Below are 57,671 nucleotides of genomic sequence, written 5' to 3'. Positions count from 1 at the left end.
TGGAATTCCGGAGTTCGGAACGGATTTCGTAATCCAGATGGTAGTAGATACAAAACCACAGACACTTTCAGATCTGATCCGTATTTCCGGATTGTCCCATGGAACGGACGTATGGCTGAACAATGCGCAGGATCTGATTAAGAGCGGTAAGGCAACCATTTCTACAGCAATCTGTACCCGAGATGATATTATGACATATCTGATTAACAAAGGACTGGATAGTGAGGAATCCTTCACGATCATGGAGCGAGTGCGTAAAGGTACCGTTGCAAAAGGAAAATGTAAAGATTGGCCGGAGTATAAAAAAGATATGTTGGAACATGATGTGCCAGAGTGGTACATTGGCTCCTGTGAGAAAATTAAATATATGTTTCCGAAAGCCCATGCGGCAGCCTATGTCATGATGGCATATCGTATCGCCTATTGTAAGGTAAATTATCCGTTGGCATACTATGGAGCATATTTTGGAATCCGTGCAGATGCATTTTCTTATGAAATTATGTGTCAGGGCAAGGAAAAACTGCAATACTATATTGATGATTATACAAGACGGTCTGATTCTCTCAGCAAAAAAGAACAGGATACAATGAAGGACATGCATATTGTTCAGGAAATGTATGCGAGGGGATATGAATTTCTGCCAATTGACATTTATCGCGCAAAAGCAGCAAAATTCAGCATCATAGACGGAAAGCTGATGCCACCGTTTTCCAGCATTGACGGAATGGGAGAGAAGGCTGCAGAAGCGGTGGAGGAAGCGGCAAAAGATGGTCCATATCTGTCCAAAGATGATTTTAGAAACCGTACGAAAGCAAGTAAGGCGGTTGTAGATTACATGGCAGATTTAGGACTTTTAGGAGACCTTCCGGAGTCCAATCAGTTGTCATTATTTGATCTTTAACAGACAAAATGGGAAAAAATGGACAGAAAAAAGGTATACTTATAAAAATATGTTAAAATTAAAATAATGCTTTTCAAATGCCATATTTTGTAGTAATATAATGGAGCGGAACACAATATCTTGTGATTTTGAAGAAACTAAATAGTTTCTTACCGGAGTGAGTGTGAATTGTGGAACACAAGATGTTGTGGTGGATCCGAAAAGCAGAAGAACAAAGATATATAAGAAAGGCGTGAGACATGAAGATGTTAGTGAAGACGAAAGTAATCAAAAGAAATGGAGAGGAAGTCGGCTTTGATCTGGGAAAGATCGAGAATGCAATCCGCGCAGCTAATGAAGAAGTTGATAATATTTACAAACTGAATGAATTTCAGGTCCGGGCAATTGCAGATGATATTGCAGGACAGGTAAAAAAATCAACTCACGCTATACATGTAGAAGACATTCAAGATATGGTAGAGACTGGAATTATGGGAATGCGTGGCTATGAAGTGGCACAGAAGTATGTGCGCTACCGTTATAAACGTGAATTGGCAAGAAAGTCCAATACAACAGATAACGGGATCCTTGCACTGATTGATAACATTAATGAAGAAGTCAATCAGGAAAATTCCAATAAGAACCCAGTGATCAACTCCACGCAGAGAGATTATATGGCAGGAGAAGTAAGTAAAGACCTTTCCAAGCGTGTACTTCTTCCGGAAGAGGTTGTAGAAGCACATGAACAGGGAATCATTCATTTCCATGATTCAGATTATTTTGCACAGAAAGAGCACAACTGTGATCTGATCAATCTGGAAGATATGCTTCAGAATGGAACCGTCATCAGTGAGACAATGATCGAAAAACCACACAGCTTCTTTACAGCGTGTAATGTGACGACTCAGATTGTAGCACAGGTCGCAAGTAATCAATATGGAGGACAGTCTTTTACACTGGCACATCTTGCACCATTTGTGGATATCAGCCGTAAGAAAATCCGTAATATTGTTATCTCTGAACGTAAAGCATGTGGGGAGAGTCTGGATGAGGCAATCATTGACAAACTGACAGACTGCCGTCTGAGAGAAGAGGTAAAAAGCGGAATTCAGACAATCCAGTACCAGCTTATCACACTCATGACATGTAACGGACAGGCACCGTTTGTTACCGTATTCATGTATCTGGATGAGGTGGAAGACGGTCAGACAAGACAGGATCTTGCACTCATCATTGAAGAAGTATTAAAACAGAGAATGCAAGGCGTTAAGAATGAGAAGGGTGTTTGGATCACACCGGCATTCCCGAAACTGATCTATGTCCTGGATGAAGATAATATTACAGAAGATTCTAAGTACTGGTATCTGACAGAGCTTGCAGCAAAATGTACTGCAAAGCGTATGGTTCCGGATTACATTTCTGCAAAGATCATGAAGGAACTGAAAAAAGGTGAAGTTTATCCATGTATGGGATGCAGATCTTTCCTGACAGTAGAGGATTCTCAGATGCTTCCAAACGGAAAGCATAAATTCTACGGGCGTTTCAATCAGGGTGTTGTTACAATTAACCTGGTAGATGTAGCATGTTCCGCAGAAGGAGACATGGACAGATTCTGGCAGATTCTTGATGAGAGACTGGAGTTATGCCACAGAGCACTCCGTTGCCGTCATGAGAGACTTCTTGGAACTATTTCAGATGTGGCACCGATTCTCTGGCAGTACGGCGCACTGGCAAGACTGAAAAAAGGTGAGACTATTGATAAGCTTCTATATAACGGATATTCCACCATTTCTCTTGGATATGCAGGTCTTTACGAGATGTGCATGCGTATGCTTGGAAAGACGCATACAGATCCGGAGGCCAGACCATTTGCAATGGCAGTTATGCAGAGGTTGAATGACAAATGTGCCCAGTGGAAAGCTGCTGAGAATATCAGCTATTCTGTATATGGTACACCGATGGAGTCTACCACATACAAGTTTGCAAAATGTCTTCAGAAGAGATTCGGAATCATCAAAGGAGTTACAGATAAGAATTATATTACGAACAGTTATCATGTACATGTATCTGAGCCGATCAATGCATTTGACAAGCTGGAGTTCGAGGCAGAGTTCCAGAAACTGTCACCAGGAGGAGCAATCAGCTATATTGAAGTCCCGGATATGCAGCAGAACATTCCGGCAGTCCTTTCTGTGATGCAGTTCATCTACGAGCATATTATGTATGCAGAATTAAATACAAAGAGTGACTACTGTGAAATCTGTGGTTATGATGGAGAGATTCAGATTAAAGAAGACGAAAGTGGAAAGCTTATCTGGGAGTGCCCGAACTGTGGGAACCATGATCAGGATAAGATGTCAGTAGCCAGAAGAACATGTGGATATATCGGAACACAGTTCTGGAATCAGGGAAGAACACAGGAGATTAAGGATAGAGTCTTACATCTGTAAAAGCAAATTGTGGAGTTAAAGTATGAAATTTTACGGTTCCCGGATTTTGCATTAAAATTTGAAGATTGGTTTTGAAAAAATAAAGGCTGGGAATTTTATATGAATTATGGAGAAATAAAAAAATATGATATAGCAGATGGTCCGGGAGTTCGAGTGACATTGTTTGTCTCGGGATGTCGTCATCACTGTAAAGGTTGTTTTAATGCAGAAACATGGGATTTTCATTATGGGAATCTGTATACTGAGAAGACTGAAAAAGAAATTTTGGATGCATTGAACCATCCTTACATTGCAGGACTTACACTTCTTGGCGGAGAACCATTTGAACCGGAGAATCAAAGAGAACTTGTAAAGCTCTTAAAAAAAGTCCGGGAAATGTATCCAAAGAAGAATATCTGGAGTTATTCCGGGTATGTATATGATAAAGATCTGATACCAGGTGGAAGAGCCTATACAGAAGTCACGGATGAGATGTTGTCTTATATAGATGTACTGGTAGATGGTCCGTTTGTAGAAGATTTGAAAGATATTACATTACAGTTTCGGGGAAGCAGTAATCAGAGAATTTTAAATCTTCGTGAAATGAAATTATAATACAAGAGCAGATGCGAATTATAGAATATATAGTTTGTGTCTGTTCTTTTTTTGAGAGAAGCTATGATATCAGATGAAAGATAAGAGGAGGAAATGTATATGTTAAAGAAAAAATTTGACTGGAAGGAATTAGGGATTGATCTTCTGGTGGATCTGGCAGCAGGAATGCTTGGTGCGGTTGGAATTTATAATTTTGCGTTGAATGCGAATTTTCCGGTAGCAGGATTTTCCGGAATTGCAATTATACTGTATCATCTGTTTAAGATTCCAGTTGGTGCAGGAATGATACTTCTGAATATCCCGGTCACCATTTTCTGTTACAAATATCTTGGAAAAACATTTTTCCTAAAGTCAGTAAAGACAACTCTGATTTGGTCTGTACTGACAGACTATGTGGCACCGATGCTTCCAGTGTATAATGGAAACAGACTTCTTGCTGCACTTTGCATGGGTGTATTATGCGGAATCGGATTTGCACTGATTTTTATGCGAGGTTCCTCTACCGGAGGACAGGATTTTATCAGTATGTCCATCAAGAAAGCAAAACCACATATGACACTCGGTATGATCACATTCGGTTTGGATATCTGTACGATTATCCTTGGAAGTGCACTGGTATTCAAAGAAGTTGACGGACTGATTTATGGGATCCTTGTGACATATCTTATGGCGACGGTTATGGATCGTATTATGTATGGAATTGATGAAGGTAAGATGACATTGATTGTAACAAAGCAAGGAAAAGAGGTGGCAGAACAGATTGATGAATATGCAGGCCGTGGTTCAACGATTCTGGAAGGTGTGGGAAGCTATAGTGGTGAAAAAAAAGACGTGGTCATGTGTGCATGCAATAACAAGCAGATGTATACGATAAAAAGAATGGTAAAAGAGATAGATCCGAAAGCATTTACGATTATTATGGAATCCAATGAAGTTGTCGGAGAAGGATTTAAGCAGGAATAGAGATATCTAAAAGGACAACATTTATAAAAATAAGATTCCTTTTTTGATAGTTATTGAAAAAAGGAATCTTATTTTTGCGATACAAGTTATGAATTCAATTGCTCAAGAATTTTTTCGGCGTTGTAATCAGGAAGCTGTTGTAATGCAATATCATAAATAGGTTGGATAATATCTAGTGGCTCTAGGAGTGATTCTGCAATTTGATTGACAGAATACTGTAATTCAATTCGTTTAATAACTTGCTTGATTAAATGGAGTCGTTCGCCTTCAATTCGCCCGGCACGTTCACCTTCAATTCGCCCGGCACGTTCACCTTCGATTCGCCCGGCACGTTCGCCTTCGATTCGTCCCTCAAGCCGTCCTTCCTCGCGGCTGACCCGTCTGGTCTCCTGTACATCATAAGCCTGAAAATTGTCAAACATCATACTGAATTTCCTCCTTGTGATCTGGTCTGTAACCTCATAAACTTCTTCATCAGGTACATTTAATTTATGAAGAAGAACGGCGATTACTTTACCAATAATTTTTAACAGATAATCTGGGGTGTTTTCTGTAAGATGTTCCGTGTATTTTTTAGGGATATCTTTTAAGGCATGAAATTCTGAGGAACTCTGAAGCTGATTAATCAGAAAGATTAAAGAGAGTTCGTCGTTCTTTTCAATCAAATCCTGTTTGGAATATTTGTTTAACGGAACGACCAGGTAATTGAAACTTGGTATGTAATCTCCGAAGACATCACTCAAAAAGACGCGATTCTTAAAGTTCAACGGTGCAGACCATGTGCTGCTCCCCTCGTAATATACGATAGGCAGGATTGGTGGATAAAGAAAAGCTTTGGATTTTGTGATGCCTTTATGTAGCTTTTCCTGTTGCGCAGCATAATCTGTCCAGATAAATACAATGTAGCGGAGTATCCGGAAGGACATGTCAAAATCATTTTCCGATTGATGCTCGATGAGTGCAATCAGATAGATTTCGGAATCACCTATGCGAATTTTATTTACAGTATCTGAGTCTCTGGATTCCTGAAATAAAGGCAAAAAATGTGAAGAAACATTTTCAATATCTTCGGGCTTTATCTCTTTAAAAAGAGGAATATCCGTGTAACCTTTTAGAAATTGAGCGCAGAGTACCGGGTCTCCGAATACAATTTTAGCAGAGTTGTCTTTTGTGTGAGTATTGTGTACCCCATTTGAAGTTGTCGTATTGTTTGTTTCCATAAATCTCCTCTCTGGGCAAATGTGATATGGAAACTATCTGAATATATTTTAACATTTTGAGTATAAAAAGACAATGCAAAAAGAGCATATGATGAGAAAATGTAATTACATTCAGAAGTACCGTATCATTTGCCCGGTGAAACGGTAGCTATACCAGTGCCGGGGATCACTGAAAGCTGCGGTGAATGGGTAACTTCATCAAAAATCTGAGTGAATTCTTTGCTGAAAAAGCAAATGAAATTCAGAAATGAAATCTTGGCTAGAGATTTCTATGGGCGTTGAAACATAATGAAAATATCATGCCCGAAATTTGATGTAGATGTAGTGTAACATAGGGAGAATAATAAAGCAAGAAAAGACTGAAAGAATTGTGAGACTAAGAGAACCATAGGAAAAGTCGAATTATTTTCCCTATGGTTCATTTTAATATTATTTGCATTGTGTGCTATATATTTTCACCAGTTCTGTAATCATTTCAACAGCCTTATCCATACCTTCTACTGTAATATGTTCATATGGTCCATGATATGCATGTCCACCAGTTCCAAGATTCGGGCAAGGAAGCCCGCGGAAACTAAGCTGGCATCCATCTGTACCGCCACGTATTGGCAGACACTGCGGAGTAAGTCCGACTGTTTCACATGCTTTCTTCGCATTGTCAATCAGATGCATATGCTGTGCAATTACCTCAAGCATATTGCGATACTGATCTTTTAATGTGAGAACTACCGTTCCTTTACCCCATTTTTTATTCAGATCATCTGTAATCTGCTTCATTATTTCTTTGCGTTGATTGAACTTTTCTGCATCATGATCACGAATAATGTAATGAAGCTTTGCAAGTGCACATTCTCCTTCCATATTGAGTAAATGATAAAAACCTTCATACCCTTCCGTATCACGAGGGGTCTCACCCTTGGGAAGCATAGAATCAAATTCCATGGCAACAAGGCTGGCATTGACCATCGTATCTTTGGAAGATCCCGGGTGTACACTGACTCCGTGGAATTCAACCAAAGCACCGCATGCATTAAAATTCTCGTATTGAATTTCATTTTCTGTATTTCCGTCCAGTGTGTATGCAAAATCAGCACCGAACTTATCAACATCAAAATGCGCTGCACCAGTTCCAGTTTCTTCATCTGGGGTAAATGCGATGCAAAGCGGGCCATGAGATATATTCTCTTTGTTCATCCGCTCAACCATAGTCAGAATTTCTGCAATACCAGCTTTGTCATCAGCGCCGAGAATGGTTGTTCCATCACTTGTAATCAATGTGCGTCCTTTTAGTGTCTTCAGATGCGGAAACATTTCCGGACTTAAGACAAGTTCACTTTGGCCAAGTGCAAGAGCTTCTCCATCATAATTCTCTGTAATCGTCGGTTTTATATCATGGTCACAATAATCTGAAACCGTATCCATATGTGCAATAAAACCAATTGCAGGTGCATTTTCATATCCTGGAGTTGCCGGAATCTTTCCATACAGAAAGCATGTATCTGTCAATGTTACATCACAGATGCCTAATTCCTCCATTTCCTTTTTTAAAACATTTGCCAGGTCAAACTGGCACTGGGAAGAAGGTGTTGTCTCACTTTCCTCATTGCTCGGTGTGCGAATTACCACATATTTCAGTAATCGTTCATATGCGTTCATAAAATATAACTCCTTTAAATTAATAGAATATTAAAGATTTTTCACTGTGATACTCACAAAATGTTCTGTGCATCACAATCGTATATCCTGACATTATTCTTTGCAGACATCGACCCATTTTTTTTGCTTTTGCTAATGACATAATAAAAGCCTCTTTCCAAAACTGATATCATAGATATCAGAAAAATGATATTTTGTAAAACTCTCTGACCTTAATATTTCTATTGTATCATAAAAATGGTTAGAGAAAAGCAGGAAAAATTTAATTTTTTGTTCGAGATGTATTTACGAATTCGTTGCTTTTCGTCTAAGGGGTGGTATATAATAAAATGAAAGTGTTCCATGGTACCTTGTATTATTTCAATAGGTATTTAAGGAAATATTCTTGAAAATATGATCAGGAGGCATAGAGAATGAAATTAACAAAGTTATTGGAGCGTCTGGATTACAAGGTGGTCGCAGGCAGTGATAATATAGAGATTACAGAACTTGTCAATGATTCCAGAAAGGTCGTACCGGGCAGTGTGTTTGTGTGTATCAGTGGTGCTGTCTCGGATGGTCATCAGTATGTAAAAGATGTAGCAGAAAGAGGTGCTGCAGCGGTTATTGTGGAAAAAGATGTGGAAGTGCCAGAGGGATTGACCGTTATCAAAGTAGAAAATACAAGATACGCACTGGCACTTATGTCAGCAGCCTACTTCGGATATCCGGCTGAAAAGCTTAAGACCATTGGAATTACCGGTACCAAGGGTAAGACAACAACAACTTATATGGTAAAAGCTATTCTGGAGGAAGTAGGACACAAAGTCGGATTGATTGGTACGATTGAGGCAATTATCGGGGATAAGACCATTCCATCTAATAATACAACACCGGAGTCTTACACGATTCAGAAGTATTTTGCACAGATGGTGGAAGCAGGATGTGACTGTGTGGTTATGGAGGTTTCTTCACAGGGACTGATGCTTCACAGAACCGCAGGGATTATGTTTGATATCGGAATCTTCACAAATCTTGGAGAAGACCATATTGGACCGAATGAGCATAAAGATTTTGAGGACTATAAGCGCTGTAAAGGACTTCTGTTCAAACAGTGCAAAGTTGGAATTGGAAATGTAGATGACAAGTGGTTCGAAGATGTATTTAAAGGTGCAACCTGCGAAATTGAGACATTTGGATTTGGGGAGAAGGCAGATCTTCGTGCAATCGATGTGAAGCACATCTCAAGACCGGGATATCTTGGAGTTTGGTACCATGTGACAGGACTGATGGACTTTGATGTGGAAATCGACATTCCTGGAGAATTCAGTGTGTACAATTCACTGACAGCTATTGCAGTATGCAGACATTTTAATGTACCGATTGAGAAAATCAAAGATGCACTGAAAGTCGCAAAGGTCAAAGGCCGTATTGAGATGGTCAAGGTATCCGATGATTTTACACTTATGATTGACTATGCGCATAATGCTATGGCACTGGAAAGCTTGTTACACACACTTCGTGATTACAATCCGGGACGTATTGTGACGGTATTTGGCTGTGGCGGAAACCGCTCTAAAACAAGACGTTATGAGATGGGAGAGGTATCCGGAAAACTGTCTGATTTTACAATCATTACTTCAGATAACCCGAGATTCGAAGAGCCACAGGCAATTATTGATGATATCATCGTGGGTATGAAAAAGACAGATGGAAAATATATCGACATCTGTGACCGTAAAGAGGCAATCCGTTATGCCATCGAGCATGGACGTCCGGGTGATGTCATTGTGCTGGCTGGAAAGGGACATGAGACATATCAGGAAATCAAAGGCGTGAAATATGACATGGATGAGAGAGTCCTGATTAAAGAAGTATTGGAAGAACTTAAAGGAGAGTAATGTTCGCTGATATTATTATTGATATTACGCATGAAAAATTAGATAAAGTGTTTCAGTATCGCATCCCCCCAGAACTTGAGGGGGTGCTTCAAGTTGGAATGGAAGTTATAGTTCCATTTGGCAAAGGGAATAAAGAAACTCATGGATATGTGATAGGATTTTCTGAAAAAGCAGATTACGACCTCGCAAAAATTAAAGAAGTTCTTTGTATTGAAGAAAACCATCAGGAAATCGAGTCAAAACTTATTGCTCTAGCTGCATGGATCCGAGAATACTATGGTGGAACTATGATCCAGGCATTGAAGACGGTACTTCCTATTAAGAAAAAAGAGCGGATCCAGCACAAACGCAAGGTGAAGCTTCTTTTAAATGAAGAGAAAGGAAAGAAGCAGTTAGATATTTATCTGCATAAGAACCAAAAGGCAAGAGCAAGGCTTTTGGCAGGGCTGTTAGATCAGCCGCAGCAGGACTATGAGCTCATTACAAAGAAGTTAAATGTCACACTTTCGGTCATTCGTTCTCTGGAAGAGCAGGGAGTATTGGAGATTCAGGAAGAAGAGAATTTCCGTAATCCGATACACTACCAGAAAAAAGATTTCGGTCCACTTACACATACACCAGAACAACAGCAGGCAATCGACACATTCTGGAAAGATTACAGTCAGAGACATTACGGAACATATCTGCTTTATGGCGTAACCGGAAGTGGGAAGACAGAAGTTTATATTGAGATGATCAGTCGGGTGGTCAGTCAGGGAAAACAGGTAATTATGCTGATTCCGGAGATTGCGCTGACTTATCAGACGGTGATGCGCTTCTATGCCAGATTTGGGAACCGGGTGTCGATTTTGAATTCCAGACTTTCCCAGGGAGAGCGTTCTGATCAGATGGAGCGTGTCAGACGTGGAGAAGTGGATGTGATGATTGGACCTAGATCTGCGCTTTTTACACCATTTTCCAATCTGGGACTGATTGTGATTGATGAAGAGCATGAACCTACTTATAAAAGTGAGCAGGTGCCAAGATATCATGCAAGGGAGACTGCAATACACCGTGCACAGATGGAACAGGCAAGTGTCGTACTTGGTTCAGCAACACCTTCTGTGGAAGCATTTTCCTGGTGCCAGGGGGGGAGCTGCACGATGCTGGAATTAAAGAACCGTGCTACCAGGCAAGTGATGCCAAAGGTATACACGGTCGATATGCGGGAAGAATTAAAGAATGGAAACCGCAGTATTTTAAGTGACAGACTGACAGAACTTATGGAAAAGTGTTTAAGTGAGCACCACCAGATGATGCTTTTCCTCAATCGGCGTGGATATGCGGGGTTCGTCTCTTGCAGGTCCTGTGGATATGTAGTAAAATGTCCTCATTGTGATGTTTCGCTCTCAGAGCACAGAGGAGGCAGGCTCATCTGTCATTACTGTGGGCATGAGGAGAGGATGATCAAAACTTGTCCGTCCTGTGGTTCACCTTATATTGGTGGATTCCGCATGGGAACGCAGCAGGTAGAGGATCTGGTAAAGAAGCGCTTTCCACAGGCAAGAGTCCTGCGTATGGATCTGGATACGACAAAGAATAAAGACGGGCATGAGAAGATTCTGTCAGCGTTTGCAAACGAAGAAGCAGATATTCTGATTGGAACGCAGATGATCGTGAAAGGTCATGATTTTCCTGGGGTAACACTGGTTGGAATTCTGGCGGCAGATATGTCACTGTATGGGGACGATTACCGTTCCGGAGAACGTACATTTCAACTTCTTGTGCAGGCTGCAGGCCGTGCCGGGAGAGGGAATCTTCCGGGAGAGGTTGTGATTCAGACATACAGTCCAGAGCATTATAGTATTGTAAATGCCGCAAAGCAGGATTATGAAAGTTTTTATGAAGAAGAAATCAGTTACCGGAGACTTATGGGATATCCGCCGGCTGCCGGGCTGATGGCAATTTATGCCTCAGGGGCAGACGAGGCACTTCTTACGAAAGCTTCAGGATATCTGAAAGATTTTGCAGTGCGGGCAGCTGGAGAAGCACCGATGGCAGTCATTGGACCAGCAAGTCCAGGCATAGGGAAAATCAATGATATTTACCGTAAGGTCATCTATTTGAAAAGTGAAGATGAAAGAATCCTGATGGCGGTGAAGGATCGGATGGAAAAATACATTGAGATCAATCGGGGCTTTCAGTCATTGAAGATACAGTTTGATATGAATCCGTAATAATAAGATTATCAGAGTGAAGACATGATGCCGATGCAAAGCAGGCTGCAATCCACAGGCGTCATAAGATAGAATGTAGCAGGTAAAGGAGAAAAAAGATTATGGCAATTAGAGAAATCAGAGTGCTTGGGGACGATGTTTTGACCAAACACTGTAAAGAAATAACAAAGATGAGTATCCGTACAAAGATTTTGATCGAGGATATGTTAGATACCATGTATGAGGCTATGGGAGTCGGACTTGCAGCTCCACAGGTCGGAGTGTTAAAAAGAATTGTAGTGATTGATGTAGGGGAAGGTCCGATCATACTGATCAATCCGGAGATTTTGGAAACTTCCGGAGAGCAGACAGGAGAAGAAGGATGCTTAAGTGTACCTGGAAAATGTGGACAGGTGACAAGACCGAACTATGTAAAAGTCAGAGCTTTGGATGAAGATATGAATGAGTTTGAGATGGAAGGCGAAGGACTTCTGGCGAGGGCGTTCTGCCATGAGATCGATCATCTGGATGGAAAAATGTATGTAGATCTTGTTGAAGGCGGTATTCACAATGTAGAAGAGGGAGAGGAATAGGAATAGATGAAAGTCATATTTATGGGGACACCGGATTTCTCTGTTGGCACATTAGAGGCGCTTGCAGAAGCCGGGCATGAGGTTGTTCTTGCAGTGACACAGCCGGATAAACCGAAGGGGCGTGGCGGCAAGATGCAGTATACGCCGGTCAAGGAAGCAGCTCTTGCCCGGGACATTCCGGTTTATCAGCCAAAAAAGATCCGGGAGCCGGGATGTATTGAAGAATTGAAAAAATATAACGCAGATATTATGGTTGTTATTGCATTTGGGCAGATTCTTCCAAAGGAAATTCTACAGATGACACCTTATGGCTGCATTAATGTCCATGCATCTTTACTTCCAAAGTATCGAGGAGCTGCACCGATTCAGTGGGCAGTCATTGATGGTGAGAAGGTTTCTGGTGTGACAACGATGCAGATGAACGAAGGCCTGGATACAGGAGATATGATCTTAAAGACAGAAATCCCGCTAGATCAAAAGGAGACTGGTGGAAGCCTGCACGATAAACTGGCAGAGGCAGGAGCAAAGCTTTGTGTAGAGACTTTGAAATGTCTGGAAGATAAGACAGCTACATGGGAGCCGCAGGGAGAGAGCACGACTGCATATGCAAAGATGCTGGATAAGAATCTTGGTAATATTAACTGGAATGATCCGGCTGTTCAGATTGAGCGCCTGATCCGAGGTTTAAACCCATGGCCAAGTGCTTACACACACTGGAATGATAAAGTGATCAAGCTGTGGCAGGCAGATGTCGTGGAAGACAATACAGACCAGGAAGCCGGAACGATTGTAAAAGTGGAAAAAGACAGTTTTTATGTCCAGACTGGTGAAGGACTTCTGAAGATTGAGGAACTTCAGCTTCAAGGCAAAAAACGTATGGATGCAGGCGCATTTCTTAGAGGAAATCACCTGGAATATGGAGAAATTCTAAAAAAATGTTAAGAAAGTATGAAAAGACGTGTTTTTGCGTCTTTTTCATATATAATACCCCTAAAGGATAAAGGAGGTAGAAAGTTATGTATTATCCAATGTATTTTGATCCGACCTATGTACTTGTTTTGATCGGTGTAGTCATCTGCATGATTGCATCTGCGAAGATGAATTCAACATTTAATAAATATTCCAGAGTGAGAAGTCATTCTGGTATGACAGGAAGAGAGGCTGCGGAGACAATCCTGAGGAGGGCTGGTATCTATGATGTCCGGGTTGAGAGGATATCCGGTAATCTGACAGACCATTATGACCCGAGAGGAAAAGTACTCCGGCTTTCTGATGCGACTTATGGACAGACATCGGTGGCAGCTGTCGGAGTAGCAGCACATGAGTGCGGACACGCAATCCAGCATCAGGTGGGATATGCACCGCTACAGATTCGTGGTGCACTTGTTCCAGTTGCCAATTTTGGAAGTACCATTGCGTGGCCGCTGATTCTTCTGGGATTGTTCTTTAATTCCCAGATGTCCCAAGCGTTACTGAATCTTGGTATTCTGGCATTCTCACTGGCAGTGTTATTTCAGATCGTAACACTTCCGGTAGAATTCAATGCTTCCAGAAGAGCGATAAAGATTCTGGGTGAGAGCAATCTATTATATCCGGATGAACTTTCCGGAACCAAAAAGGTACTGACGGCAGCAGCACTTACTTATGTTGCAGGTGCAGCTTCTGCAATCCTTCAGCTTTTGCGAATCCTGATTCTGACAGGTGGCAGAAGAGACGACTAGACATTGAAGAGATTAGTTAAAATGAAGAAGAGTAGTCGTGAAGATGGTGTGATTGAGTGAAGATATAGTTTGATAAAAAGGAAATGAGGATAGACACATGGCAACTCAGGTAAATGTAAGGGAAATCATACTGGAGACGCTGCTCTTAATTACAAGAGACGGGGAGTACAGTCATATAGCCCTGAAAAATGTTCTTGATAAATATCAGTATTTGGAAAAACGAGAACGTGCATTCATCACGAGAGTGGTGGAGGGCACGCTTGAGCGTCAGATAGAGATTGATTATATCATCAATCAATTTTCAAAAGTAAAAGTGAACAAACAGAAACCAGTGATCCGCACGATTTTAAGAAGTTCGGTCTACCAGTTAAAATATATGGATCACGTACCGGACAGTGCGGTGTGTAATGAAGCGGTAAAACTTGCAGGGAAAAAAGGATTTGTGAATCTAAAAGGGTTTGTAAATGGAGTCCTTCGTAATATCAGCAGAAATCTGGACATGGTTTCATATCCGGATCCTTCCAATGAGATTGCCTGTCTTTCCGTGAGATATTCTCTGCCAATGTGGATGGTAGAAAAGTGGATCTCGGTATATGGAAAAGAGACAGTAGAGAAGATGGGAAAAGCATTTCTTGAAGAGCGCCCAGTGACAGTCAGACGTAACACAGCTGTTGTTTCAAAGGAAGAATTTGAAAAAGAACTGGAAAAAGATGGTGTGGTCTATCGCAGACACCCGGTACTTCCTTATGCATATGAACTGACCAATTATGATTATCTGGCAGGACTTCTGTCATTTCAGAAAGGATATTTCTATATCCAGGATATCAGTTCCATGCAGGTGGCCGAATGGGCAGAACCGAAAGAAGGAGATTATGTGATCGATGTCTGTGCAGCACCGGGAGGAAAAGCAATTCACCTTGCGGAAAAGTTGTCTGGAACCGGGTATGTGGAAGCAAGAGATCTGACAGAATACAAGGTTGCGTTGATTGAAGAGAATATTGAAAGAAGCGGACTTGATAACATAGAGGCTGTATGCCAGGATGCGACGATCAATGATGAGGCGTCTTATGAAAAAGCAGATATTCTAATTGCAGATCTTCCGTGTTCAGGACTTGGAATTCTTGGTAAAAAACCAGACTTGAAGAGTAAGATGACAGTAGAGATGGCGAAAGGACTTGCAGACTTACAGAGACAGATTTTGACAGTTGTCCATAATTATGTAAAACCAGGAGGAAAACTTCTGTACAGCACTTGTACAATTAATCGGGAAGAAAATGAGGATAACGCGGCATGGTTTGTGGAAAACTTTCCGGAATTTGAAAAAATCCGGGAAAAACAGATGCTGCCGGGAAGCGATATGAGGGATGGATTCTATATTGCCGAATTTAGAAAACAATAGATTGGAGCAAGGTCATGGAGAAAAAAGATATCGTATCTTATAACTATGATGAATTACAAGATGAGATAAAGAGCATCGGAGAAAAACCGTTCCGTGCAAAACAAATTTATGCATGGCTTCATGAAAAACTGGCAGAAGAATTCGATGAGATGACAAACTTGTCGAAAGCACTTCGGGAAAAACTTGATCAGGCGTATGAAATCTGTAAAGTGAAAGTGGTCGCCCATCAGATCTCCAAGGTGGATCCGACAGAAAAATTTTTGTTTGAGCTGGAGGACGGGAACCGTATCGAAAGCGTTCTTATGAAATACAACTATGGCAATTCGGTATGCATTTCCTCACAGGTCGGATGCAGGATGGGGTGCAGATTCTGCGCGTCTACACTGGATGGGCTTGAGAGAAATCTGACAACTTCTGAGATGTTAAGACAGATTTATCAGATCCAGAAGATGACAGGCGAAAGAGTATCCAATGTTGTTGTTATGGGAACAGGAGAGCCTTTGGATAATTACGATAACTTTGTAAAATTTATACATATGCTTAGTGATGAACATGGGCTGAATATCAGCCAGAGAAGTATTACAGCCTCCACTTGTGGAATTGTACCCAATATTCACAGACTGGCAGGGGAAGGACTTCAGATTACTCTTGCATTGTCGCTGCATGGTTCCAGTCAGGAAAAGCGTAGAAAACTGATGCCGATCGCGAATAAATACGAACTTTCAGAAGTACTGGAAGCCTGTGATGATTATTACAAGCAGACCGGGCGCAGAGTGACCTTTGAATATAGTCTGGTGGCAGGCGTGAATGATGGACCGGACGATGTAAAAGAACTGACCGGGATATTGAAACACCGTAACTGTCATCTGAATTTGATTCCGGTAAATCCAATTAAGGAGAGGGATTTCAAAAAGCCAGATAGCAAAAAAGCTATGGAATTTCAAAATAAACTTGAAAAAAACGGAATAAATGTTACTATTAGAAGGGAAAGAGGCTCTGATATTGATGGAGCCTGTGGACAGCTTAGAAGACGATATGGTGCTGTAAAAGAGGAGAGACCAGATGAAGATATATGCGAAGACTGATGTGGGTCGAAAACGTGAGATGAATCAGGATTATGTCTATGTGACAGATAAGCCGGTAGGTCCTTTTCCGAATCTGCTTGTAGTAGCAGACGGAATGGGAGGACATAAAGCGGGTGATTTTGCGTCAAAATATACCGTGAAGGTTGTCCATGAAGAACTGGAAAAGACAGAACTTGATAAACCGGAAGAAATCTTGAAGAGTATTGTGTCTGTAGCAAATCATAAGCTGATACAGGCAGCACAGTCTGATGTGAAGTTAGAAGGTATGGGAACGACACTCGTAATAGCTACTGTAATAGGGAATACTTTATATTTTTCGAATGTCGGAGATAGTCGTCTTTATCTGATTGGTGATAAGATAAAACAGTTGTCCAAGGATCATTCTCTTGTTGAAGAGATGGTTCGTCTGGGAGGTATAAAAGCAGAAGAAGCTAAGAATCATCCGGATAAGAATATTATTACAAGAGCCATGGGGGTCAAGGAAGAAGTAGAGGCTGATATTTACGAATATCGGCTGAAAAAGGGGGATATGATCCTGATGTGTACCGATGGTCTCAGTAATATGGTTGAAGATGAGGATATGTTTGATATTGTAAAGGGAGCGAGAGACATCGTCGAGGCAGTACAGATGTTGATCGAAAAAGCAAACAGCAATGGCGGGAGAGATAACATAGGGGTTGTTTTAGCTGAGCCGCTTGCAGATGAGGTGAGTGCATGGTAAAAGATGGTATTGTATTAGGAAAGAGATACGAGGTACTGAGCAAAATTGGTGCCGGTGGTATGGCAGATGTCTATAAGGGAAAAGACACAATGCTGAACCGTTATGTCGCGATCAAAGTATTGAAAAAAGAATATCGTGAAGACGAGAATTTTGTCCGTAAATTCCATTCAGAAGCGCAGGCAGCCGCAGGACTTCTGAATCCGAATATCGTAAATGTGTATGATGTCGGAGAGGACCGGGGACTTTATTATATGGTGATGGAACTGGTAGAGGGCATCACTTTAAAAGAATATATTGAAAAGAAGGGAAAGCTTTCCCATAAAGAAGTCATTAGCATTGCAATTCAGATGTGCAATGGTATCGGGGCAGCACATGCGGCAGGTATCGTACATCGTGATATTAAACCTCAGAATGTTATGATATCCAGAGATGGTAAGGTCAAAGTGACTGATTTTGGGATTGCCAAGGCTGTTACTTCTAATACGATCAGTTCCAATGCAATGGGATCTGTTCATTATACATCTCCAGAACAGGCAAGAGGCGGCTATAGTGATGCGAAGAGTGACATTTATTCGATTGGTATCACACTATATGAGATGGTAACCGGAAGAGTACCATTTGACGGAGAGTCAACAGTGGAAGTTGCTATGAAGCATTTGCAGCAGGAAATCACACCTCCGTCAGAGTATGCACCGGATATTCCGTACAGTCTGGAGCAGATTATTTTAAAATGTACCCAGAAGAACAGTGAGAGACGTTATGCAAGTACAGCAGATCTGACAAGAGATCTGAAGAGATCTATGATGGATCCGGACGGGGATTTTGTTGAAATTCCGCCACTTCGTAATGCAGATACAGTGATTATCACAGATGATGAACTGGATGATATCAGAAGTTCTTATGACGACTATGATGATGATTACGGAGATGACGATGATTACGGAGATGACGATGATTATGGCGCCGATGACTATGACGATGATTATGGTGATGACCGTTATGATGATGACGACGAAGAGTACGATGATGACGATTATGATGGCAGAAAAGGCGCAGAAGAAGTTAATCCACGTATGAACAAGGTCATGAAGATTCTAATGATTGTAGTGGCACTGATCATTGCATTTATTTTGATTTTTGCAGTCGGAAAAGCAGCAGGAATTTTTAAATCTATTGGATCCGGAACAACAACAGAAGATTCATCAGACAAAGATACAGTAAAAGTACCTGATATTGTCGGAAAGACAGAAGAAGAAGCAACAAAAGCACTGAAAGATAAGAACCTTGGAATTAAAGTTGACTCTAGAGAAGATTCTGAGAAGTATGAGGAAGGAACAGTCAGTGAGCAGAAGACAAAAGCCGGAACAAAGGTAAAGAAACATTCAACCGTTCATGTAGTTGTAAGTTCCGCATTAATTGGAAAAGAGATTATTGTGCCGGATGTATCTGGCATGAGCGAGGATGAAGCTCAGGGGAAATTGACAGATGCAGGATTTGAACCTACTTCAGAATTTCAGTATGATGATAATGTAGCTGAAGGTAATGTAATCAATACAACACCTGCAGCAAATTCCAAAGCAGCAAAAGGCACGCAGATTAAGATGATTGTAAGTAAGGGAGCTCAGAAGAAGACAGTACCGGATGTGCGTGGAAAATCTGAAGCAGATGCCAGAAGTGAGATTCAGGCAGCAGGACTTACTGTAGGATCTACCAGCACCCAGCATGATGACAGTGTAGCAAAGGGAAATGTTATTTCTCAGAGCGTGACACCTGGTAAAAAAGTATCAGCCGGAACAGCCGTCAATCTGGTACTTAGCAGTGGCAGCGATAAGGTAAGTATCCAGAACTTTGCAGGAAAAGATGAGGAAGAACTTCTGTCATGGGCATCTCAGAACGGTTTGAATGCAAGTAAGCAGAAAGATGAATACAGCAGTAACTATGAAGAAGGAACAATCATTTCTATGAGCCCGGCTTCAGGAAGTGTATCGAAAGGCAGCACGATCACTTATGTATTAAGCCGTGGACCGAAACCGTCTGATAACACGAATACTGGTGGAAATACGGACAATGGCAACAGCGGCAGTGGAAGTGGAAGTGACAGCGGTCAGCAATAGGATATAGAAAAAGATGCAGGGAAAGATAGTAAAAGGAATTGCCGGATTCTACTACGTTCATGTAGTAGAATCCGGTGTTTATGAATGTAAAGCGAAAGGAATCTTTCGCAAGGATAAGAAAAAACCACTGGTAGGCGATGACGTAGAAATCGAAGTTTTAAGTGAAGTGGAAAAGACTGGAAGTATTATAAACATTTTTGAGAGAAAGAATGAATTGATCCGACCAGCAGTTGCTAATATTGACCAGGCACTGGTCGTATTTGCAGCGGCAAAGCCAAGTCCGCATTTTAACCTGCTTGACAGATTTCTTGTTATGATGCAGACGAAAGAGATACCGGTGATTTTGTGCTTTAATAAAGAGGATATTGCTTCTGAAGAAAAATTATCGGAACTGGCGGAAATCTATGAAAAATGTGGGTGCCAGCTTATATTTGTCAGTGCAAAAGAAGAAAAGAATATGGAAACTTTGCGCAGGATGCTGGAAGGTAAGACTACAGCAATTGCTGGCCCTTCCGGGGTCGGAAAGTCGTCAATTATCAATTTTTTAAATCCAAAGGCCAATATGGAAACCGGCAGTATCAGTAGAAAGATTGAGCGAGGAAAGCATACGACAAGACATTCAGAACTATTTATGATTGGTGAAGATTCTTATATTATGGATACGCCTGGATTCAGTTCATTATATGTGAATGATTTTGAAAAAGAAGAGCTGAAATATTATTTCCCGGAGTTTGAACCTTATGAAGGTCAGTGCAGATTTAACGGGTGTGATCATATTCATGAACCAGGTTGTGCTGTGAAAGAAGCCGTCGAAAAAGGAAAAATCCATGCTGTCAGATATGAAGATTATAAAGAGTTATATGAGGAATTGAAAAATAAGAGGAGGTACTAGTTATGGATTACATTTTAGCGCCGTCAATATTGTCGGCAGATTTTAAAGTTCTTGGAGAGCAGATGAAATTTACAGAGGATAATGGTGCAAAATATCTGCATTTTGATGTCATGGATGGAATGTTCGTTCCAAGCATTTCTTTTGGAATGCCGGTATTAAAATCTATCCACAATGCAACAGACCAGGTTATGGATGCGCATCTTATGGTGCAGGAACCAATTCGTTACGTGGAGGCTTTTAAAGAAGCAGGAGCCGATATCGTGACGATTCATCTGGAAGCCTGTGAAGATGTGAACGCTACAATTGCGAAGATTCGTGATTGTGGAATGAAAGTAGGACTTTCTATCTGCCCGGAAACACCGGTTTCAAAAGTAGAGAATCTGTTAAAAGACATTGATATGTTACTGATCATGAGTGTACATCCGGGATTTGGAGGACAGAAGTTTATTCCGGAATCTCTGGATAAGATTCGTGAGGCGAGAAAAATGATCACAGATCAGGGACTTTTCGTAGATATCCAGGTCGATGGAGGAATCTACCAGACTAATGTCAAAGAAGTACTGGATGCAGGAGCGAATATTATTGTAGCCGGTTCAGCAGTATTTAAAGGAGACCCTGCAGAAAATACAAAAGCGATGATGGAGATTTTGAAGACTTATGAGTAAGAAAATTGTGATTGTAAGTGGTGGAGAGTTAGAGGAATCTTTTGTATTATCAGAACTTGAAACACTGGACAGTCAGTTTATTATTGGTGTTGATAAGGGAATGGAATTTCTTTATCATCATAAGATACTTCCAAGTTATATTGTTGGAGATTTCGACAGTGTAGACCAGAAAATCGGAGACTATTACTGCAATGAGACGAAAGTTCCGATCCGCGAATTTAATCCGGTAAAAGATGCATCAGATACAGAAATCGCAATTCGCCTGGCAATGACACTTGGAGCCAGTGAAATCTATATCCTCGGAGCGACCGGTGGAAGAATCGACCATCTGTGGGCAAATGTACAGACACTCACAATTCCATTTAAAGCGGGAGTTGATGCGGTCATTCTGGATTCCCAGAATAAGATTCGCCTGATCGGCGGCGACACAGTAATCCGTCGCGAGGATGCATATGGACCGTATTTTTCAATATTCCCATTAGGACAGGAGATTTACAGCTTGAGCATCAAAGGTGCAAAATATCCGCTTCATGATCATAAGCTCACACCTTATGACAGTCTGTGTGTCAGCAACCAGTTCGAAGAAGATGAAGTAAAGATTACATTTGGTTCCGGGATTGTAATTCTGATGGAAACCCTGGATAAAAAGTAAACAGACAAAATGATGTTGGGGTCATAAAATATCAGGCAGGATATGTTCTCGAAAAAAGGATATATCCTGCTTTTTTACATAACGGTAAGAATGCAAGGACATTTTTAATATATAAGTTAGAAAAATCAGGAGGTGTGTATGGTAATAGGAATTATAGAAGATGACAATTTGTTAAGAAAAGCATTAGATACATCTATGAAAAATCAAGGTTATACAACGATTCTTGCCGCTTCAAGAAAAGAAGCAATTAAAAATATAGATAGATCTGTAGATTTGTTGATCGTAGATATTGGATTACCGGATGGAGATGGAATAAATCTATATCAAGAGCTTCAAAAAAATGGAAGAATCCCAGCAATTTTTTTAACTGCAAAAGATGATGAAAAAGATATGTTAAAAGCATTTGATATAGGAGCAGATGATTATGTGGTCAAACCATTTTCAATAAAGGTATTGTTAAAACGTATGGAAGTTGTTTTGAAGAGAAAATCAAATGAAAATGTTTTTATGTGCGGGCAGGTTATCTTGTATTCGGATAGAAAACAGGTTTTTGTAGGAAAAACAGAAATATCGTTAACACTCAAAGAGTATCAGCTTTTGGAATATTTTATTATGAACCAGAATCAGGTTCTTACAAAAGAGATGATCATGGAAAATATATGGGGAATCGATAGTGAATTCATTGATCCTAACACAATTAGCGTTATGATCAGCAGATTGAAAAAGAAATTAAATGAATCATCGAAAGTTATCAGTAATGTATTTGGAATGGGATATAGAATGGGAGATTAGCATGGCTGTAGCAATTTTCACAGTATTTTTAGTAGGTTTCATACTCGGAGGAAGCACTGTATATTTAGTTGAAAATCATTTTAGAACAAAGGAAATGAACAAAATATATAAACTGACCGAATCTTTAATAAATGGCAATGACCTAGATGATTCTGATATAGGGAAGGAAACGCTTTATTCTAAAACAGCCAATCAGTTAATCCGTTTACAGGAAATGTTAGAAGGAAGAAGAAAAGAGGCTGAAAAAAGTCAATATGAGATACAAAAATTGATTTCTGAGATAGCGCATCAACTAAGGACACCGCTGGCGAATATAAAAAATTATACAGAATTGCTGCAAGAGTCATTGGATGAAACGCAAGAAGTATTGAATACAGAATACATGAAAGACTTGCGAACGAGTGAAGAACAATTATGTTTTTTAGTGGAAAGCTTTATAAAAACTGCTCGATTAGAGCAGGGAATCATACAAGTTCACACTCAAAAAGAAAATCTTGTTGAAACGATTCTAAATGCGTTGGGGCAAATACAGAAAAAGGCAGAAGATAAACGTATCTTTTTTCAAGTAGAATTGTCGGAGAAAATCATTTGCGAACATGATAAAAACTGGATGTGTGAGGCATTTTATAATGTGTTTGATAATGCAGTCAAATATAGCAAAAGCAATAGTACGATCGATATCACAATGAAACAAACGGAAATGTTTTATAAAATTCAAGTAAGAGATTATGGAATCGGGATAAAAGACGGAGAAGAAAACAAAATTTTTCAAAGATTTTATCGAGGCGAGCAGACAAGAGGTCAGGAAGGATGCGGAATTGGTTTATATCTTTCCAGAGAGATTGTTTTATTACAAAAAGGGATGATAAAAGCAAAACAAATGAATCCAGGGATGCTTATAGAGGTGAATCTTCCGATATAGACAATTCATATGCACCTTGTAAGAAGTTTGTAAGATGCACCATGTAAAATAGAGTATGGCTGAAAAAAAGTAGTATTTGCGAAGGGAGTTTACAGAAAAGATGGACATAATTAAAGCCATAAATCTAAAAAAATATTATACATCTGATACATATGAAGTGCGTGCTTTAGATGGTGTGTCACTAACAGTAGAAGAGGGCGAATTTATAGCAGTTGTCGGTACGTCTGGATGTGGAAAGACAACACTTATGAACATTTTGGGTGGTCTTGATACGCCGGATTTTGGAGGTGTCTGGATCAGAAATACAAGTTTAAAAGATCTTAACAAGGAAGAAAGAACGATATTCAGAAGAAGAAATATCGGATTTGTATTTCAGCAATATAATTTGATACCTTCTCTTAGCATACGCGAAAATATAGTTCTTCCGATGCGCCTTGATGGCAAGGAAATTGATGTAGGTTTCTTTAATGAGATTGTAGAAACACTTGGATTAAAAGATAAATTAGAACGTTTTCCATCAACACTGTCCGGCGGGCAGCAACAGCGAGTTTCTATCGCGCGGGCATTATTAACGAAACCAGCAATTGTCCTGGCGGATGAACCGACCGGAAATCTGGATTCTGTTACAAGTATGGAAGTTGTGGGATTACTAAAATCCTGTGCCGCAAGATTCCATCAGACGACATTGATCGTGACGCATCAAGAGGAAGTAGCACAGATGGCAGACAGAGTAATACGTATGTCTGATGGGAAAATCTATACAAGAGATTGTAACGATTGTTAGGAGGTATCATTATGTTTCATAAGAACATTCCAAATAACAATAAAGACATAATCCGATTTCTGGCTAAAAATTTTGCAGGCACAAAAAAGGTGAGAAATACGATTCTGTTTTGCTCGATCATAATCGGCATTGTTGCGATTACCATGGTATTCGGAATCTCCGTTGGGAAAATACAGGCAGAAGAAATAAGGTTGATCAGAGAAAATGGAACAGCTTCTTCGGGCAGAATAGAAGATGGAACAGAAGAACAATATGCAAAATTAAAACAACTGGATTATATAAAACAGGTTGGGAAAAGCATTTTTGTAGGTGAAGCTACAGACGTTTCAGAAAATAATGAAAAAACGATATGTGATGTAGTATGGGCTGACTCAGAAAGTTGGAACAATTTTTTGAAGCCTGCATATACCAATGTGATTGGAAATTACCCACAGAAAAAGGATGAAATTCTATTATCTGAGAGGGCATTGAAAAAACTAGGTATTTCTGAACCAGAACAGGGAATGGAAATAAACTTAGATGTATACAAAGGTCTGTTCGAGCATTCGAAAGAAAAATTCAAGCTATGTGGCTGGTATACGGACTCTGGAAATAAATTAGCAACCGGATATATTTCACATGACAAAATTAAAGAGTTGAAACTGGAAAAGGGTCCCTATACTTTACTTTTCAGTCAGAGCAATCATTTAAGCAGAAGCAAAACAGAAGAAAAATTATATCAGGCATTGCCGATGAAGAGTGCAGATCAGAAGATATACGTTTCTGATACAGCACAATATACTGCCGTTTCTAAATTCGCAGGTGGATATGAGATGGTGATATTAGGAACGATAGGTATTTTGTGCGGAATTTATTTCCTTGTGCGCAATGTCCTTTGGATATCCATGAGTGAAGATGTTCAAAATCTCGGTTTGCTCCACACGATTGGAGCTACAGAAAGACAGATTACGAAAATTTACCGGAAACAAATGCGATTACTCATGTTAAAAGGCTCTGCTTTGGGAAGCTTGATTTCTGCACTGATTTTGATTTTATTGATACCGAAAATATTAGGCTTTCATTTTTATCAGGAAATGGGAGGAAACACGATACTTTCCTTTTTCAGGCCGTGGATTCTTTTGATTTCTGTTCTATTTGTAAATGGAATTCTGTGGATAGCATCGGAAGGTGTTATTAGAAAAATAACGACTCTGTCTTGCGTTGAGAGTGCTACTTATGATGGAAATAAGCTTAACAGAAAAAGAAAACATCCTGTGGAAATGGTGTTGAAACGTTCTGAAATAGGAGAAATGCTTTATATTGCATGGGGAAATATAACACGACAGAAAGCACGATTTATCATTACAAGTCTTTCTATATTTTTAGGTGTCCTATCCTTTATTCTAATGAATGTACTTACAAATGGATGTGATTATAAGCATCTTCTTGAGAAACGTCCTGATTTTTTGCTGGCAGGAGAGTTTAGCGAATTTGGGAAAAGCCAGGGGTGTGGGGAAGAATATAAAACAAGAGAAATCGATGTGGATCCTTTGCTGACGCAGGGAGATGGTGTGGAACTGTTGTATGATAACGATTATGATGAATTTTCACCAATTTCTCAAGAGTTGGAGAAAAAATTACACAAGATAGATGGTATCGATTGGGAAAAATCTAATTTGATCGAAGGAGCTTATGTAACTACAGTTATGTCCAGAAAGGGCATCCGTCCTTATGACGAAGGGCTTTCGAATCTTACAGATGACAATATGGTGGAAGGATTCAGTTGGGATACTGTGCAGATTTTAAATGACAATCAAATCTTGTCGCTTGAGAAATACGTTCAGGATAATCAACTCAATATTGATTTGAAATCTTTGGAAGAAGGAAATGGCGTGTTGCTCATACATGATCATATGCTGACCCCGGAACAGCAAAAACTTGCAGATGAAGCAATTGGCGAACCGGTATACTTTAAAACTTTGCTCTCAAGAGAAGATGCGATTCGTAGAAAAGAACAAAGTAATTCTGAGAATAAAGAGAAACAACAGGAAGACGAATTCCCTCAAAAAGAATCTGAAACATTTACTCTATGTGGTTATTTGGATCGGCAAAACGATGATTTCCCGGAAATAAATCAATCCTGGCATGGAGAATGCAGCTTATACTATTTTATCAGTGAGAAAGGCTTTCAAAAGATACCAACTGAGAAAAAGATATTAACAATGGAATTAACTGCCAATCCGGAAAAAGAACCTTATGTGAAAACACAGATCAGCGAGCTGGTCTCCGAGGAAAATAAAAAACGATCCGAAATGACAGAAGTATCAATGGATGAAGGAACCGGCGAAGCAGGAGTTTTTGTTATCTGTAAATCAGACCTGATGCAGCAAAAAGAAACATATATGAGAGGAAATCGAATTCTCCTAGGTGCTATAAGCATCATATTATTCATTGCGGGATTGACCAATTATTGTAACGTCGTATTTACCGGGATGTACGCTCGGAGAAAAGAATTTGATATTATGAAAAGCATCGGGATGACCGATAAGCAAATGAAATTAATGCTCTTTGGAGAAGGCAGTTATTATTTTATGTGTGTGATGGGATTGTTGTTTACTGCGGGAATGGTAGTCTTGGTTGGTGTGAAAATTTATATGGAAAATAAATTGTCATATTTTACATTTCATTGGCCGATTCTTATTACTGTAGGTGTAATGTTTTCTTTCGTGCTTATTAATGTCATGGTTACACATTTTATATGTAAGAAGAGATAGAAAGCCAATAAACACCTTTGATGTTGCAACGAGGGTACAAAAAAGCTTGTAAAGCGAAAAAAATTTGAAAAATTCATTTCGGAAAGTGTGGAAATATAAAGAGAAAGAGTCGGGGATGAGATCGGGGATGAGATGAAAATGATTATTCACAAAGATAAGATGCTATGGTATAATACAGGGTATTGTATTAAGGTTATTAAGAAAGATAAAGAGGATTTATAGGAGGAATATAGAAAGATGAAATTAGGAATCGTGGGATTACCGAATGTAGGTAAGAGTACCCTTTTTAATTCACTGACAAAAGCAGGAGCGGAGTCTGCAAACTATCCGTTTTGTACCATTGACCCGAATGTCGGAGTTGTAACTGTGCCGGACGAGAGACTGAATGTCCTTGGCGAGATGTATCACACGAAGAAGATCATCCCGGCTGCAATTGAGTTCGTAGATATTGCAGGACTTGTAAAGGGAGCATCAAAAGGAGAAGGGCTTGGAAATCAGTTCCTTGCAAATATCCGTGAAGTAGATGCTATCGTGCATGTAGTACGTTGTTTTGAGAACAGTAATATTGTACATGTAGATGGAAGTATTGATCCGCTCAGAGATATTGAGACAATTAATCTGGAGCTTATCTTCTCAGACCTTGAGATCCTGGAGAGAAGAATTGCAAAGACAACTAAGGTTGCAAGAAATGACAAGGCAGCAGCAAAAGAGCTGGCTCTTCTTGAGAAGATCAAAGCACATCTGGAAGATGGAAGACTTGCCAAGACATTTGACGCAGTAGAAGATGAGGAAGAAGAGGAGTGGCTTAAGAGTTATAATCTTCTGACATATAAACCGGTCATCTACGCTGCAAATGTATCAGAAGATGATCTTGCAGATGACGGAGCTTCCAATGCAGGAGTTCAGGCAGTCAGAGAGTATGCTGCAAAAGAAGAAAGTGAAGTATTTGTAGTATGTGCAGAAATTGAAGCTGAGATTTCTGAATTAGATGATGATGAGAAAAAAATGTTCCTGGAAGATCTTGGTCTTACTGAGTCAGGACTTGAGAAACTGATCAAGGCAAGCTACAAGCTCCTCGGACTGATCAGTTATCTGACTGCAGGTGAACCGGAGGTCCGTGCATGGACAATTACAGAGGGAACAAAGGCACCGCAGGCAGCAGGAAAGATCCACTCTGATTTTGAACGTGGATTTATCCGAGCAGAGGTTGTTTCTTATGATGACTTGATTGCATGTGGAAGTCATGCAGCTGCAAAAGAAAAAGGTCTGATCCGTCTGGAAGGAAAAGAATATGTAGTAAAAGACGGCGATATTATGTTATTCCGATTTAATGTATAATCACAGTGTGGAAGGAAGTATGAAAAATGACTAGAACGATTGATTTTCCACATCTGGGAATACATCTTTCTTCAGTAGGGAATCATATTACAGTATTTGGATTTGATATTGCTTATTACGGAATGATCATAGGTGCTGGGATTCTTGCCGGAATTTTTATGGCAGTATATGAAGCAAAAAGAACTGGACAGAAAGAAGAAGATTATTATGATCTGTCTATTTGTGCAGTAATCATTTCAATCATCGGTGCCAGGGCATATTACGTGATTTTTTCATGGGATATGTACAAAGATGACCTGCTTAGTATTTTTAACCTCAGACAGGGAGGGCTTGCAATTTACGGCGGTGTGATTGCAGCGGTTCTTACAGTAATTGTATTTGCAAAAGTGAAGAAATTATCAGCAGCACAGATCTTTGATACAGCAGGTCTTGGACTTGTACTTGGACAGGCAATCGGACGCTGGGGAAATTTCTTTAACAGGGAAGCATTTGGTGAGTATACAGATGGATTATTTGCTATGAAACTTCCGGTAGATGCAGTCAGATCTTCGGATATCACGGATTTAATGAGAAAACACATGGAAACAGTGGATGGGGTATCTTATATTCAAGTGAGCCCGACATATCTTTATGAGTCTATGTGGTGTTTCGCCTTGTTGATATTACTGTTGTTGTATCGCAGACATAAAAAGTTCCAGGGAGAAGTATTCTTGATGTATCTGTTTGGATATGGTGCAGGAAGAGCATGGATCGAGGGATTAAGAACAGATCAGCTCTGGATTCCGGGTACAGAAATTCCGGTATCACAGGTTCTTGCCGGAACCATTGTAGTTGTATCATTTGTTTTGATTGTATATAATCGAATAAAGATTAAGAAAAAAGCTGCTTGTTAGGCAGCTTTTTTAGTGTTATTGCATTAGAAAGAGAAGCGTCGTTAATTTTGTATCAAAAAAGGAACAAAAAGAAACGGAGAATATCTAGACTTTTAAGAAGTGCCGGACTATAATATAAGATATATGTAAAGAATTAGTTTTCTTGAATAATGTCTAAGGAGGAACAACAAAATGGCAAGAAAAATGAAAACCATGGATGGTAATCAGGCCGCAGCACATGCTTCATATGCATATACTGAAGTAGCAGCTATTTACCCAATTACACCATCATCTGTTATGCCGGAGCATGTAGATGAGTGGGCTACAGAAGGCAGAAAGAATATATTTGGAGAGACTGTTCAGGTAACAGAGATGCAGTCAGAGGCTGGTGCAGCAGGAGCCGTTCATGGATCCCTGGCAGCAGGAGCACTTACAACAACATTTACAGCATCTCAGGGATTGCTGTTGATGATTCCTAACTTATATAAAGTTGCAGGTGAGCAGCTTCCTGGAGTATTCCATGTATCAGCTCGTGCACTTGCAAGTCATGCACTTTCAATTTTTGGAGATCACTCTGATGTTTACGCCTGTCGTCAGACTGGTGCAGCTATGCTGTGTGAGTCCAGTGTACAGGAAGTTATGGATCTGACACCAGTTGCACATTGTGCAGCATTAAAGGGAAAACTTCCATTTATCAACTTCTTTGATGGATTCCGTACATCACACGAGATTCAGAAGATTGAGACTTGGGATTATGAAGATCTGAAAGATCTGGTAGATATGGATGCAATCGATGAATTCAGAAAACATGCTCTGAATCCTAATCACCCATGCCAGAGAGGTTCCGCTCAGAACCCGGATATCTTCTTCCAGGCAAGAGAAGCATGTAACCCATACTACGATGCTATGCCGGCAATCGTTCAGGAGTACATGGACAAAGTTAATGCTAAGATTGGAACAGATTATAAACTGTTTAACTATTATGGAGCAGAGGATGCTGAGAAAGTCATCATCGCTATGGGATCTGTCTGCGATACTATTGAGGAGACAATCGATTACTTAAGAGCAGCCGGAGAGAAAGTCGGAGTTGTAAAGGTTCGTCTTTACAGACCGTTCTGTGCACAGGCACTTATCGACGCTATTCCGGACACTGTAAAATATATCAATGTTCTTGACAGAACAAAAGAGCCAGGAGCAGAAGGAGAGCCATTATATCTGGATGTCGTATCTGCACTGAAAGGATCTAAGTTTGATAGTATTCCGGTTAATTGTGGACGTTATGGATTAGGTTCTAAAGATACAACACCGGCTCAGATCGTTGCTGTATTTAACAATGTTGACAGAAAGAGATTTACAATTGGTATTGAGGATGATGTTACACATCTGTCACTGGAAGTTGGAGCTCCGCTGGTTACAACACCAGAGGGAACAATCAACTGTAAGTTCTGGGGACTTGGAGCAGATGGTACTGTTGGAGCTAACAAGAACTCTATCAAGATTATTGGTGACAACACAGATATGTATGCACAGGCTTACTTTGATTATGATTCTAAGAAGTCCGGTGGTGTTACAATGTCACACCTGCGTTTCGGTAAGAAGCCAATCAAATCTACTTACCTGATTCACAAAGCAAACTTTGTAGCATGTCATAATCCATCTTATGTAAATAAATATAACATGGTTCAGGAGTTAGTAGACGGAGGAACATTCCTTCTGAACTGCTCATGGGATATGGAAGGTCTTGAGAAACATTTACCGGGACAGGTAAAAGCTTACATTGCAGACCACAATATTAAATTCTACACAATCGATGGTATTAAGATTGGTAAAGAAATCGGACTTGGCGGACGTATCAATACAGTTCTTCAGTCAGCATTCTTCAAGCTTGCAGCAATCATTCCTGAGGAAGAGGCAATCGACCTTATGAAGAAAGCAGCAAAAGCTACTTACGGAAGAAAAGGTGACAAGATTGTACAGATGAACTATGATGCTATTGATGCCGGTGCAAAACAGGTTGTAGAGATTCAGGTTCCGGATTCATGGAAATCCTGTCCGGATGAGGGACTCTTTACTCCGGAAGTAAAAGACGGTCGCGCAGATGTAGTTGCATTTGTTAAAAATATTCAGTCAAAAGTTAACTCACAGGAAGGTAATAACCTGCCAGTATCCGCATTTGTTGATTATGCTGATGGTTCTACACCTTCAGGATCTGCTGAGTATGAGAAACGTGGTATTGCAGTAGATATTCCGGTATGGAAATCAGAAAATTGTGTACAGTGTAACCGTTGTGCATATGTATGTCCACATGCAGTTATCCGTCCGGTAGCACTTACAGAAGAAGAGCTTGCTAAAGCACCGGAAGGAACAGAAGCAATCGATATGATCGGTATGCCGGGACTGAAATTTACAATGACAGTATCTGCTTATGACTGTACAGGTTGCGGATCTTGTGTCAATGTATGTCCAGGTAAGAAGGGTGAAAAAGCTCTTGTTATGGAGAACATGGAAGCAAATGCAGGTTCTCAGAAAGCATTTGACTTTGGCCGTGAGATCGAGGTAAAACCAGAGGTTGTTGCGAAGTTCAAACCTGCAACAGTAAAAGGAAGTCAGTTCAAGCAGCCACTGTTAGAGTTCTCAGGAGCTTGTGCAGGATGTGGTGAGACACCATATGCAAAACTGGTAACTCAATTATTTGGAGATAGAATGTATATCGCTAATGCTACAGGATGTTCTTCTATCTGGGGTAACTCTTCACCGTCTACGCCATATACAGTAAACGCTAAGGGACAGGGACCGGCATGGTCTAACTCACTGTTCGAGGATAATGCTGAATTTGGTTATGGTATGTTACTTGGCCAGAAGGCTATCAGAAAGAGATTAAAAGCAGAAGTTGAGACAATTGCTGCAAGCGATAAAGCATCTGCAGAAGTAAAAGCAGCTTGTCAGGAATATCTTGACACATTTAACTGTGGAGCATCTAATGGTGACGCTACAGATAAACTTGTTGCAGCATTAGATGGTTGTGATTGTGATACATGTAAGGACATCGTTAAGAACAAAGACTTCCTGGCTAAGAAATCCCAGTGGATCTTTGGTGGAGACGGATGGGCTTACGATATCGGATTTGGCGGTGTAGACCATGTTCTTGCAAGTGGCGAGGATATTAACATCATGGTATTCGATACAGAGGTTTATTCTAACACAGGTGGACAGGCTTCAAAGGCTACTAAGACAGGTGCTACAGCACAGTTCGCAGCTGGTGGTAAAGAGACAAAGAAGAAAGACCTTGCAGGAATCGCAATGAGTTACGGTTATGTATATGTAGCACAGATCGCTATGGGTGCTGATTATAACCAGACTGTAAAAGCAATTGCAGAGGCAGAGGCTTATCCGGGACCATCACTCATCATTGCTTACGCTCCATGTATCAACCATGGTATTAAGAAAGGTATGAGCAAAGCTCAGACTGAGGAGCAGTTAGCAGTAGAGTGTGGATACTGGAATAACTTCAGATTCAACCCTGCAGCAGAGGGCGCTAAGTTCACACTGGATAGCAAAGAGCCTAAGGAAGAAGGATATCAGGAATTCCTGGACGGAGAAGTACGTTACAACGCACTGAAGAGAGCTAATCCGGAGAAGGCAGCAAGACTGTTCAAGAAAAATGAGCAGGAGGCTATGGAGAGATACGAGTATCTGAAGAAACTTGTAACACTCTATGGAGCAGAAGAGTAGAATTGATTCTATAAAGGATACGAGAATTCATGTAAATTAGAGGAGTGATATTGTATTTAGTACAATATCACTCCTCTTTTTGGGGTTCTGCAATCCTGCCGAGGCATTCTTAAATTACTTACATAAATGGAAATAAAACGGAATGATATTGGAATTATATTGAATTAATATGGAAAACATGATAATATAATGGAAATAATAACGAGGCATTCTTGAATGGATTGGAGGGGATGCAATGACGGTAGAAGAGATGAAGCAAAGAAAAAAGGAATTAGGATATTCGAATGAGAAACTTTCAGAGCTTTCGGGAGTACCGCTTGGAACGGTGCAGAAAGTTCTTGCGGGAGTTACCAGATCTCCAAGATATGAAACTTTAATTGCACTTGAAAGGATATTGAAAAAACATACAGACAGAATCGGTGAGGCGTTACCAGAGACGTCTGAAAAGAGACAGGGTGATTATACGGTAGAGGATTATTACTTAATTCCGAAGGAAAGACGTGTTGAACTTATTGATGGCGTGATTTATGATATGGCTTCACCGACTGCCATCCATCAGATTCTGTCTACGGAATTGTGTAACATAGTCCGATCATATATCAGTCAGCAGAAAGGAAGATGCATTGTCATGGCTGCACCTATGGACGTACAGCTTGACTGTGACGATAAAACTATGGTGCAGCCAGATGTTATGGTCATCTGTGACCGTGACAAGATTACAAGAAAATGTATATATGGAGCCCCGGATCTGGCAGTGGAGATATTCTCGGATTCTACAAAGAAAAAAGATATGTATGTGAAACTGGGAAAATATATGGAGGCAGGAGTTCGGGAATACTGGCTGGTGGATCCGAAAGGGAAAAAGGTTATTGTGTATGATTTTGAAGCAGAGGTGACACCGTCTATTTATGGATTTAGCTCCAAAGTTCCAGTGGGTATATTCAAAGGAGAATGTGAAGTAGATTTTGCAAAGATTTATGAATACATTAGCTTTCTGTATGAAGAAGACGATGTGTAAAAAGAGACGCGGGGCATAAAGCTGTATGCGTGATCCAGAAGATCAAGGGTCATGTGTACAGCTTTTTATATCAGATGGGAGATGACTCCACCTCTATAGGTGGTGAGAAACAAGCTAATATTTGGGCATTTTAGGAATAATCTGGAAACTTTCTTCATAGGATATATATAGGCAGGCTGAAAAAACAAAGTTTTGAAAAACAGAAAGGGAGTTACAGACATGAAAAAAAGAGGAAGAAGATGTTTGATTTCATTACTCCTCGGGCTCTGCCTTCTGATGCCGTCACAGATGAAGGTATTGGCGGCAGATGCACAGGAAGACAGTAGTTCTGTACAGGCTGTAGAGGAGGCGGTGCCAGATCAGGAAAATGCTACTACAATAGATGAAAATCAGATTGACAATACGATGCAGGATGACCAGGATATTGCAGTACTTGCAGATAATTATCCTGCTACAGGTAAGATTACTGCAAAAGTATATCTGAGATATAGTAATGCGATACCAGAAAAGATAAACCAAGCTTTTACTGCGGGTGAGTTTGGACCTTCGGGTAACAATACTCCATATTTTACGGTTACGGTGGATTTGGATCAGTTGAATAAAAAGCCGGTAAAAACTTATATAAAAGACTATGATCGGACATGGTACATCTACTATTCTATTGACAGTGATGAGTCTTGGAATCCGGGAGATAAGACAAAGGCGAACCGGGTGCAAAATGCCACGAATCTCTGGGAGCAGGCAATTTTTCAGGCTATGAGCAGTACGGATCAGAAGAAGTTTGAAAATGTATTTGGAAGCAATATGTTTGTCGGTTATGTCCTGAAACGGGAGAATGATGGCTGGCATATTGACGGAATTCTGAAGAAAGATCCACCGGTTTATGTAGTAGAGCTATATGATCAGAATGATCAGGCATTATTTGCAATTTCTTCCAATGAACAAAAACTTCCAGGTGTTACTTATGCAGATTTTAAAACAAAAGTGGAAGAAGCACTTGGTGGAACGAATTATCAATATCTGACAGAGGAAAAAGACCGGATTGTTCTGAACTACGACAAAGATGGGCGGATATGGCGGGTGACTATCACGCCAAAGATAGATGGGGCAGATAAAGATTATGCAGGTATTTATCATGTGGATCCGACAAATAACAAGTTTTCTTACCGGACTGTTTCGAGGAATACCTATTATCTGAGCCGGATGAAGATTAAAGTAGAAGATGTGACACCGGTCAATTTGACCATTTCCAAAATTATAAAAGGCAGTGCAGCAAATCCAGCCGAACATTTTACATTTACACTGACTGCATCCAGATTGGCAGGAAAGACATTCGATGTAATTTATAATGGAACCCAGAATTGTTCACAGACACATGCCTCACAGATTATATTTGATCAGTCAGGAAATGCCAGCGTTGTTCTGAAAAATGGTGAGTCAGCTACGATACAACAGATCACATCTGGAGACGTTAGGATCAAAGAAGAAAGTGGAGATTACTGGGCTTCTGTTACTGTAAATGGTGCTGATGAGAGATATGACCAGGAGAATGGCATCCTGCTTAATATTGACAATACGAATGTTACAGCTGCATTTACAAATCAGATGGAGCAGCAGCCGGTGACAGGCATTGCCATGATGACTTTTCCATATGTGCTGATTCTTTGTATTGCAGTGCTGGCATTGGGATATGGATATGCCAGAAGAAAGAGAAATGTATGAGACAGAACAAAAAGGAGAATAAGAACAAGACGAAAAATGAAGAATGGATTCAGAAAGCCAGGCATGCATCATCTGTAAAGGATATTGCACATGTTATTGAAACTATGCAATTTCACAGAATATTTGGACTGGTTGATGAACAGGAAGTGTGGGATAAGCTTCTGATTCTGGACGAAATGTATCGTAGAGTCTTTTTTATCCAGGAAGAAAAGTTTCGCATGCAATTAAAGGAGAAACATGGAGCAGAGTATACAATCTAACCGGGCAGGTAGTACGGAAGAGGTAATCCGGCAAAGAAGGCAGCGAACGATACTTCGGAAGCTTCGTGGCAGTGATCTTAGAAAAGCAGTATTTCTTGCGGTCTTTCTTGTGCTTCTGTTCCGGTGTGTGTTCGGAGTGACATTTGAGTATGGAAGCGATATGAAACCGGCAATCGGTGACAAAGATCTGTTATTATACTACCGCCTGCAGGACTCATATACGGGAGGTGATGTAGTCGTATATGAAAAGCGAGGAGTAGAGATGGTCGGAAGAATTGCGGCGATGCCTGGTGAGACAGTGGAAATTACGAAGGACGGACAGCTTGTCATAAATGGTTATACACAGGCAGATATAAACCAGGAAGATATGTATAACCCGGGAAATGAAAATGGTACAGGAAAAGTAACGCTTAAAAGTCAGCAATATTATATTTTAAGTGATGATCACAGTGTGTCCAGAGACAGCAGGACACTGGGAGCAGTATCGAAAAACGAGATTCGGGGGCTTGTTATCACTGTGATCCGAAGGAGAAATATATAATCAAAAAAGAGATAAAAAAGTTGCTTTAGAATATGGAAAGGAATGTAAGATATGAAAAAGTTTACTAAAAAACTGGTAGCATCTATGCTGTCCACAGCAATGCTTATGGGTATGTCATTAACTGCATTTGCAGCGAATTCGCAAACACAGGGAATTAGTGTTAATGGATATTCTGGCCCTGGAAAGCAGATTACCAAGACCTGGTCAGTTGCAGAAAATGGATTACTCAATGATTCAGAAACATTTGATTTTGCATTAGAGTACACAGGTTCTGATGCAATCGGAACCAATGCTTCGAGCACACCGACATTTAATGGAAGTGAAATGACACAGAATAATGCCACAAAGACGGCGCAGATTACATCAGCATGGAAGACAAAGGCAGCAGGCGGAGCAAGCTCCAGTGAAACATTGTCTTATGATGAGTTATTCGACGGAATTAGATTTACAGCTCCGGGGTTATATCACTTCATGTTAAGCGAGAATCCGGGACACAATCCCAATATTGCATATTCTGATCAGTCTTATTTGTTAAATGTTCAGGTTGTATGGGAGACAGAAGATAACGGATCCCAGACAGGAAATTTAAAGGTATCAGGCATTGCAACAACGAGTGTGGCAACCAATCAGAAAAGTGAAGGGGCAGGATTTGAAAATACAGAAGCGGATGCAGAATCTTTAAAAATAACAAAAACTGTTTCCGGAAGTGCTGCAAATAAAAATGATGAGTTCACTTTTACTGTTGTTGTGAATGGAATTGACGGAACTTATTCTACAAACAAAGCAGATGTTACCGTGACAAATGGAGAGGAAACTACATTTACACTGAAACACGGCGAGACATTTGAAATTAAAAATCTTCCGGCAGGGGCAGTCTATACTGTAAAGGAGACTGACTCAAAAGGGTATGATACAACAAATGTCAGCGTGAATGGTGGAAAAGCAGTTGAAAGTAAGAGTGCGAACGGAACAATTAATCTGGATGCAACAAACACAGTTGCTTACACCAATATTGACACAGTTACTCCACCGACAGGTGTGATCCTTCATTTTGCACCAGTCCTTCTTGCATTTGCAGCAGCGTTCGGTGGATGTCTCGTATTTTTCCGTCGTAAGAGAATCTAAGGATGGAACGAACGCCGGAGTATTATCTGACTAAAGGGCTTGATATGGTTGTAAATGGCGTGGCGGCAGTTATTTTTTTATGCTGCCTCGCCTATGCCGGTTATGCGCTGTGGGACAACTGGAGCATTTTAGATGGCTCGGAAAATGCACTGAAAACGATGGTGGAATATAAACCAGACGAGGAAGAAGGACTTTCTTATAATTTCAGTCAGCTTATGGCTATGAATCCGGATGTATGTGGATGGATTGTTATGGATCATACAGGAATCGACTATCCAATAGTTCAGGGAGAGGACAATTTTGAATATCTGGATAAGGATGCACTTGGAAATCCGGAGATATCCGGAAGTATCTTTTTGGACTGGCAGAATAATCGGAAGTTTACAGATCCATATATGGTACTTATGGGGCATCATATGCAGGCAGGAAAAATGTTCGGTGATCTGGATAAATATAGTGATGAAACATTTTTCCAGAAAAATACAACTGGGAAAATTTATCTGCCGGACCGGGTGCTATACCTGGAAACAGCTGCGTTTCTTACAGTAGATGCATATGACAAATATATTTATCGAACCCAGTGGGATAATGTATCGGAAAGGCAGGAGCTTTTGAAACGCATTTACGAACAGGCGCAGTATACAACAGGAGAAGAACTTACGACGGAAGATCAGATGGTAGCACTGTCGACCTGTTCTACAAGCGGAACAAATGCAAGACATGTTCTCATATGCAGGATTGTGCACAGCAGTGCTTCGGAGGAAGGAAGTGGAAAAGTATATGTGGAGATGGAAAATGAATGAGAAAATGCGGGGGATAAATATACAAGAGAAGGCAAGTATGTGTGGAAAATGTAAAATGTGGCTGGTAATGGTAGTTTTTGCACTGATATCTACAGCGATGTTATCTTCAGTGAAAATTCATGCGGCAAGTGCAGAAGAAAACCAAATGGCAGATATAGAAACAAATCATGTGACAACGGTAGAGAATACACAGGAGCAGATAACGGTCAATATTCCTGTGAAATTAAAAATTAATGGAAACTCGCAACAAAACGAAATATTTTCGTTTCTATTAAAACAAAATGATGAACAAAGTCCGATGCCGAAGATTTCAAAAGTTCAGATAACAGGAACAAAGAAAGATGCATTTCAAATTCAGTATGAAAATCCGGGGGTGTACAGATATACGATCAGTCAGGTGGCCGGTGATGGAAAAAATTGGACATATGACCAGTCCGAGTATTCTCTGGAAGTCTATATTATGAGAAATGAACGTACAGATACGCTACAGTCACTTATTGTCGCATACAATGCAAAAGGAGAGAAAGTTGAACCTGTGTTTGTGAACAGATATCGGGCACCGGAAGCCAAACAAAAAAGCATGACGGTCAAGACCGGGGACAGCGCAGATATAAAAACTCTGGCAGGTCTGATGTTAATCTGTGGAGGAATTATGATCGGGACTTACGAATATAAAAAGAAAATAGAAAAAAAGTAATTGTTCATTAGTTGTTATATGCAAAAAGAAAATAACAGACAGAAAGTTTCACAGGAAAGCAGAGCGCATCACCTTATTATACGATTGTACGGTGAGCGCTCTTTTAATCTATAACTGAAGTTTATATATAGAGATTAACAATTTGAGGACTATTGTAGGGGGTGTTAAACTATAAATAAAATAGTACGTATTTTACAGACGGGAGGAAGCGTTATGGTAAAAAAAGGAACCTGTGGTTTGTGTCAGGGTGGCTGTGCAGTTATTTATACCATTGAAGATGGAAAAATTGTGAAAGCAGAACCGGATAAAGAATCTCCGAAAGGAAGATTATGTCCAAGAGGAGCATTGGTACCAGATATTCTTTATGGGGAGGAGCGTATCAAACGTCCATTGATCAGAGTTGGCGAGCGTGGAGAAGGAAAATTCCGCGAGTGCAGTTGGGAAGAGGCTATCGATAAGGCTGCAGAATTACTAAAGAAAACCGCAGATACATATGGCGGCAGATCTCTGGCATCTTACTATGGACGAGGTATTTTAGGGCTTCCTGTAACAAGACTTTGTGGCAAAGGTGATGGAAGCGGCAAAGGCAAATTTCTTATAAATATGGGTTCTGTCAATGATATGAATTGTGCATCCATCTGTAATCTGGCATCCAGTACAGTGACGCCTGGAACACTTATGGGTCTGAATACGAGAATGATGGTGCAGGAGATTGAAGAAAGTGATTATATTATCTCATGGGGTAAAAACTCTGCCAGTGACGATGGTCCGCAGGTGATGTTGCATCGTATTAAGGAAGCTCAGAAGCGAGGAGCAAAATTGATCGTGATAGATCCAAGGCAGGAAGGACTTGGAAAAATTGCAGACTGGTGGATTTCGATTACGCCGGGTTCCGATGGAGCACTTGCCCTTGCAATGCTGAAACTGATTATAGACAGTGGACGTTATGACCATGAATTTATTGAGAAATATACAAGAGGATTTGAAGAGTTTAAAGCTTATCTGGATACACAGACAATGGAGCAGCTTTCAAAATGGTGTGGCATTTCCGTGACAGATATTGAAAAGCTGACAGATATTTTCTGCTCTACTGCAAAGATTCCGCTTGTTGCATATACGGGTCTGGAATATCAACTCAGTGCAATTCAAAATAACCGTGCAATCTTTGTATTGTGGGCAATTACCGGGAAGTTGGACGCGCCGGGTGCAATCTATCTGAATGCAAAAGGATTGGAGACTCCAAAGTTTTTTGAAATACCAGAAGATGACAAACCAATCGGAGTAGATGAATTTCCGTTATTTTATAAATTCAGTGGTCTGGGACAGTTTTCGCGTTTTCCGAAAGCAGTATTAGAAGACGAGCCATACCCGGTCCGTGGACTTATGATTTTAGGAGGATCGCCGGTATTGTCATTCCCGGACAGTAAAAGCTGGCGTGAAGCATATAAAAAATTAGATTGCCTGATCGTTCTGGATCGTTACTTTACAGAAGATGCCCGATATGCAGATGTAGTTTTTCCGGCCTGTTCGTTATTCGAAGTGCCAAAAGCTGTACCAGGACCAGAAGGACCACATATTGTGGAACCCCTGATTGAGCCAGTCGGAGAATCTAAAAACGATGTGTTAATTATGGGAGCAATTGCCAAAAAACTCGGATTTGGTGATAAACTTCCACAGACAGAAGAAGAACTTAGAAGCTGGCTTCTTAGTGGAACTGCGCCATATGCAGGAGATTTTGGGACAAGTGCAGACCAGAAAAAAGAAAAGCATTATAAGAAATATGAGACAGGTGAGTTAAGAGCAGATGGAAAACCGGGATTCCCGACACCGTCCGGAAAGCTGGAAATTTGTTCTACAATTCTGGAGGAAAATGGATTTGTCCCATATCCAGAGTATAAGGATATTCGTTCAATTCCGGAACTTGCTGGTAAAGAATATCCATTTACTATGACAAGTGGAGCAAGAAGCAATAACCGTATGGGTGTGTTTGGGGCAAATCTAGATAAAATTGCTGAGATTGAACCGTATCCGTTTGTAGATATCAATGCGGAAGATGCAAAAGAAATTGGTATCGAAGATGGCGACATGGTAAAAGTAATAACGCCATTCGCAGAAGGAACATTTAAAGCGAAAATCCGTGGCATTGCAAGACATGCAATACATATTCCACATGGAGGAGGAAGCGCCTATATGGCAGAACCTTGGAAAAATGGAAATGTCAATGATTTGTGTAGTCTGGACTATGCAGATCCGATGACAGGATTTGTACTTATTAAATCTGTACCATGCCGGGTAGAGAAAGTATAGTAAACAATAATAATAAAAATGACAATAAAATAACGATAAAAGTATAAGAAAAAGGATTGACTTTTTTTAACATAGGTGATAAAAAGATACTATGTGAATAAAGAATTTGCTTGATAGAGGTGCGGGATTCATCAGTAATGATCGGCGACAGCTTGGGAAGCTGCCGGACATGAAAGGGGAGACCGCCGAAGAAAATGTAACATCCCAAGTACATTTTCTGGGGCGTGGCAGAATATGCTGCGAACTGTCACATCGGTGGAGCGCTATCAGAGTATAATAAAGAATAGACCGTAAGGAGAAAGAACGGGATATTTGGACTGATGAATTATACCGTGAGTGCACGACGCAGATGCATTCACGGTTTTTCTATTTAGATCTATAGTTGACATGAAAATGGGAAAATGTTTCATGACAGGTATGAAAAACAGGTATAAGATCTGTGGTAGAAAAAATGTAACCAGGCAGAGCTTTATTCCGAAAATATTAAATTACATAAAGGAGTAGAGATTATGTTGAAAAAGAGAAAACTGGCAGCCTGGGGGGCTGTAGTTTGTCTTCTGATGCTGGCTATGAGTTCTGTCACAGTTTTTGCAGCAGAAGAGACAACAGAGTATGTGCCAAAGATGTATGCATCTTTTTGGGCGCTGGTGCCACCGGTTGTAGCGATCGTATTGGCGCTGATCACAAAAGAAGTTTACAGTTCTTTATTTGTAGGAATTGTGATCGGAGGACTTTTCTGGTCAGGATTTTCATTTGAGAATACAGTACTTCATGTATTTCAAGATGGTATTGTAGGGGTTCTGACAGACAGCTATAATATGGGAATTTTAGTATTCCTTGTGATTCTTGGAATTATGGTGTGCATGATGAATAAAGCAGGAGGTTCCGCTGCATTTGGCCGTTGGGCGAGCGTACACATTAAGACAAGAATCGGAGCCCAGCTTGCGACAATCGTGCTTGGAGTTTTGATTTTTATTGATGATTACTTTAACTGCCTGACCGTTGGAAGTGTTATGAGACCAGTCACAGATAAGCATCAGGTATCAAGAGCGAAGTTAGCTTACCTGATTGATGCTACGGCAGCCCCGGTATGTATCATTGCACCGATTTCCTCATGGGCGGCGGCAGTTACCGGATTCGTGGAGGGAGAGGACGGATTTTCCATTTTTCTCCGTGCCATTCCATTTAACTATTACGCACTTCTGACAATCCTGACCATGGTTCTTCTTGTTGTGTTAAAGGTTGACTATGGCTCAATGCGTGTCCATGAAGATAATGCATTAAGAGGAGATATCTATACTACACCGGACAGACCGTACGCAGATGCACAGGATGATGTAGTTGAAGAAAAAGGCGGTGTGATCGATCTTGTATTTCCAATTCTTGTACTGATTGGCTGCTGTATTATCGGAATGCTTTACAGTGGAGGATTTTTCAGTGGCGTTAGTTTTGTAGAAGCATTTTCAGCCAGTGATGCGTCAGTCGGACTGATGCTTGGAAGCTTCTTCGCATTTGTGATTACGGTTATTTTCTATGCACTTAGAAGAGTTCTGAAGTTTACAGATTCTATGGCATGTATTCCAGATGGATTCAAGGCTATGGTGCCGGCAATCCTGATTCTGACATTTGCATGGACACTGAAAGCTATGACAGACAGTCTTGGTGCAGCAGAGTATGTGGCAGGAGTTATGGAGACGGCTGCGACAGGACTTGTGAATTTCCTCCCGGCAATTATTTTCCTGGTGGGTTGTTTCCTTGCATTTGCGACCGGAACTTCCTGGGGAACATTCGGAATTTTGATTCCAATCGTAGTTGCTGTATTCCAGGGAACAAATGAAACGATGATGATCATCTCTATCTCAGCCTGCATGGCAGGTGCGGTATGCGGCGACCACTGTTCGCCAATTTCTGATACGACGATCATGGCGTCAGCCGGAGCGCAGTGTAATCATGTAAATCACGTATCGACACAGCTTCCATATGCTATGACTGTGGCAGCAGTATCATTTGTGACTTATATCATTGCAGGATTTGTACAGAACGCATGGATCTGTCTGCCAATCGGTATTGTGCTGATGACAGGAACACTTTTGGTGATCCGTGCAATTACAGGAAAAGAAGAATAAAAGAACGAAAAGAACATTTGCCTTAAGAAATGGATCCGGTTTTTAGGATATTTCTAAAGAGCAGATGTTCTTTTTTGTTTTCAGCTTTGAAAAATCTGATGATTTGCAGATACATTTTACAAGCGGTATTTATTGATGGATAAAAATACTCGTGTATTCCAAAGGGCTTACAGTTTATTTTGTAGAAAAATGTGATATAATAGCCTCAGTGTATGAGAAAGGAGACATCGGAAAGTTTATGAGTGTAAAAGACTTAACGACGTATGAAGTATTAAAAGACGAAGATTTAAAGGGTATTAAAGCGAAAGGAAAGCTTTTAAAGCATAAGAAAAGTGGCGCGAGAGTTCTGCTTGTTGAGAATGATGACAATAACAAAGTGTTCAGCATTGCATTTCGGACACCACCGTCAGACAGTACAGGAGTTCCGCATATTATGGAGCATTCCGTACTCTGCGGGTCAAAGAATTTCCCGGCAAAGGATCCATTTGTAGAGCTGGTGAAGGGATCTTTGAATACATTTTTAAATGCAATGACGTATCCGGATAAGACTGTTTATCCGGTGGCAAGCTGTAATGACAAGGATTTTCAGAATCTGATGCATGTATATATGGATGCGGTTTTGCATCCGAATATTTACAATCATGATAAGACATTCCGTCAGGAGGGCTGGAGCTACAAGCTGGATGAAAAAGATGGCGAGCTTTCCTACAATGGAGTTGTATACAATGAGATGAAGGGAGCATTTTCCTCACCGGAGGGAGTTCTGGATCGGGTTGTTCTGAATACCTTGTTCCCGGATAACTGCTATGCAAATGAGTCCGGTGGAGATCCGGAGGTGATTCCACAGCTTACTTACGAGCAGTTTCTTGATTTCCATAGAACATATTACCATCCGTCCAACAGTTATATTTATCTGTACGGAGATATGGATATGGAGGAAAAACTTCGCTGGCTTGACGAGGAATACCTGTGTCACTATGACAAAAAGGACGTAAACTCAGAAATTCATTTGCAGAAGCCATTTGATGAGGTACAGGAGAAGACTTTTGAATATTCTATAGCAAGCGATGAATCTACAGAAGAGAATACATTTCTTTCTTATAATAAGGTCATTGGAACAACATTGGACCGAGAACTCTATCAGGCATTTGAAATCCTGGATTACGCACTGTTATCTGCACCGGGAGCACCGCTTAAGAAGGCTCTTACCGATGCCGGAATCGGAAAAGACATTATGGGTTCTTATGACAACGGTGTGTATCAGCCTATTTTCTCTGTCGTTGCGAAAAATGCAGAGGAAAGTCAGAAAGATGAGTTTGTGAAGGTGATTGAAGACGTTCTTAGAGGCCAGGTGAAGAATGGCATCAACCAGAAAGCGCTGCTGGCAGGAATCAACTACAACGAATTCCGATACAGAGAAGCTGATTTTGGAAATTATCCAAAAGGACTTATGTATGGACTCCAAGTTATGGATAGCTGGCTTTATGATGAAAACCAGCCGTTTATCCATATTGAGGCGTTAGAGACATTTGCATTTTTAAAGAACAAAGTTGGAACCGGATATTATGAAGAACTGATCCAGAAGTATCTGCTTGACAATACACACGGAGCAATCGTAGTGGTCCGCCCGGAGCAGGGACGTACAGCACGTCTGGATGCACAGCTCCAGGACAAGCTTCAGAAATATAAAGAGTCATTGAGCAATGCAGAGGTCGAAAAACTGGTGGCAGACACGAAGGCGCTGGAAGAGTACCAGTCTGAACCGGAAGCGATAGAAAATCTGGAAAAAATCCCGGTACTGCGCAGAGAAGACATTTCCAGAGAGATAGCTCCATTCTTTAATGAAGAAATGAAGCTGGCAGATGTGCCGGTTGTTTATCATGAGATTGAGACAAATGGAATCGGATATGTGAACGTTATGTTCGATCTGTCCGGTGTCAGTGCAGAAGAACTGGCGGATGTTGGAATCCTGCAGTCAGTACTTGGAATTATTGATACAGAGAACTATGAATACAGTGAGTTATTCAATGAGATAAATGTAAATACCGGAGGAATCGGTACATCACTGGAGCTGTATAATAATGTGACACGTGTGAAAGAAAAAGAATTCAAAGCGACATTTGAGATCAAAGGAAAAGCATTATACTCACAACTTGAGAAAACATTTGCCATGATGGCAGAGATTCTTACGGCATCAAAACTGGATGATACGAAACGAATCCGGGAGATTCTTGCTATGCTGAAATCAAGGCTGATTATGAAGTTCCAGTCTTCTGGGCATACGACAGCAGCACTTCGTGCACTGTCTTATGCATCACCGTCTGCTAAATTCAAAGATATGACAAGCGGAATTGACTTCTACAAACGAGTTGCCTATATAGAGGAACATTTTGACGAGGAAAAAGAGGCGTTATCGCAGAGATTGTACGCACTGACAAAGAAAATCTTCCGTCCGGACAATATGATGATCAGCTATACAGCGGCAAGAGAAGGTCTTGAGGGCATGGAGCCGAGAATCGCAGAACTAGCCGGAAGGCTCAATCATGAGAACGTAATAGAGACACCGTGCATCATTCATTGCGAGAAAAAGAATGAAGGATTTAAGACTGCATCAAAAGTTCAGTATGTAGCACGCACTGGTAACTTCATAGATCGTGGCGTAGAATATACAGGAGCACTGCAGATTCTCAAAGTGATCTTAAGCTATGATTATCTGTGGCAGAATATCCGAGTCAAAGGCGGAGCTTATGGCTGCATGAGCAGTTTCAACCGCATCGGAGAAGGTTACTTTGTGTCTTACCGTGACCCGAATTTAAAACGTACCATTGATGTATATGAGGGTGTGGTAGATTACCTGGAGAACTTTACTGCCAGTGACCGTGATATGACAAAATACATCATTGGAACAATCAGTAACATGGATCAGCCAATGACACCGGCGACTAAGGGCGAACGTTCTATGAATCTCTACATGAACAAAGTAAGTGCCGAGATGATTAAGAAAGAACGCGCACAGATCCTGGATGCGGCACAGGAAGATATCCGGGCACTCGCCAAGGTGGCGAAAGCAGTACTGGCAGCAGACCAGTTGTGCGTCATTGGTGGAGAAGAGAAAATAGAAGAAGATAAAGAATTATTTGGCGATGTGACAAGTTTTTAATTAGGGACGTAGCATTTCATTAAAATACTACGCCCCATCAGTGATTAGGGGTGTCCCTAATTGAGAGGTTGTTAACAGTTAAATATAAATTATAAGAAAAAAGGACTTCAGGAATTGATTAGACGAATCTCTCAAAATCAAGTTGAAAAGGTTGTTGTTTTATATAAAGACAGGCTATTGCGATTTGGTTTTGAGTTGATAGAATATATCGCTTCNTCTGGGATAAATTATAAGAAAAAAGGACTTCAGGAATTGATTAGACGAATCTCTCAAAATCAAGTTGAAAAGGTTGTTGTTTTATATAAAGACAGGCTATTGCGATTTGGTTTTGAGTTGATAGAATATATCGCTTCACTTTATAATTGTGAGATTGAGATTATTGATAATACTGAAAAATCGGAACAGCAGGAACTTGTTGAAGATCTGGTTCAAATAATCACAGTATTCAGCTGCAAATTACAAGGAAAACGAGCGAACAAAGCTAAGAAACTTATCCGGGAATTGATACAGGAGGAAACAGATGGTAAAAGCCATAAAAGTAATGCTGATACCAAACAACGTACAGAAAACTAAGATGTTTCAGTACGCAGGTGCTTCAAGATTTGCTTATAACTGGGCTTTGGCCAGGGAAAAAGAAAATTATGAAAAAGGTGGCAAATTCATTTCAGATTCAGAACTCAGAAAAGAATTTACAAAGCTCAGACATTCTGAGGAATACGCATGGTTATTAAATATTTCAAATAATGTAACCAAACAGGCAATCAAAGATGCCTGTACTGCGTATAAGAACTTTTTCAAGGGCTTGCAAAAATTCCCAAGATTCAAGTCTAAAAAGAGATCAATGCCGAAGTTCTATCAGGACAACGTTAAGATACAATTCAGTAATACCCACGTTAAGCTTGAAGGCTTTTCTTCCAGCAGGAAAGCAAATAAGCAGAAAAAGAATTGGGTAAGACTTGCAGAACATGGACGTATTCCAACAGATGTTAAATATATGAATCCGAGAATATCCTTTGATGGATTGAACTGGTGGATCAGTGTATGTGTAGAATTTCCTGACTGCAAGGAAACACTTAATGATGATGGAGTTGGCATAGACTTAGGAATTAAAGACTTAGCTGTCTGCTCTGATGCCGTTAAGTATAAGAACATCAATAAGAGTCAGAAAGTAAAGAAACTAGAAAAACAGAAACGCAGATTACAGCGTAGTATCTCTCGTTCTTACGAGAAAAATAAGAAAGGGGAAAGTTACTGTAAAACAAATAATGTAATCAAAAAGGAAAAACTTTTATTAAAACGAAATTACAGATTAACAAACATCCGTAAAAACTATTTGAATCAGACCATATCTGAGATCGTAAATCGAAAGCCAAGATTTATCTGTATTGAAGATCTGAATGTCAGCGGAATGATGAAAAATAGACATTTATCCAAAGCAGTTCAGGAACAAGGATTTTTTTGGTTTAGAAAACAGCTTGAATACAAATGCAGTGATAAAGGGATCCAGCTTATTGTGGCTGATCGGTTTTATCCATCATCAAAGCTTTGCAGCTGTTGTGGAAATATCAAAAAAGATTTGAAATTATCTGACAGGGTTTATAGATGTGCGTGTGGGAATATAATTGACAGAGATTTCCAGGCATCTATAAATCTCAAGGCTTATGGAGAACGATTTGCAAGCTAACACTGAAACGTTAATGCAAATATGTACGGATACGTTAGTCCGGAATTTACGCCTATGGAGAGTACAAGAACTTGTGAGTAGATAGATATTTATATCATCAAAAGCATACTCGTTGAAGTGGGAATGAAACATGGGAGTTTATAAGTTTTTATAAGTTTTCAGTAACGGAGAATATATGAAGAATGATTTTAAGTCTGGTTTTGTGACATTGATTGGACGTCCGAATGTGGGAAAATCTACATTAATGAATTACCTGATCGGGCAGAAGATTGCCATTACATCTAACAAACCGCAGACAACACGTAACCGTATCCAGACGGTTCTGACAACGGATGAAGGTCAGATTGTATTTGTTGATACACCAGGAATCCACAAGGCGAAAAACAAGCTCGGCGAGTACATGGTAAATGTGGCTGAGAAGACATTGAATGAAGTGGATGTCGTGCTTTGGCTTGTGGAGCCAACTACATTTATCGGAGCGGGCGAACAGCATATTGCAAAGCATCTTCAGAGAGTCAAGACACCGGTCATTCTCGTCATCAATAAGGTGGATTCTGTGAAGAGAGAAGAGATTCTGCCGGCAATTGCTGCATACAAAGATATTTATGACTTTGCAGATATTGTTCCGGTATCTGCAAGAAGTGGTGACAATACGGATGAACTTCTACGCGTCATTATGAAATATCTTCCATATGGACCACAGTTTTATGATGAGGACACAGTGACGGATCAGCCGGAACGTCAGATTGTGGCAGAATTGATCCGTGAGAAAGCATTGCACAGTTTGCAAGATGAAATTCCGCATGGAATCGCGGTTGCGATTGACCGTATGAAAATGCAGAACAAAGTTATGCATATTGATGCAACGATCATCTGTGAGCGTGATTCACACAAGGGAATCATCATCGGAAAACAGGGGAGTATGCTGAAAAAAATTGGAAGTACTGCCCGTTATGAGATTGAGAGAATGTTGGATTGTAAGGTCAATCTGAAGCTTTGGGTGAAGGTAAAGAAGGACTGGAGAGACAGCGAATTTCTGATGAAAAATTTTGGATATCGGGAAGAAGAATAAAATGAGTGGTATTTGGGGGAATCTAATCATAAGGAAAAACATTTACATGAAAACAAGCTTATGATGAGGTGACCTTATGGAAGAAAAGTACTGGAAGCAATTTATGAAGACAGGAAGGATTGTGGACTATCTCTATTACCGTGGCATGAAGATCTGCTACAGAGTCATGGAGCGTTCACAGAAGAAGACCTATGAATCAGATTACCGTGACGGGCATGGTGCTTTCGGCAAATCCGGTGGGCGATTATGACAGACGTGTTGTACTGCTTACAAAAGAACGTGGGAAAATTGCAGCATTTGCAAGAGGAGCCAGAAGAACCAATAGTTCCCTCCTTGGGGTGACAAGCCCATTTTCATTTGGAGAATTTGTAGTCTATGAGGGGCGGACATCATATACATTGATGTCGGCCTCTATTTCCAATTATTTTTCTGAACTTCGGACAGACGTGGAAGGTGCTTACTATGGTTTTTATTTTCTGGATTTTGCAGGGTACTATGCAAGGGAAGCCAACGATGAGACAGAACTCTTAAAACTTTTGTATCAGACATTGCGCGCCCTTACAAATGTACATATACCAAATCGGCTGATTCGGTGCATTTATGAGTTAAAGGCGGTTTGTATCAATGGAGAAGGCCCACAGGTGTTTGAATGTGTCAGTTGTGGAAGCTGGGAAGAAAATATGAAGTTCAGCGTCAGAAAAGGCGGTCTGGTCTGTAGAAAATGTGAGATTCATGCGCCGGACGCGGTGATGGTAGGGACATCTACTTTATATACGCTTCAGTATATTATCAGCTCAAAAGTAGAGAAGTTATATACATTCGCAGTAAAAGAAGAAGTGCTTTTGGAACTGGAGAATCTGATCCGCAATTACCTGAATGTATACGTGGGAAGAAACTTTAAATCACTGGAAATATTAGAGACAATAGTTTGATTTATAGAAATACAAAGTAAATATATGGGAAATAGACTTGAAAATAGATAGTATTAACTGTATAATTATTAACAATATCAGAGGAGAAGGAGAAGGGAATATGGTAGAAAAAACAATGGACAAAATTGTAGCTTTAGCAAAATCCAGAGGATTCGTGTATCCGGGGTCTGAGATTTACGGAGGACTTGCAAATACATGGGATTATGGAAATCTCGGAGTTGAGCTTAAGAATAATGTTAAAAAAGCATGGTGGCAGAAGTTCATTCAGGAATCACCATATAATGTCGGCGTAGATTGTGCGATCCTTATGAATCCACAAACATGGATTGCAAGTGGTCATCTTGGCGGATTCAGCGACCCTCTTATGGATTGTAAAGAATGCCATGAGCGTTTCAGAGCTGATAAACTTATTGAAGATTACGCTCACGAGCATGGTATTGAGATTGGAGACAGCATCGACGGCTGGAGCCATGAGCAGATGGAGAATTTTATTAAAGAGAATAATGTTCCATGTCCGACTTGCGGTAAACATGATTTCACAGAGATCCGTGAGTTCAATCTAATGTTCAAGACATTCCAGGGAGTTACAGAAGATGCAAAGAATACAGTATATTTAAGACCAGAGACAGCACAGGGAATCTTTGTAAACTTTAAGAACGTACAGCGTACATCAAGAAAGAAGATTCCATTTGGAATCGGACAGATTGGTAAATCATTCAGAAATGAGATTACACCAGGTAACTTTACATTCCGTACAAGAGAGTTCGAACAGATGGAGTTAGAGTTCTTCTGTGAGCCTGATACAGATCTTGAGTGGTTCGCTTACTGGAAGAAGTTCTGTCTTGACTGGTTACACACACTGGGACTGAAAGACGAAGAAGTACGTTATCGTGACCATGATAAAGAGGAGCTTTCATTCTACAGTAAAGCAACTACGGATATCGAGTTCCTGTTCCCATTTGGCTGGGGAGAACTGTGGGGAATCGCAGATCGTACAGATTATGATCTGACACAGCATATGAATGTGTCAAAACAGGATCTTACTTATTTTGATGACGAGAAGAAAGAAAAATATACACCATATGTTATTGAGCCGTCACTTGGAGCAGACCGTGTAGTTCTTGCATTCCTGTGTGCAGCTTATGATGAAGAGAATATTGGAACAGAAGATAAGCCGGATACAAGAACTGTTCTTCACTTCCATCCGGCACTTGCACCAGTGAAGATTGGTATACTTCCACTTTCCAAGAAGCTCAACGAAGGAGCAGAGAAAGTATATGCACAGCTTGCTAAGAAATACAACTGCGAGTTCGATGACCGTGGAAATATCGGAAAACGTTATCGTCGTCAGGACGAGATCGGAACACCATTCTGTGTAACATACGACTTCGATTCCGAAGAAGACGGAGCAGTTACAGTACGTGACCGTGACACAATGGAGCAGGAGAGAATCAAAATAGAAGATCTTGACGCTTACTTTGAAAAGAAATTTACATGGTAAAATAATAATTAGGGACGTAGTATTTTAAAGTTTTACTACGTCCCTAATTCATTATTTTCGTGTACGCATCTCTCCGATTGCCGTAAAGAGGACATCGGTAGATGAGTTCAGTGCGGTTTCGCAGGAATCCTGGATAACTCCAACGATGAATCCGACACCAACGACTTGCATAGCGACATCGTTCGGAATACCGAAGAGGCTGCAGGCAAGTGGAATCAGAAGGAGTGATCCGCCGGCTACACCGGAAGCTCCGGCAGCGCTGGCTGCAGAGAGGACGCACAGAATCAGTGCAGTCGGGAAGTCTACGTGGATATTCAGTGTATGTGCTGCGGCAAGTGCCATAGTGGAGATTGTAATAGCAGCTCCTGCCATATTGATAGTTGCGCCAAGTGGAATGGAGATGGAGTAAGTATCCTCGTCCAAACCAAGATCCTGGCAGAGTTTCATGTTGACCGGAATGTTGGCAGCAGAGCTTCGGGTGAAGAATGCTGTCAGTCCGCTGTCTTTCAGGCAGCGAAGCACAAGTGGGTATGGGTTCTTACGAAGGCAGATAAATGTAATCAGTGGATTCATAATAAGTGCCACGAAGAGCATGGTTCCGACCAGTACGCAGATCAGACGTCCGTATCCGAGAAGAACGTCGAGTCCCTGCTCGGAGATTGTAGTGAAGATCAGTCCCATGATACCAAATGGTGCACAGTTAATGATCCATTTTACTGCAGTCGCGATAGCATCTGAAATATTCTCCAAAGCATTCTTTGTGCCATCACTTGCGCTCTTAAGAGCAATGCCAAGTATGATGGCCCATGCAAGGATTCCGATATAATTGGCGTTTACCAGTGAGTCGACTGGATTCGCAACGACATTCATCAGCAGATTTTTCAGCACTTCTGTGACACCGGTCGGTGGTGTGATATCCTGAGTATTCGTGCTCTGTGAAAATGTCAGAGTTACCGGGAACAAGTAGCTGGCAATAACTGCTGATAATGCAGAGAACAGATTGCCGAGCAGGTACAGTATCACGATAAAAGACATGTTCGTTTTCTGGCCTTTTGCCATGCGGCAAAGGGAACTCATAATCAGGAAGAATACAAGAAGCGGTGCGATTCCGCGAAGTGCTCCGACGAACAGATCTCCGAGAATGGAGATTGCGGTCGCCTGTGGGAAAATAAGTCCCAAAGCAATTCCGATGATCAGACCGCAGATAATGCGTTTGATCAGACTGATGTTGTTCCATTTTTGAATCAAAATTTTCATGTTCATTTCCCCTTTTGATAGTATAACAATTAAAATGCAATTAAAATTATAATGAACTTTAGGAAAAATGTAAATAATGTATTTATAATATGATATACTTATTATCAAATTGTGGCAGAAATTTAGCTGCGAAATATAAGAAAAAAGGAGTCTTGAGCATGGAACGTAGAAATGCATGGAAAGTATATGACCAGACAGAACTGGAAAAATTAGACAAGATCAATGAGACATATAAGAATTGTCTGGACGATGGAAAGACAGAACGTGAGTGTATTACACTTGCGGTGAAAAAGGCAGAAGCTGCCGGATATAAGAATTTAAAAGAGCTTCAGAAGGAACATGTAAAATTAAAAGCCGGGGATAAAGTGTATGCAGTGTGCATGGATAAGAGTATTGTCCTGTTCATCATCGGTCAGGAGCCGTTGGAAAATGGAATGAATATCTTAGGTGCACACATTGACTCTCCGCGTATTGATGTGAAGCAGAACCCTTTATATGAAAATGAAGAGCTGGCTTATCTGGATACTCATTATTATGGAGGAATCAAGAAATATCAATGGGTAACACTTCCGCTTGCTGTTCACGGTGTGATCGCAAAAAAAGACGGAACAATTGTTCCAGTCAGCATTGGAGATGAGGAGGAAGATCCGGTATTTGTGATTACAGATCTTCTTGTACATCTTGCATCAAAGCAGCTTGAGAAAAAGGGAAGTGTAGTCGTAGAAGGCGAGAAGCTGGATCTTTTAATTGGAAGCCGGCCGCTTGAGCAGGATCCTTCTCTTGATCAGGAAGAAAAAGAAGCAGTTAAGGCAAATGTGATGGAACTTCTGAAGAAATATTATGATATGGAGGAAGAAGATTTCCTCTCTGCAGAACTTGAGATTGTTCCGGCAGGAAAAGCAAGAGACTGTGGTCTTGACAGAAGCATGGTGCTGGCATACGGTCAGGATGACCGTGTTTGTGCATTTACATCTTTATTTGCAATTCTGGATACGCCTCAGGTCACACGTACCGGATGCTGCATCCTTGTAGATAAGGAAGAGATCGGAAGCGTAGGAGCAACCGGTATGCATTCCAGATTCTTTGAAAATGTAGTGGCTGAACTGGTTGCTATGACTGACGGGGAGTCCGAGCTGCAAGTCAGAAGAGCTTTGCAGAATTCCAGAATGTTATCTTCCGATGTAAGTGCAGCATATGATCCGATGTACGCAGATGTGTTCGAAAAGAGAAGTTCTGCATTTTTCGGGAAAGGACTTGTATTTAATAAATTCACCGGGAGCCGTGGTAAGAGTGGTTCTAATGATGCCAATGCAGAGTACCTTGCAAAGATTCGTGGTGTCATGGATGATGCAGATGTATCTTATCAGTTCGCCGAACTTGGAAAAGTTGACGCAGGCGGTGGTGGAACAATTGCTTACATCATGGCAAATTACGGCATGGAAGTCATAGACAGCGGTGTGGCAGTGTTATCCATGCATGCACCTTGGGAAGTGACAAGCAAAGCCGATGTATACGAGGCATATAAAGGCTATGTTGCATTTTTGAAAAATATGTAGTATTTACGTGTATACGTTGCACGACGCGCATTTCTCAGTAAAGATGCCAAGAACATTTTTAAGGAACGAAATATGTCGAAAAGCATGCGAATTATTGTAGAGCAGAGGGAGAATAATCCCTCTGTTTTATTGACAAAAATATAACAAAGTGCTATAATATAGTTGCAGCTTACAAAAAATATAATGTTGGGGTTTTGCCTCATGACCATTTTCTACAAAAACAATGGTGTTTTTGGCTTTGACCCTTAACATGAAATGTATTAGGAGGTCATAGCTATGGCGAAATGGGTTTATATGTTTACAGAAGGTAACGCTACCATGAGAAATCTCCTTGGTGGCAAAGGCGCAAATCTTGCGGAGATGACGAATTTGGAACTGCCGGTACCACAAGGCTTTACCGTGACAACGGAAGCCTGCACACAGTACTATGAAGATGGCAGACAGATCAATGACGAGATTATGAAACAGATTCTTGAAGCCATTGATCAGATGGAAGTTATCACAGGCAAGAAATTTGGTGATAAGACAAATCCGCTGCTCGTTTCTGTTCGTTCTGGAGCACGAGCATCGATGCCAGGTATGATGGACACAATCCTGAATCTCGGACTCAATGAAGAAGTTGTCGAGACTTTGGCTTGTGCGTCCGGTAATCCACGCTGGGCATGGGACTGCTATCGCAGATTCATTCAGATGTTTTCCGATGTAGTTATGGAAGTAGGTAAGAAATATTTTGAAGAACTGATTGATCAGATGAAGGCAAAACGTGGTGTGAAGCTTGATGTAGAGCTTACCGCGGATGATCTGAAAGAACTGGCAGGGCAGTTTAAGGCTGAATACAAAGAGAAGATTGGTTCTGATTTCCCATCTGATCCGAAGGAACAGTTAATGGAAGCAGTAAAAGCTGTATTCCGTTCATGGGACAACCCAAGAGCTAACGTATATCGTCGTGACAATGATATTCCATATTCATGGGGAACAGCTGTTAACGTACAGATGATGGCATTTGGTAACATGGGAGATGACTGTGGTACAGGTGTTGCGTTTACTCGTGACCCAGCTACAGGAGAGAACGGTCTGTTCGGAGAATTCCTTACAAATGCACAGGGAGAAGACGTAGTTGCCGGCGTTCGTACACCAATGCACATTTCAGAAATGGAAGAGAAATTCCCAGAAGCATTCGTACAGTTCAAACAGGTTTGTGAAACTCTTGAAAAACACTATAGAGATATGCAGGACATGGAGTTTACTGTAGAGCATGGTAAACTGTACATGTTACAGACACGTAATGGTAAGAGAACAGCAAAAGCTGCTCTGAAGATCGCTTGCGATCTTGTTGATGAAGGAATGAGAACAGAGGAAGAGGCTGTTGCAATGATCGACCCTCGTAACCTTGACTCTCTGCTTCACCCACAGTTCGATGCTGCAGCACTGAAAGCTGCTACACCACTTGCTAAAGCACTTGGAGCATCTCCAGGAGCTGCTTGCGGTAAGATCGTATTCACAGCTGATGACGCTGTTGAATGGGCTGCAAGAGGAGAAAAAGTTGTTCTTGTACGTCTTGAGACATCACCGGAAGATATCACAGGTATGAAGTCTGCACAGGGTATCCTGACAGTTCGTGGTGGTATGACATCTCACGCAGCCGTAGTTGCTCGTGGTATGGGTACATGCTGTGTATCTGGTTGCGGTGACATCGCAATGGACGAAGCTAATAAGAAATTTACACTTGCCGGAAAAGAATATCATGAAGGAGACTGCATCTCACTTGATGGTTCTACAGGTAATATCTATGATGGTATCATCCCGACAGTTGATGCAACAATCGCTGGTGAATTCGGAAGAATTATGGGATGGGCTGACAAATACAGAACTATGAAAGTTCGTACAAATGCTGATACACCAACTGACGCTGTTAAAGCTCGTGAGCTCGGTGCAGAAGGTATCGGACTTTGCCGTACAGAGCATATGTTCTTCGAAGGAAACAGAATTGATGCATTCCGTGAAATGATCTGCTCTGAGACAGAAGAAGAAAGAGAAGCAGCACTTGCTAAGATCCTTCCGGAACAGCAGGGAGACTTCGAAAAACTGTATGAAGCACTGGAAGGTAACCCGGTTACAATCCGTTTCCTTGATCCACCGCTTCATGAGTTCGTTCCTACAGAAGAGGAAGACATTAAGAAACTTGCTGACGCTCAGGGTAAAACTGTTGAGCAGATCAAGACAATCATCGACAGCCTTCATGAGTTCAATCCAATGATGGGACACCGTGGATGCCGTCTTGCAGTAACATATCCAGAGATTGCTAAGATGCAGACAAGCGCTGTTATCCGTGCAGCAATCAATGTAAAGAAAGCTCACCCAGACTGGAACGTAAAACCAGAAATCATGATCCCACTTGTTGGAGACATCAAAGAGCTTAAATATGTTAAGAAATTTGTAGTAGAGACAGCAGACGCTGAGATCGCAGCAGCAGGCAGCGACCTTGAGTACGAAGTTGGAACAATGATCGAGATTCCAAGAGCAGCTCTTACTGCTGATCAGATCGCTTCAGAAGCTGACTTCTTCTGCTTCGGTACAAACGACTTAACACAGATGACATACGGATTCTCTCGTGACGATGCTGGTAAGTTCTTAGAAGCTTACTATGATGCTAAGATCTTCGAGAACGATCCATTTGCTAAGCTTGACCAGACAGGTGTTGGTAAATTAATGGAAATGGCTATCGAATTAGGTAAGCCGGTTAACCCAAGCCTTCACGTTGGTATCTGTGGAGAGCACGGTGGAGATCCATCTTCAGTTGAATTCTGCAACAAGATCGGCCTTGACTATGTATCTTGCTCACCATTCCGTGTACCAATCGCTCGCCTCGCAGCAGCACAGGCAGCAATTAACCAGAAATAGTACACTGTAGGTGACTAACATAGAACGTTAATTAGCTTATATAGAAAACCCCTTACATCAATTATGGTGTGAGGGGTTTTTTACGTGAAAAATGTACAAAAGTTCTTGGGTGTGGTAGTATGATGATAAAGATAAA

43 protein-coding genes, 2 pseudogenes and 1 riboswitch (1 of these 46 running past the window's edge) are annotated in these 57,671 nt (G+C 40.7%); of the genes and pseudogenes, 42 read left to right on the top strand and 3 right to left on the bottom strand.

The annotated features are described in order from the left end of the window. The 4 genes from C7E02_RS05725 to C7E02_RS05710 form a co-directional block, all read left to right on the top strand. Positions 1–901, top strand: the 3' end of a protein-coding gene (locus C7E02_RS05725; RefSeq protein WP_105309044.1) for a PolC-type DNA polymerase III. 3,665 nt of this gene lie to the left of the window's left edge; only the last 901 of its 4,566 coding nucleotides appear in the window; its start codon lies off the left edge, out of view; it ends in the stop codon at positions 899–901. A gap of 239 nt (positions 902–1,140) precedes the next feature. Then, complete coding sequence (gene nrdD / locus C7E02_RS05720) at positions 1,141–3,330, top strand: anaerobic ribonucleoside-triphosphate reductase (RefSeq protein WP_105309043.1); 2,190 nt, start codon at positions 1,141–1,143, stop codon at positions 3,328–3,330. Positions 3,331–3,429: 99 nt separating this feature from the next. Then, positions 3,430–3,924: an anaerobic ribonucleoside-triphosphate reductase activating protein gene (gene nrdG / locus C7E02_RS05715; RefSeq protein ID WP_005337147.1), complete on the top strand. Its 495-nt coding sequence runs from the start codon at positions 3,430–3,432 to the stop codon at positions 3,922–3,924. Between the two features lie 99 nt (positions 3,925–4,023). Next, the gene (locus C7E02_RS05710; RefSeq protein ID WP_005337149.1) at positions 4,024–4,887 is read left to right on the top strand and encodes a YitT family protein; all 864 of its coding nucleotides are present in this window, start codon (positions 4,024–4,026) and stop codon (positions 4,885–4,887) included. Positions 4,888–4,973: 86 nt separating this feature from the next. On the opposite strand, the gene C7E02_RS05705 is transcribed toward C7E02_RS05710, so the two are convergent. Together C7E02_RS05705 and pepT are read right to left on the bottom strand one after the other, a co-directional pair. Next, positions 4,974–6,107: an Rpn family recombination-promoting nuclease/putative transposase gene (locus C7E02_RS05705; RefSeq protein ID WP_105309042.1), complete on the bottom strand. Its 1,134-nt coding sequence runs from the start codon at positions 6,105–6,107 to the stop codon at positions 4,974–4,976. 429 nt (positions 6,108–6,536) lie between these two features. Beyond that, positions 6,537–7,763 (bottom strand): peptidase T, encoded by a 1,227-nt coding sequence (gene pepT, locus C7E02_RS05700; RefSeq protein WP_105309041.1) that lies wholly within the window; start codon positions 7,761–7,763, stop codon positions 6,537–6,539. A gap of 413 nt (positions 7,764–8,176) precedes the next feature. Between pepT and C7E02_RS05695 the strand changes: the two genes are divergently transcribed. From C7E02_RS05695 to C7E02_RS05530, 36 genes and pseudogenes are all read left to right on the top strand, one after another. After that, a complete protein-coding gene (locus C7E02_RS05695; protein WP_105309040.1) occupies positions 8,177–9,643 on the top strand; it encodes a UDP-N-acetylmuramoyl-L-alanyl-D-glutamate--2,6-diaminopimelate ligase in 1,467 nt (488 codons plus the stop codon). Further along, positions 9,643–11,859, top strand: coding sequence for a replication restart helicase PriA (gene priA / locus C7E02_RS05690; RefSeq protein ID WP_105309039.1), 2,217 nt, complete (start codon positions 9,643–9,645; stop codon positions 11,857–11,859). Before C7E02_RS05695 ends, priA begins: the two co-directional genes overlap by 1 nt. 101 nt (positions 11,860–11,960) lie before the next feature. Continuing rightward, positions 11,961–12,431: a peptide deformylase gene (def, locus tag C7E02_RS05685; RefSeq protein WP_022279168.1), complete on the top strand. Its 471-nt coding sequence runs from the start codon at positions 11,961–11,963 to the stop codon at positions 12,429–12,431. Between the two features lie 6 nt (positions 12,432–12,437). Next, positions 12,438–13,373, top strand: a complete 936-nt coding sequence (gene fmt / locus C7E02_RS05680) for a methionyl-tRNA formyltransferase (protein WP_105309038.1) — start codon at positions 12,438–12,440, stop codon at positions 13,371–13,373. Between the two features lie 74 nt (positions 13,374–13,447). Beyond that, positions 13,448–14,152: a zinc metallopeptidase gene (locus C7E02_RS05675; protein ID WP_005337165.1), complete on the top strand. Its 705-nt coding sequence runs from the start codon at positions 13,448–13,450 to the stop codon at positions 14,150–14,152. A 97-nt stretch (positions 14,153–14,249) separates the two neighbouring features. Beyond that, positions 14,250–15,551 carry a 16S rRNA (cytosine(967)-C(5))-methyltransferase RsmB gene (gene rsmB, locus C7E02_RS05670; protein WP_105309037.1) on the top strand — a complete coding sequence of 434 codons (1,302 nt, stop codon included), beginning with the start codon at positions 14,250–14,252 and terminating at the stop codon, positions 15,549–15,551. Between the two features lie 14 nt (positions 15,552–15,565). Further along, on the top strand, positions 15,566–16,636 hold the full coding sequence (gene rlmN, locus C7E02_RS05665; RefSeq protein WP_105309036.1) for a 23S rRNA (adenine(2503)-C(2))-methyltransferase RlmN: 1,071 nt from the start codon (positions 15,566–15,568) through the stop codon (positions 16,634–16,636). Then, positions 16,614–17,357 carry a Stp1/IreP family PP2C-type Ser/Thr phosphatase gene (locus C7E02_RS05660; protein WP_005334343.1) on the top strand — a complete coding sequence of 248 codons (744 nt, stop codon included), beginning with the start codon at positions 16,614–16,616 and terminating at the stop codon, positions 17,355–17,357. The genes rlmN and C7E02_RS05660 overlap by 23 nt, the downstream gene beginning before the upstream one ends. Beyond that, complete coding sequence (gene pknB, locus C7E02_RS05655; protein WP_105309035.1) at positions 17,351–19,471, top strand: Stk1 family PASTA domain-containing Ser/Thr kinase; 2,121 nt, start codon at positions 17,351–17,353, stop codon at positions 19,469–19,471. Before C7E02_RS05660 ends, pknB begins: the two co-directional genes overlap by 7 nt. Before the next feature lie 13 nt (positions 19,472–19,484). After that, entirely contained in the window at positions 19,485–20,363 is an 879-nt protein-coding gene (gene rsgA / locus C7E02_RS05650) for a ribosome small subunit-dependent GTPase A (RefSeq protein ID WP_005337173.1), read from the top strand. Between the two features lie 2 nt (positions 20,364–20,365). Then, positions 20,366–21,028: a ribulose-phosphate 3-epimerase gene (gene rpe, locus C7E02_RS05645; RefSeq protein WP_005337174.1), complete on the top strand. Its 663-nt coding sequence runs from the start codon at positions 20,366–20,368 to the stop codon at positions 21,026–21,028. Continuing rightward, complete coding sequence (locus tag C7E02_RS05640; RefSeq protein ID WP_005337183.1) at positions 21,021–21,680, top strand: thiamine diphosphokinase; 660 nt, start codon at positions 21,021–21,023, stop codon at positions 21,678–21,680. The genes rpe and C7E02_RS05640 overlap by 8 nt, the downstream gene beginning before the upstream one ends. Before the next feature lie 138 nt (positions 21,681–21,818). Further along, entirely contained in the window at positions 21,819–22,472 is a 654-nt protein-coding gene (locus tag C7E02_RS05635) for a response regulator transcription factor (protein ID WP_105309034.1), read from the top strand. Position 22,473: 1 nt separating this feature from the next. Then, positions 22,474–23,394 (top strand): sensor histidine kinase, encoded by a 921-nt coding sequence (locus C7E02_RS05630; RefSeq protein ID WP_242978759.1) that lies wholly within the window; start codon positions 22,474–22,476, stop codon positions 23,392–23,394. Between the two features lie 100 nt (positions 23,395–23,494). Next, positions 23,495–24,178 (top strand): ABC transporter ATP-binding protein, encoded by a 684-nt coding sequence (locus tag C7E02_RS05625; RefSeq protein WP_105309032.1) that lies wholly within the window; start codon positions 23,495–23,497, stop codon positions 24,176–24,178. Between the two features lie 11 nt (positions 24,179–24,189). Further along, the gene (locus C7E02_RS05620; protein ID WP_105309031.1) at positions 24,190–26,931 is read left to right on the top strand and encodes an ABC transporter permease; all 2,742 of its coding nucleotides are present in this window, start codon (positions 24,190–24,192) and stop codon (positions 26,929–26,931) included. Positions 26,932–26,964: 33 nt separating this feature from the next. After that, positions 26,965–27,030 (top strand): annotated as a pseudogene (locus C7E02_RS20640) (excisionase); the annotation flags it as partial. A 138-nt stretch (positions 27,031–27,168) separates the two neighbouring features. Continuing rightward, positions 27,169–28,269: a redox-regulated ATPase YchF gene (gene ychF, locus C7E02_RS05615; protein WP_005334323.1), complete on the top strand. Its 1,101-nt coding sequence runs from the start codon at positions 27,169–27,171 to the stop codon at positions 28,267–28,269. 26 nt (positions 28,270–28,295) lie between these two features. Next, positions 28,296–29,162: a prolipoprotein diacylglyceryl transferase gene (gene lgt / locus C7E02_RS05610; protein ID WP_105309030.1), complete on the top strand. Its 867-nt coding sequence runs from the start codon at positions 28,296–28,298 to the stop codon at positions 29,160–29,162. Positions 29,163–29,333: 171 nt separating this feature from the next. Then, the gene (nifJ, locus tag C7E02_RS05605; RefSeq protein ID WP_105309029.1) at positions 29,334–32,873 is read left to right on the top strand and encodes a pyruvate:ferredoxin (flavodoxin) oxidoreductase; all 3,540 of its coding nucleotides are present in this window, start codon (positions 29,334–29,336) and stop codon (positions 32,871–32,873) included. A 235-nt stretch (positions 32,874–33,108) separates the two neighbouring features. Then, positions 33,109–33,891 carry a Uma2 family endonuclease gene (locus tag C7E02_RS05600; protein WP_105309028.1) on the top strand — a complete coding sequence of 261 codons (783 nt, stop codon included), beginning with the start codon at positions 33,109–33,111 and terminating at the stop codon, positions 33,889–33,891. Between the two features lie 219 nt (positions 33,892–34,110). After that, positions 34,111–35,613 carry a DUF7601 domain-containing protein gene (locus tag C7E02_RS05595; protein ID WP_105309027.1) on the top strand — a complete coding sequence of 501 codons (1,503 nt, stop codon included), beginning with the start codon at positions 34,111–34,113 and terminating at the stop codon, positions 35,611–35,613. Then, a complete protein-coding gene (locus C7E02_RS05590; RefSeq protein ID WP_105309026.1) occupies positions 35,610–35,873 on the top strand; it encodes a hypothetical protein in 264 nt (87 codons plus the stop codon). The genes C7E02_RS05595 and C7E02_RS05590 overlap by 4 nt, the downstream gene beginning before the upstream one ends. Continuing rightward, on the top strand, positions 35,851–36,414 hold the full coding sequence (lepB, locus tag C7E02_RS05585; protein ID WP_105309025.1) for a signal peptidase I: 564 nt from the start codon (positions 35,851–35,853) through the stop codon (positions 36,412–36,414). The genes C7E02_RS05590 and lepB overlap by 23 nt, the downstream gene beginning before the upstream one ends. A gap of 51 nt (positions 36,415–36,465) precedes the next feature. Further along, on the top strand, positions 36,466–37,539 hold the full coding sequence (locus C7E02_RS05580) for a DUF7601 domain-containing protein (protein WP_105309024.1): 1,074 nt from the start codon (positions 36,466–36,468) through the stop codon (positions 37,537–37,539). Between the two features lie 2 nt (positions 37,540–37,541). Next, positions 37,542–38,342: a class B sortase gene (gene srtB, locus C7E02_RS05575; protein ID WP_005337221.1), complete on the top strand. Its 801-nt coding sequence runs from the start codon at positions 37,542–37,544 to the stop codon at positions 38,340–38,342. Continuing rightward, positions 38,335–39,039: a Spy0128 family protein gene (locus C7E02_RS05570; protein WP_105309023.1), complete on the top strand. Its 705-nt coding sequence runs from the start codon at positions 38,335–38,337 to the stop codon at positions 39,037–39,039. Before srtB ends, C7E02_RS05570 begins: the two co-directional genes overlap by 8 nt. 213 nt (positions 39,040–39,252) lie before the next feature. Beyond that, a complete protein-coding gene (locus C7E02_RS05565; protein ID WP_105309022.1) occupies positions 39,253–41,346 on the top strand; it encodes a molybdopterin-containing oxidoreductase family protein in 2,094 nt (697 codons plus the stop codon). Between the two features lie 106 nt (positions 41,347–41,452). Then, positions 41,453–41,620, top strand: a riboswitch (Lysine riboswitch). Positions 41,621–41,855: 235 nt separating this feature from the next. Continuing rightward, positions 41,856–43,472: a Na+/H+ antiporter NhaC family protein gene (locus C7E02_RS05560; protein ID WP_029731599.1), complete on the top strand. Its 1,617-nt coding sequence runs from the start codon at positions 41,856–41,858 to the stop codon at positions 43,470–43,472. Between the two features lie 238 nt (positions 43,473–43,710). Beyond that, entirely contained in the window at positions 43,711–46,632 is a 2,922-nt protein-coding gene (locus tag C7E02_RS05555) for an insulinase family protein (protein WP_105309021.1), read from the top strand. Between the two features lie 183 nt (positions 46,633–46,815). Next, positions 46,816–47,205, top strand: a pseudogene (locus C7E02_RS05550) (IS607 family transposase); the annotation flags it as partial. After that, on the top strand, positions 47,153–48,316 hold the full coding sequence (locus C7E02_RS05545) for an RNA-guided endonuclease InsQ/TnpB family protein (RefSeq protein WP_105309020.1): 1,164 nt from the start codon (positions 47,153–47,155) through the stop codon (positions 48,314–48,316). The pseudogene C7E02_RS05550 and the gene C7E02_RS05545, both read left to right, overlap by 53 nt. A gap of 175 nt (positions 48,317–48,491) precedes the next feature. Continuing rightward, the gene (gene era, locus C7E02_RS05540; RefSeq protein ID WP_005337239.1) at positions 48,492–49,388 is read left to right on the top strand and encodes a GTPase Era; all 897 of its coding nucleotides are present in this window, start codon (positions 48,492–48,494) and stop codon (positions 49,386–49,388) included. A gap of 76 nt (positions 49,389–49,464) precedes the next feature. Further along, a complete protein-coding gene (locus C7E02_RS19370; RefSeq protein ID WP_005337240.1) occupies positions 49,465–49,638 on the top strand; it encodes a hypothetical protein in 174 nt (57 codons plus the stop codon). Beyond that, positions 49,580–50,320 (top strand): DNA repair protein RecO, encoded by a 741-nt coding sequence (gene recO, locus C7E02_RS05535; protein ID WP_005337241.1) that lies wholly within the window; start codon positions 49,580–49,582, stop codon positions 50,318–50,320. Before C7E02_RS19370 ends, recO begins: the two co-directional genes overlap by 59 nt. A 100-nt stretch (positions 50,321–50,420) precedes the next feature. Next, positions 50,421–51,821, top strand: coding sequence for a glycine--tRNA ligase (locus tag C7E02_RS05530; protein WP_005337253.1), 1,401 nt, complete (start codon positions 50,421–50,423; stop codon positions 51,819–51,821). A gap of 51 nt (positions 51,822–51,872) precedes the next feature. On the opposite strand, the gene sstT is transcribed toward C7E02_RS05530, so the two are convergent. Further along, a complete protein-coding gene (gene sstT, locus C7E02_RS05525; protein WP_029731597.1) occupies positions 51,873–53,078 on the bottom strand; it encodes a serine/threonine transporter SstT in 1,206 nt (401 codons plus the stop codon). A 158-nt stretch (positions 53,079–53,236) separates the two neighbouring features. On the opposite strand from sstT, the gene C7E02_RS05520 reads away from it, so the two are divergent. Further along, positions 53,237–54,634, top strand: coding sequence for an aminopeptidase (locus C7E02_RS05520; protein WP_029731596.1), 1,398 nt, complete (start codon positions 53,237–53,239; stop codon positions 54,632–54,634). Positions 54,635–54,910: 276 nt separating this feature from the next. After that, a complete protein-coding gene (gene ppdK / locus C7E02_RS05515) occupies positions 54,911–57,535 on the top strand; it encodes a pyruvate, phosphate dikinase (protein ID WP_105309019.1) in 2,625 nt (874 codons plus the stop codon). The last annotated feature ends 136 nt before the right edge of the window (positions 57,536–57,671 follow it).

The organism is Dorea sp. Marseille-P4042 (assembly GCF_900290215.1).
GTDB lineage: Bacteria > Bacillota > Clostridia > Lachnospirales > Lachnospiraceae > Dorea > Dorea formicigenerans.
Note: the sequence above shows the minus strand (reverse complement) of the source record. Positions and strands in the feature narration are given on the sequence as shown.

What these genes read in the sequence shown, in the direction of transcription:
- C7E02_RS05565 (WP_105309022.1), top strand. Translation starts at nt 39,253, where the DNA reads ATGGTAAAAAAAGGAACCTGTGGTTTGTGTCAGGGTGGCTGTGCAGTT.
- pepT (WP_105309041.1), bottom strand. Translation starts at nt 7,763, where the DNA reads ATGAACGCATATGAACGATTACTGAAATATGTGGTAATTCGCACACCG.
- C7E02_RS05600 (WP_105309028.1), top strand. Translation starts at nt 33,109, where the DNA reads ATGACGGTAGAAGAGATGAAGCAAAGAAAAAAGGAATTAGGATATTCG.
- C7E02_RS05580 (WP_105309024.1), top strand. Translation starts at nt 36,466, where the DNA reads ATGAAAAAGTTTACTAAAAAACTGGTAGCATCTATGCTGTCCACAGCA.
- pknB (WP_105309035.1), top strand. Translation starts at nt 17,351, where the DNA reads ATGGTAAAAGATGGTATTGTATTAGGAAAGAGATACGAGGTACTGAGC.
- C7E02_RS05595 (WP_105309027.1), top strand. Translation starts at nt 34,111, where the DNA reads ATGAAAAAAAGAGGAAGAAGATGTTTGATTTCATTACTCCTCGGGCTC.
- priA (WP_105309039.1), top strand. Translation starts at nt 9,643, where the DNA reads ATGTTCGCTGATATTATTATTGATATTACGCATGAAAAATTAGATAAA.
- nrdD (WP_105309043.1), top strand. Translation starts at nt 1,141, where the DNA reads ATGAAGATGTTAGTGAAGACGAAAGTAATCAAAAGAAATGGAGAGGAA.
- C7E02_RS05710 (WP_005337149.1), top strand. Translation starts at nt 4,024, where the DNA reads ATGTTAAAGAAAAAATTTGACTGGAAGGAATTAGGGATTGATCTTCTG.
- ychF (WP_005334323.1), top strand. Translation starts at nt 27,169, where the DNA reads ATGAAATTAGGAATCGTGGGATTACCGAATGTAGGTAAGAGTACCCTT.
- C7E02_RS05640 (WP_005337183.1), top strand. Translation starts at nt 21,021, where the DNA reads ATGAGTAAGAAAATTGTGATTGTAAGTGGTGGAGAGTTAGAGGAATCT.
- C7E02_RS05705 (WP_105309042.1), bottom strand. Translation starts at nt 6,107, where the DNA reads ATGGAAACAAACAATACGACAACTTCAAATGGGGTACACAATACTCAC.
- C7E02_RS05660 (WP_005334343.1), top strand. Translation starts at nt 16,614, where the DNA reads ATGAAGATATATGCGAAGACTGATGTGGGTCGAAAACGTGAGATGAAT.
- recO (WP_005337241.1), top strand. Translation starts at nt 49,580, where the DNA reads ATGAATCAGATTACCGTGACGGGCATGGTGCTTTCGGCAAATCCGGTG.
- C7E02_RS05635 (WP_105309034.1), top strand. Translation starts at nt 21,819, where the DNA reads ATGGTAATAGGAATTATAGAAGATGACAATTTGTTAAGAAAAGCATTA.
- C7E02_RS05620 (WP_105309031.1), top strand. Translation starts at nt 24,190, where the DNA reads ATGTTTCATAAGAACATTCCAAATAACAATAAAGACATAATCCGATTT.
- C7E02_RS05555 (WP_105309021.1), top strand. Translation starts at nt 43,711, where the DNA reads ATGAGTGTAAAAGACTTAACGACGTATGAAGTATTAAAAGACGAAGAT.
- fmt (WP_105309038.1), top strand. Translation starts at nt 12,438, where the DNA reads ATGAAAGTCATATTTATGGGGACACCGGATTTCTCTGTTGGCACATTA.
- rsmB (WP_105309037.1), top strand. Translation starts at nt 14,250, where the DNA reads ATGGCAACTCAGGTAAATGTAAGGGAAATCATACTGGAGACGCTGCTC.
- ppdK (WP_105309019.1), top strand. Translation starts at nt 54,911, where the DNA reads ATGGCGAAATGGGTTTATATGTTTACAGAAGGTAACGCTACCATGAGA.
- C7E02_RS05545 (WP_105309020.1), top strand. Translation starts at nt 47,153, where the DNA reads ATGGTAAAAGCCATAAAAGTAATGCTGATACCAAACAACGTACAGAAA.
- rlmN (WP_105309036.1), top strand. Translation starts at nt 15,566, where the DNA reads ATGGAGAAAAAAGATATCGTATCTTATAACTATGATGAATTACAAGAT.
- def (WP_022279168.1), top strand. Translation starts at nt 11,961, where the DNA reads ATGGCAATTAGAGAAATCAGAGTGCTTGGGGACGATGTTTTGACCAAA.
- C7E02_RS05625 (WP_105309032.1), top strand. Translation starts at nt 23,495, where the DNA reads ATGGACATAATTAAAGCCATAAATCTAAAAAAATATTATACATCTGAT.
- rsgA (WP_005337173.1), top strand. Translation starts at nt 19,485, where the DNA reads ATGCAGGGAAAGATAGTAAAAGGAATTGCCGGATTCTACTACGTTCAT.
- C7E02_RS05695 (WP_105309040.1), top strand. Translation starts at nt 8,177, where the DNA reads ATGAAATTAACAAAGTTATTGGAGCGTCTGGATTACAAGGTGGTCGCA.
- C7E02_RS05675 (WP_005337165.1), top strand. Translation starts at nt 13,448, where the DNA reads ATGTATTATCCAATGTATTTTGATCCGACCTATGTACTTGTTTTGATC.
- nrdG (WP_005337147.1), top strand. Translation starts at nt 3,430, where the DNA reads ATGAATTATGGAGAAATAAAAAAATATGATATAGCAGATGGTCCGGGA.
- C7E02_RS05590 (WP_105309026.1), top strand. Translation starts at nt 35,610, where the DNA reads ATGAGACAGAACAAAAAGGAGAATAAGAACAAGACGAAAAATGAAGAA.
- rpe (WP_005337174.1), top strand. Translation starts at nt 20,366, where the DNA reads ATGGATTACATTTTAGCGCCGTCAATATTGTCGGCAGATTTTAAAGTT.
- C7E02_RS05630 (WP_242978759.1), top strand. Translation starts at nt 22,474, where the DNA reads ATGGCTGTAGCAATTTTCACAGTATTTTTAGTAGGTTTCATACTCGGA.
- lepB (WP_105309025.1), top strand. Translation starts at nt 35,851, where the DNA reads ATGGAGCAGAGTATACAATCTAACCGGGCAGGTAGTACGGAAGAGGTA.
- srtB (WP_005337221.1), top strand. Translation starts at nt 37,542, where the DNA reads ATGGAACGAACGCCGGAGTATTATCTGACTAAAGGGCTTGATATGGTT.
- C7E02_RS05560 (WP_029731599.1), top strand. Translation starts at nt 41,856, where the DNA reads ATGTTGAAAAAGAGAAAACTGGCAGCCTGGGGGGCTGTAGTTTGTCTT.
- C7E02_RS19370 (WP_005337240.1), top strand. Translation starts at nt 49,465, where the DNA reads ATGGAAGAAAAGTACTGGAAGCAATTTATGAAGACAGGAAGGATTGTG.
- C7E02_RS05530 (WP_005337253.1), top strand. Translation starts at nt 50,421, where the DNA reads ATGGTAGAAAAAACAATGGACAAAATTGTAGCTTTAGCAAAATCCAGA.
- era (WP_005337239.1), top strand. Translation starts at nt 48,492, where the DNA reads ATGAAGAATGATTTTAAGTCTGGTTTTGTGACATTGATTGGACGTCCG.
- C7E02_RS05520 (WP_029731596.1), top strand. Translation starts at nt 53,237, where the DNA reads ATGGAACGTAGAAATGCATGGAAAGTATATGACCAGACAGAACTGGAA.
- C7E02_RS05570 (WP_105309023.1), top strand. Translation starts at nt 38,335, where the DNA reads ATGAATGAGAAAATGCGGGGGATAAATATACAAGAGAAGGCAAGTATG.
- nifJ (WP_105309029.1), top strand. Translation starts at nt 29,334, where the DNA reads ATGGCAAGAAAAATGAAAACCATGGATGGTAATCAGGCCGCAGCACAT.
- lgt (WP_105309030.1), top strand. Translation starts at nt 28,296, where the DNA reads ATGACTAGAACGATTGATTTTCCACATCTGGGAATACATCTTTCTTCA.
- sstT (WP_029731597.1), bottom strand. Translation starts at nt 53,078, where the DNA reads ATGAAAATTTTGATTCAAAAATGGAACAACATCAGTCTGATCAAACGC.